The following is a 57337-nucleotide window of genomic DNA, read 5'->3' on the forward strand; positions in this document are numbered from 1 at the left end:
TGGAGCAGCGCTCGATCCGCTTCGTCGCGCAGCAGTCGGAGTATTGCTGGGCGTATCAGCTGATTGCCCGCGGGGCGCGGATGATCCGCGAGCTGGAAGCCTACGGTATGGCGCTGCTGCCGGAATTCCGCGACTGGGAGCTGCCGCAGTTGCGTGATGCCATCGACCGTGAGTTCTTCCTGTTGTCCGAAGCGCATTACCAGCGCTATATCGCCCCAGCGTTCCTGCAGGACGCCCTGAGGTAAGGCCTCCTGCTGCACCCTGGCCTGTGGAGTCTTTAGCGTGGCTTCTCCGATTATCTGTTGGAGAAGTCCATGGCGCTGTATTTCAAGTTCAAGCCTCACCTGTCCTTCATCGCTCAATGCTGGTGGCAGCTCGAGGGTTCCCGTGTCGATCCGTTCGATTGGGCAGGTTCCAAGCATCTGCTCAAACCCATCTGGGTCCGTTTCGAGAGCGGTGATGGCGAGGATGGCTACCTGCGTATCGAAAGCGAGGAGGGTTCGCTTGAGCCCTGGTCGCCCCTGAAGACCAAGGGCCCCGGCTCATTGCACGACAAGTTCTGGTTCGGCTGCTATGAGCGCAATGGCTACTACTATTTCCAGATCAGGCCCATCCGTGGCGATATCCACGGCAGCCCCGAGGTACTGCCCTGGTACCTGGATACCGACACGGTCGGCTACATGGGGATGTACCACAGCTGGTTCAGTGTGCCGGAGTGGGTGGTCTATATCGGTGAGGACATGTGGCAACTGAAAGGGTTGGATCCGCATGACCTCATGGAGGGTGAGCGCTGCGTCAACCTGGTCTTTGCCGACAACGATGACAACCTGGTGACCCAGCGTACCCAGTTCGGACGGCCTTACTTGTACACCGGATCACGCAATGGCAAAGGGCTGATCAGCCTGCAGGTGCTCCGGCACCCTTACGAGCCTGCGAAGACCTAGGACGCCTGACGCGTCCTGGCCGGATCAGTCGCCGGTGTATTCGCAACCACTGGTGCAGGTTTCATGAATGCGCACCTTCGACAGCTCTGGTAGCAGCGGCTTGACCTGGTCCCAGATCCACTTGGCGATCACTTCGCTGGTGGGGTTTTCCAGGCCTGGGATGTCGTTCAGGTAGTTGTGGTCCAGTTGCTCGTAGATCGGCTTGAAGATCGCCTTGATCTCGGAGAAGTCGCGGATCCAGCCGGTGTGCGGGTCGAGCGGGCCGGTCAGGTGCAGGGCTACCTTGAACGAGTGGCCATGCAGGCGACCGCATTTGTGGCCGGCCGGGACGTTGGGCAGGCGGTGGGCGGATTCGAAGGTAAATTCCTTAAAGATTTCCACGCTGTCTTAACTCTGTATGAATCGATAATGCGCGCAGTCTACCAGCATGGCCGCTACAAGGCTTGCAACCGTTCGTGCAGCCGCCCGGTGGCGATCAGCTCCAGCAGCTCGTCGCCCAGCCGTCGGCTTTCGGCGATGGCCTGGTACCAGTAGCGCTTACGCGCCGGTGCGTCGCCCATGAAGCGCTTGAAGTCGTTGCGGTCTGGCAGCTTGCCATAGGGCAGGGCGGCCAGGTACTGCGGCGACGGGGTCATCAGCAGCACGTTGCGCAGGCGCGTGGCGTCGCCCTTGCGCCAGGGCAGCGCCTTGTCGAACCAACCGGGCACCACCTTGTCGGTGAAGTGCGGGTACAGCACCAGGTCGTCGCCGTGGTAGGGCAGGTCGAGGTGGTAGTCGAGCAGGCCGCCGTCGCGGTAGGTGCCGGCGCCGGCGCCAGGAATGTCGCGCACGCCTTCCATGACCATCGGGATCGAGCCCGAGGCCAGCAGGGCGTGGCGCAGGTTGGCCAGGTCCAGCGGCAGACAGCGCGAGGGGAAGTCGGTCAGCGGCTCCAGCGGCGGCGCGGCGCGTTGGTCGTGGAGGATAACCCGCTCGAAATGCCGGCCCAGGCGCGAGCGCCCCAGCAGGTTGCTGGCGATCACAGAGGACAGGCCGATGCCCAGGCGGGCGCGGTGGTCGTGGGCGAGCTGGCCATGGCTCTTCACCACCAGGATGTTCAGGCGGTAGTGTGGGTTGGCCAGGATCTGCCCGTCGCGGCCTTGCATCAGGTCGTCGAGCATGCGCTGACAACTCTGGCTGATCTCTTTTGCTGTCACGCCCTTGGCGAAGTCCTGCTCGCTATACAGCTCGCCCAGGCGGCGGATACCGGCGACCGGGTCTTGCAGGCAGGCACTGGCGAAGCGCCAGGCGCCGATCGAGGCGCCGATCAGCGCGCGTTGACGTGGCGCCTTGGGCAGCCACTCACCGAACAGCGCCAGGTCCAGGCCCTGGATCCCAAGCGGCTTGGGGCCGCCGGCGGCGCCGGGCAGCACACCGACATCTTCGGCCCGCAAACCGCGCTCGCGGATCTGGCGCAGGGCCCGCTGGCCGGCCTTGAAGGTCAGGGCGGGGTACTTGATGTGGATGGCGGGCATGGCAGGTCTCGGATCGGGCAGGCGGACAGTATAGAGATTTTGTCGGCTGTATCGCGGGGCTGGACGTACACATCCCCCTGTAGGAGCGGCCCCGGCGATCTTTGCAAAAACGCTGAAATCCCCGGGGCTGCTGCGCAGCCCTTTCCGACCGGTCCGACGCCTCGGCAAGGCCGCTCCTGCAAGGGACTGCGCATGGCCACCAAGAGCTGCGCTATCATGCGGCCAGCTGTTTTCAGGTTGAGTTAAGGACCGGTGGTTATCTTTGACCCCGTAGACACATTACAGACCTCGCTGGAGAGCACCTCATGAAAACCCTGACTGCCCTGTTCACCGCCGCCGCCCTCGCATTCGGCGCCAACGTTGCCTTCGCCAAGGACGTGCAGCCCGACGAAGTGGTCAAGCTGGTCAACGCCAAGACCATCAAGTCACTGGACGAACTCAAGGCCGCCGCCGTGGCCAAGCACCCGGGCGCCACTGTGACCGACTCGGAACTGGAGAACGAATACGGCCGCTACATCTACAAGGTCGACCTGCGTGACGCGCAGAATGTCGAATGGGATGTGGACCTGGACGCCAAGACCGGTGAAGTCCTGAAGGACGAGCGTGACAACTGATGCCTGAGCTACCGCGAACGGCGCGCTGGCTGGCCCTGGTTCTGATGGCCGTCTGCTCGTTCGCCGCCGCCCGCGACCTGGATCAGGATGAAGCCCTGGCGCTACGGCAACAGGGCATCATCCTGCCGCTGGAGCAACTGCTCGCTGCCGCCCTGGGGCGTTACCCCGGGGCGCGCCTGCTGGAGGCGGAGCTGGAAGAAAAGCACGGCCGCTACGAATACGAAGTCGAGCTGCTGACCCCCTCGGGCGTGGTCCGCGAGATCAAATACGATGCCCGAACCGGCACCCTGCTCAAGGACGAGGAAGACGACTGAATGCGCCTGTTGCTTGTCGAAGACAATGTGCCCCTGGCCGATGAACTGACCGCCGCCCTGCAACGCCAGGGCTACGCCGTGGACTGGCTGGCCGATGGCCGCGACGCGGTGTACCAGGGCCAGAGCGAGCCTTACGACCTGATCGTGCTCGACCTCGGCCTGCCGGGGTTGCCGGGCCTGGACGTGCTGGCGCAGTGGCGCGCGGCAAACCTGGCCACCCCGGTGCTGATCCTTACCGCGCGCGGCTCCTGGGCCGAGCGGATCGAAGGGCTCAAGGCCGGTGCCGACGATTACCTGACCAAGCCGTTCCACCCCGAGGAGCTGCAGTTGCGCATCCAGGCCCTGTTGCGCCGAGCCAAGGGCCTGGCCAACCAGCCGACCCTGGAGGCCGCCGGGCTGCACCTGGACGAGTCGCGTCAGTGCGTGAGCCGCGACGGTGCCGACGTTCAGCTCACTGCCGCCGAGTTCCGCCTGCTGCGCTATTTCATGCTGCACCCCGGGCAGGTGCTGTCCAAGAGCCACCTGGCCGAGCACCTGTACGACGGCGAGACCGAGCGCGACTCCAACGTGCTCGAGGTCCATGTCAACCACCTGCGGCGCAAGCTCGGCCGCAGTGTGATCGAGACCCGTCGCGGCCAGGGTTACGTCTACGCCGGAAACGTCGCGTGAGGTCGATCCAGGCACGCCTGAGCCTGGGGCTGGTGGCCGTGCTGGTGGTGGTGGGCGTGGGCCTGGCGCAGGTGGCCTTGTGGCTGTTCGAGGCTGGTCTGCAGCGCTACCTGGAAAACGGCCTGCGCAAAGAGAGCGAGAACCTGCTGGTGGCGCTGGTGCGCGGCCCTTCCGGCTTGCAACTGGACGAACGGCGGCTGTCGGCGGCTTATCAGCAGCCATTCTCCGGGTATTACTTTCGCATCGACTTCGAGCAGGGCACCTGGCGCTCCCGTTCGCTGTGGGACCTGGACATGCCCAAGCCGGCCAAGCCTGGGCTGGACGATGGCCATGAGCTTGGTCCCGATGGCCAGCAACTGCTGGCCTATCGCGGCGACTATCGGCGCCTGGGGCAGGATATTTCCATCAGTGTGGCCCAGGACTATTCGCCGGTGCGCGAAGGCTTTAGGCGCATGCAGCAGATCGGCCTGGGCATGGGCGCGTTGGCCCTGTTGCTGGTGCTGGTGCTGCAGCGCGTCACCGTGACCCGTTCGCTGCGGCCCCTGGAGCGGGCGCGGCGGCAGATCGCCCAGCTGCAGCAGGGCCAGCGCTCGCAGCTGGATGCCGAGGTGCCCAGCGAGCTGCAGCCGCTGGTGGACCAGATCAACCACCTGCTGGCCCATACCGAAGACAGCCTGCGCCGCTCGCGCACCGCCCTGGGCAACCTGGGGCATGCGCTGAAGACACCGCTGGCGGTGTTGCTTAGCCTGGCTGCCAGCGAGCGCTTGCAGGCGCTGCCCGAGGTGCGTGCGCAGATGCGCGAGCAACTGGAGCAGATCCAGCAACGCCTGGCCCGCGAGCTCAACCGCGCACGCCTGGCCGGTGATGCGCTGCCCGGCGCGCAGTTCGATTGCGATGCCGAATTGCCGGGGTTGCTGGCGACCTTGGGCATGATCCATGGCGAAGGCCTGGTACTCGAGCGCGACGTGCCGCCTGGGCTGTTGCTGCCCTGGGACCGTGAAGACCTGCTGGAGCTGCTCGGCAACCTGTTGGACAACGCCTGTAAATGGGCCGACAGCGAGGTGCGCCTGGGCATTGCAGCGACCAGCGAGGGGTATCGGCTGTGGGTCGATGACGATGGCCCGGGGATTGCCGAAGCCCAGCGCCAGCAAGTGCTGGAGCGCGGCTCGCGGCTGGACGAACAGGTCGATGGGCATGGCCTGGGCCTGGGGATCGTGCGCGATATCGTCGAGGCCTGGGGCGGGCGCATTGCCTTGTTGGACAGCCCCCTGGGCGGCTTGCGGGTGAGCATCGAGCTGCCGCGCAAGGGGGGTAGTGCATAGCGTCGCCTGCTTCGTTGGAGCAACCGTGCAAAAAAATTGCAGTGCAGCCGCAGTTTTTTGAATTGGCCCATTGCCTGGCGCCCCGGCACAATCGCGCCTCACGAAACCGCTTGGTTTCCATCTCTCCACGGACGGAGCCCCTTGCGCTATTGCCTTGGCAATACAGGGCCCAGGCAGTTGACGCTGGGCTTTCTTTTTCCATCAGAAGAACACGATCACACTCCCCGATGCCTGCCTTGCGTCCTGAAAGCCGTCTGCAGCGCCTGCTCCCGGCGCCCCTGAACATCCCTCCCCGAGAATGGCTGCGCGCAGGCCTTGGCGCGCTGCTCGGCCTGTTCCTCGCCGGTTACCTGTGCAGCCTGCTGTATGGGCCGTCGGTCGCCTTGCACCTGCTCGGGCCGCTGGCGGCTTCGGCGGTGCTGGTGTTTGCCGTGCACTCCGGCCCGTTGGCGCAACCCTGGCCGGTGCTGGGCAGCTATGCCCTGGCTGGCGTCGTGGGCCTGGCCATGCGCCAGGGTTTCGGCGATGGCCTGTGGGTGGCCGCCGCCGCCTTGGGCATCGCCATCCTGGTGATGTGCCTGCTGCGCTGCCTGCACCCGCCGGGTGGCGGCGTGGCGGCCAGCGCGGTACTGGCCGACCCGGGGCTGGTGGCCCTGGGCGATCACCTGCTCGAGCCCATACTGCTCAACGCGTTGATCCTGGTTGTTGTGGCGGTGGCCTACAACCGTCTGACCGGTGTGCGTTACCCCAAGGGCGTGCCGCCGCGCAAGGACCTGCACCACACCCATGATCCGCTGCCGGGCGCGCGGGTGGGCATCAGTGGCGAGGACCTGGACCAGGCCCTGGAAGAGATCGGTGAGTTCGTTGACGTGACCCGTGACGAACTGCAGCGGATCATCCTGGCCACCGAGCAGCACGCGCTGCAACGCAGCCTGGGGGGGATTACCGCAGGTTCCGTGATGTCCCGTGACGTACAGGCGGCGTCGCCGGGCACCACCCTCGAGCAGGCCTGGAAGATGCTGGCCAGCCATCACCTGAAGACCCTGCCGGTGCTGGAACAGGGGCGGCTGGTGGGCATTGTCAGCCTCAGCGACCTGGTCGGCCCGGCGATGGCCCGTGGCTGCTTCAGCTGGCGCGGGCTGTTTCGGCGCAATGTGGTACGCCTGGAGCAGGTGATGAGCCGCCGGGTGGTCAGTGTCGGCAGCCAGCAGCCGCTGGAGCACCTGCTGCCGCTGCTCAGCGAGCAGGGATTGCACTGCTTGCCGGTGCTCGACGACGACACGCTGGTGGGGGTGATCACCCAGACTGACCTGATCGCCGGGCTCAAGCGACACTTGCTCAATGCCGCGGCGCAAGGGTCAGATCAGCGGGTCCCAGCGTTGTGACCAGTCGCTGTCGCCGGCCGCGATCAACCGGCGCAGCACCGTGAAGGCCTGTTGCAGGGCCTCGCTGTCGCGCTTGCGTGGGTAGACCAGGAAGGTTGGGTAGGTGAACTCAGGCGCCTGCGGCACCCGTTCGAACACCCCGCTTTGCAAGTAGGCCTGTACCACCCGGGTACGGAAGTAGCCGCTGCCACCCTGGTCGAGGATGAACTGCAAGGCCAGCGGCCCGAGGTTGAAGCTCAGCGCCGGGCGCGACAGGTCGGGCAGGGCGGCATCGTGCTGGCGGCGGAAGGCTTCGCCCCAGTCGATGTAGATGTACGGCTCGGGGGCATCGACGCGGCGCACGCGGATCAGCTTCTCCTCCATCAACTGCTCCACCTGCAAGCCTGGGCCGTAGGTTGGCTGGTAGACCAGCGCGGCATCCAGCAGGCCCATCTCCACCTTGCGCAACAACGAGTCACCATCGCTGACCTCGCTGCGGATCGCGTGGCTGGGCAGCTCGCGATGCAAGGCGCTGACCCAGTCGAGCAGCATCGGGTTGCCCAGGCTCACTTCGCCACCGACATGCAGCACCTGCTGGCAGCCCTGGGGCAGTGGCAGGTCGCGGCGCGCGGCTTCCCAGGTCTGCACCAGCTGGTTGGCGTAGGTGACGAAGGCCTCGCCGTCGCGGGTCACGCTGGCGCCGCTGCGGCTGCGCACGAACAACTGGCAACCCAGTTGCTGTTCCAGGCGCTGGACCCGCGCCGTGATCGCCGTCTGCGACACGCACAGGCGCTCGGCGGCGGCGACCAGGCTGCCGCAACGCAGGATTTCCAGGAAGGTTCGGGCCTGATCGATGTCCATGGGCGGGCTCTGTGGCTGGAGGGGTGGCCTATTTTAGAGGCTTTGCTCCTTAATGGGGCGAGCGTCGGCGGTGCGGGTTGCCTGGTTCGCCGGCAAGGCTGGCTTGTGTAATGACCCAGCTGAGCACTTCGGCGAAGGTCGGCCGCGCCGGTACGTCAGCTTGCTGGCAAGCCCTGGCCAGTTCGCGTAAAGCCTGGTCGTCCTGTTCGCAGCAGCCCAGCAGCTCTTCGACGAGAATGCCGAAGGCTCGTACTTCCAGGAGCTCCACTGCCCTGGCAGTGGGCGGGTGGAACGATGCCGCGCCGAAATCGCCGAGCAGGCACTGGCCGACGGTGTCGAAGAGGATATTGTGGGCATACAGGTCGCCATGGTTCAGGCCGCGCCCATGCAGGTGGGCGCACACCGAGGCGATGCCGGCGACCAGGCGGCGTACGGCAGGCAACCCCAGGCGCCGGGCTTCGGGGTAGCGGTCGCGGGTGCAACTGTCCAGGCTGGGCGGGCCGGCCAGGTTCGACCAGTGCGCCTCGATCAATTGCATCACCAGTGCCGGCAGGCCTTGCGGATGATCGTCGATGCGCCCGGCTAGGCGCACCAGCTGCGGGTGGTCGCCGGCGGCGATGCAGGCGCTCATTTCCGCCAGCGGCGAGCCGTCGCTGGTTATCGACCCCTTGTACAGTTTGACCGCCACCGGTGCTGCCTGGCCGGACCAGTGGGCCCGATGGATCAGCCCCGAGGCGCCGCGGCCGAGCTCTTCCTCCAGGCGAATGTCTTGCCAGCTCAACGTGGGGCAGTGGCCATCGCTGGCCGGCGCGACAAACCCTTCGGGCAGCGGGTTGTCGGCGTAGGCCAGCCAGGCCAGGCGCGGCAACTGCCACAGCCATTCGGGCAGGGCTGTCAGGCGGTTGCTGGCGATGCGCAGCAACTCCAGGCGCTCGCAGCGGGCGAGGCTGTCGGGCAGCCTGGCGAGCCGGTTGCCGGCGAGCATCAGCTTCTGCAAATGGGCGCAGTCGCCAAGGGCTTCGGGCAACTGCTCCAGGGCGTTGTCGGTCAACACCAGCGAACGCAGGGTGGCCGGCAGGGCCTGGGCCTCGACGCGGGTGATGCGGTTGCTCTTGAAACCCACGGTTTCCAGGGCGGGGCAGCGCCCGATGCCGTGGGGCAGGTGGGTAAAGGCATTCTCCGAACAGAACAGCACCTTGAGCCGGGTCAGGCGATACAGGTCGTCGGGCAGCTCGGCCAGGGCATTGCCGGTGAGATTGAGCACTTCCAGGCTGTCGGCCAGCTCGAAGATCTCGTGGGGGAAGTGTGTCAGGCCCTGGCACAGGTCAAGGCGGGTGATACCGCGCAGGCGGCCGGCGCGCAGGTCGTCGAGGGTATGCATGGTACGGCTCTTGGGTCGGGGGCCGGCCATTCTAGAGCCTTGGTCACTGCAAATCTGCATATGGGTTGCGACTTAAGTCCGGTGGCGGCGGCGTACCGTGGGTCCATACTCCACGTTCGCCCTTCAATAACAACAAGTACCGGGTTGCGAACCAATGACTTATCAGCACAGCTACGCCCATTCTATTGCCGACCCCGCAGCCTTCTGGCAGGCCCAGGCCGAACAGTTGGCCTGGCAGCGCAAGCCTTCCATCACCTTGCAGCGCAACGCCGACGGCACCCACCGCTGGTTCGCCGACGGCCGCCTGAACAGCTGCCACCTGGCCCTCGACCATCAGATCGAGCAGGGCCGGGGCGAGCAACTGGCGTTGATCTACGACTCGCCCGTGACCGGCCTGCAGCAGACCTTCACCTACCAGCAACTGCGCGACGAGGTCGCGCGCCTGGCCGGCCTGCTGCGCAGCCTGGGCGTGGGCAAGGGCGACGGGGTGATCATCTACATGCCAATGGTGCCCCAGGCGGCCATGGCGATGCTCGCCTGCGCGCGTATCGGTGCGGTGCATTCGGTGGTGTTCGGTGGTTTTGCCGCGAACGAGTTGGCGCTGCGCATCGATGACGCCCGGCCGGCACTGCTGCTGACCGCCTCGTGCGGGCTGGAGTTTGACCGGGTGATCGAATACAAGCCGCTGGTCGACCGGGCCCTGCAACTGGCGCGGCACCAGCCTCGGCAGGTGCTGGTGCTGCAACGCCCACAGGTCCGCGCCGAACTGCAGGCCGGGCGCGACCTGGACTGGCAGCAGGCGCTGGCCGCTGCCGAGGCGGTGGCGCCCGTGGCGCTGGACGCGGGTGACCCGCTGTACATCATGTACACCTCCGGCACCACCGGCAAACCCAAAGGCATCGTCCGCGAGAATGGCGGCAATGCCGTCGCCTTGTGTTATGCCATGCGTCATATCTATGGCATGCAGGCGGGTGACGTATGGTGGGGGATTTCCGATGTCGGCTGGGTGGTCGGCCATTCGCTGATCGTCTACGGGCCGTTGATGAGCGGCTGCACCACGGTGTTCTACGAAGGCAAGCCGATCCGCACGCCGGACGCCTCGGCATACTGGCGCATCGTCGAGCAGTACCAGGTCAATGGGTTGTTCTGTGCACCTACCGCCATGCGTGCGATCCGCAAGGAAGACCCGGAAGGCGTGCTGATCCGCCGTCATGACTTGAGTTCGCTGCGCCAGCTGTTCCTTGCCGGCGAGAAACTCGACAGCAGCACCCATGCCTGGCTGGAAGAGGTCACTGGCAAGCCGGTGCACGACCACTGGTGGCAGACCGAGACCGGTTGGCCGGTGACCGCGCCCTGCGTGGGCCTCGAAGGCAGCGCGGCGCGGCCTGGATCGAGCAACCGCGCGGTACCGGGCTATCACGTGCAGGTGCTGGATGACGACGGCAAGCCGTTGGGGCCGAACCAGCAGGGTGCCATCGTCATCGCCCTGCCGTTGCCCCCAGGCTGCAGCCAAACCTTGTGGGGCGATCATGAGCGCTACCTGCAGGCTTACCTGCACAGCTACCCGGGCTATTACCACACCGGTGACGGCGGCTACCTGGACGACGACGGGTTCGTCTACATCATGGGGCGCACCGACGACGTCATCAATGTCTCCGGACATCGCCTGTCCACTGGCGAGATGGAGGATCTGGTGGCGCTGCACCCGGCGGTGGCCGAGTGCGCGGTGATCGGCGTGCACGACGAGATCAAGGGCCAGGTGCCGCTGGCGCTGGTGGTGCTCAAGGACGGGCAGGGCATCGGCGAGTCGCAGCTGCAGGGCGAACTGGTGGCCAGGGTGCGCGAGCAGATCGGCGCGCTGGCCTGCTTCAACCGGGTGCGGCTGGTCAAGCGTTTGCCCAAGACCCGCTCGGGCAAGATCCTGCGAGCCGTGCTGCGCAAGATTGCCGATGGACAGGCGTATGTGCCGCCATCGACCCTGGATGATCCGGCGGTATTGGCGGAAATCGAGGGCGTGCTGGCGGACCTGCCCAGGGCAGGCTGAGGCGATCGCGGGTCTGTCCGGCGATGGTTGACGGTCAGGTCGCCGCGCCCAGCTGATGCAACTGCCCCAGCCGGCTGCGGGTGCGCATCAGGTCGGCGACCGTGCCGCCCAGGCTGTCGGCCAGCGCTCGTGTGCCAATCAGCGTCAGCTGGCAGTCCTGGTCATACAGCACATCGACCAGGTTGACGAAGCGCTGCTGCGCCGCCAACGAGCACTCGGCCAGGTCGTCCAGACCGTCGATGATCCAGTGCTCATAGCGCTCGGCCAGGGCCAGGTAGTCGATTACCGCGGTGGCCTGTTCGCACAGGTCGCTGAAGGTGAACATCACCTGGCGCTCATCCTCTGCCAGCACCCGCAACGGGCGCTTGTTGATCTCCAGCAGCGCAGGCTGCGGCGTCGGTAAAGCCAGGATCTGGCGTTGCGCCGCATCGCCAGGCCAGACGTAATGCCCCTGGGTGAAGCGCTGCTGCGCGCGGTTGGCCGGCAGGCTGCGAAAGTCGGTGTCGCCGCCGACCTCCAGCACCTGCATGCGGCTGTTGATCAGGCCGATCACCGGCAGGAAGCGTTGGTGGTACAGCGGGTTGGGTAGTAGCCCTTCGGGGGCGTAGTTGCTGGTCAATAGCAGGAACACGCCGCGCGTGAACAAGGCGTTGAACAGACGGGTGAGCAACATGGCATCGCCGATGTCGTGCACATGGAACTCATCGAAGCACAGTACCTGCACGTCGCCCAGCAGCTCATCGAGGGTCGCGCCCAATGCGTCGTCCAGCAACCGGTGGTGGTGCATGCCCTGGTGCAGGCGGGCGAAAAAATCATGGAAATGCAGGCGCCGTTTGGCCGGCGTCGGCACGCTCTGGAAGAAGCTGTCGAGCAGCCAGCTCTTGCCGCGGCCCACCGCGCCATGCAGGTACAGGCTGCGGGCACGGCCCGCCTCGAGCAGTTCCAGTTGCCTGGCCATGGCGGCGATCACCTGGTGCTGCCCGTCGCTCAGGGTGTAGCCGCGTGCCGCCGCGCGCTGTAGGCAGTCGTCGAGCAGTGGGCTGGGCGTGCGGGGTGCGACGCGACGGCGCAGCGCCGCGGGTAGCCAGGTGGTCAAGAGCGGTTCCTCGGGTCAAGACAGTGCAGGGCGCAGCTTGCGCGCGTGCGGGCATTTTGACCAATCGAGAAAGTACCGGGCAATCATCGAGAAATGCGATACCTGCATCAGTCCTTGTGCGTCAATTGCCGCTCGATCATGTACTTGATCGCCAGGCGGCGTTCCTTGAGATGGCGCAAATCCTCATCCACGAAGTTGCCCGCCGAGATTGATTCGGCGGCCAGCACCTGGTTGTCGATATCGACATACTCATCGAGCAGGCGGTCGAGCTCCTTGTCCTGCTGACGCCGCTGCTGGACGATCTCGCGGGGGTAGTGCAGGTCCTGGTAGAGGTCATGGGAAACTGGCATGGCGCCCTCCTTGTGAATGCGCAGATGGGTCTCTACCTGATTGGAAGGGGCGAAGCCGAATGTGTTGAAGCGAGGCGGTGGAAAAGCGACGAATGGCTGACTCACTGAGCGTTGCGCTGCCTGGCAGTGGTCTTGTCAGTGCCCTTCGGCTAGGCGTTTTGGCGGGAAGGGCGGGGACGGAAACCTGCGGTAAACCGACCAAAATGACTAACCTGCTGTTTTTCTGTGATTTTTTTCAAAAAAAACTTCCCACCCAGGAAAAACGTTGTTAAAGTGCGCGCCATTGCTGCACAGCGACACACGCAGCGATAGCAGTATCTACAGGGGCGTCGCCAAGCGGTAAGGCAGCAGGTTTTGATCCTGCCATGCGTTGGTTCGAATCCAGCCGCCCCTGCCATATTTGAAAAAATCGCCGAAAGGCGATTTTTTCGTTTCTGCCCCGCCACAACGCGAAGCCGGGTGACGCAACAAGCGTCACCAGAAGCTCAATCTACCTTGCGATCCTCCAGCAATTCCGCCAAGGCCTGCACCAGCGCCTGTTCGCTCACCGGTTTTTGCAGCACGGTGCTGCGCGGCAGCTCCAGCCCCTGCAGCTCTGCGTAACCGGTGAGGAATATCACCGGTAGGCCGGGGAAGCGTTCGCGGGCCGCCAGGGCCAATTGCGCGCCATTGAATTCAGGCATGGCGAAGTCGGTGAGCAACAGGTCGACCTGCTCATCCAGCAAGGCCAGTGCCTGTTCGCTGCTATGCGCCTGGCGCACGTTGCAGCCATGGCGACGCAGCAGGTCGCCAATCATCTCGCGCACCAGATGGTCGTCGTCCACCAGTAACACGTGGCGATCTGCCACGCGTTGCACCAGGTTGGTGGAGGTATCCTGCTCAGGTTGTGCTTGTACTGCCTGCTGGTGGACCGCAGGCAGGTACACACTGACCTGGGTGCCACGCCCTGGCGCAGTCTCGATACGCACACCGCCACCGGATTGCTTGGCGAACCCGAACACCTGGGCCAGCCCCAGGCCCGAGCCCTTGCCGATGTCCTTGGTGGTGAAGAACGGTTCGAACACCTTTGCCAGGACATCCTCGCTCATGCCGCATCCGGTGTCGTGAATCGACAGCACCACGTACTCGCCAGGCTCTGGATCCTCGGGGCGATGGGGGCGGGCGCTGACCCGCTGGTTGCGCGTGGCCAGTGTCAGTTGGCCGCCCTCGGGCATCGCATCGCGGGCATTGATCGCCAGGTTGAGGATGATCATCTCGGTCTGGGTCGGGTCGGTCAGCGCCTGCCAGAGCTGGCTGTCGAGCTTCAGGCGCACCGAGACATTGCCACCCAGGGTGCGCCGCAACAGTTCCTCGAGACCGGACAGGGTGTGGTTGAGGTTCAGGGCGACTGGCTCGAGCCGTTGCTTGCGCGAGAACGCCAGCAGTTGCGCGGTGAGCTTGGCACCCCGTTCCCCGGCTTCACGGATGTGCTGCAGGCGGCTGCTGGCCTTGTCCAGCGAGCCGCGTTGCAGGTCGCGCTGGAGGAAGCTGGCACCGGTGAGGATAACTGTCAGCAGGTTGTTGAAGTCGTGCGCCACACCAGCGGTGAGCTGGCCGACGGCTTCCAGGCGCTGCATCTGCTGTAGGGCTGCCTCGATGCGTTCGCGCTCGGCGATCTGCTCGCGCAGTCGGGCGTTGGCCTCGGCCAGGTCCAGGGTTGCCTCGCGTTCGCTGGAAATATCGCGCGCGACCACATACAGCAGGGTGTCGTCCGGCACCACCACCCAGGACAGCCAGCGCTGCTGGCCGCCGGCGTGCTGGATGCGGCCGATGAAGCGGGCGCTGGTGCGGCCCAGCGACAGTGCCGCGAGTTCCGCGAGCAAGGCCTCCTGATCGGCCTCGGGCAGCAGGTGCAACAGTGACATCTGGCCCAACTGCTCGCGGGTGAAACCCAGGCTGGCTTCCCAGGCGGGGTTCAACGCGACGGGGGTGAGGTCCTTGTTCAGCACTGCCAGCAAGTCCTGGGACAGTTCCCAGGCCCGGTCACGCTCGCGGGTGCGGCGCTCGACCCGTTCGCCGAGCATCTCGTTGAGCTGTTCCAGCGCGCGGGTGGCCTGGCGTTGCTGGTGGATATCCTGGAGCACGCCGGAAAAACGCACGCATTGTCCATCGACGAACTGGGTCTGGCCACTGGACAGCAGCCAGCGCGGCTCCAGGCCGCCCGACGGGGCTATGCGGAATTCGGCCCGGTACAATCCATCGCTGTCTGGCCGCATGGCTTGCTCGACGGCATTTCGCACCTGCGGCAGGTCATCGGGATGGATCCCGGCATAGAAGACCTCCAGGCTCATCACGGTATCGGTCGGGAGGCCGAACAAGGTCTTGCAGCGGTCATCCCATACCACCAGGTTGTCCTGTGGCCGGTAATCCCAGGTGCCCATGCCTGCCGCGTCGATGGCGATGCGGGCGCGGGCCTCGACTTCGGCCAAGGCTTCCTCGGCCCGGCGTCGGCGCTGGCGTTCCTGTACTTCTGTCATGGCCCTGCGCACGGCCTTGGGCAGTAACGGCAGGTTCTTCTTCAGCACATAGTCGGTGGCGCCAAGGCGGATCATCTCCACCGCATGTTCCTCGCCATAGATGCCGGAGAGGAAGATGAACGGCACATCCGGGGCCAGGCGCTGGGCAATGGCCAGCACCTCGGTGCCGGACGAGCCGGGCAGCACGCAGTCGCAGAGAATCAGGTCGCAGCTGGCTTCACGCAGGGCATGCTCGACCCCGACATGATCGAACACTAGCCGCGCTTGCACCTGCAACCCGCTGCGCTCCAGGCGCAGCAAGGTCAGCTCGGCATCCATCGAACTATCCTCGACCAGCAGCAACTTCAGCGCTGTGTTAGCCATTGTGGCAGCGCTCAATTGCTGCCGCGCCGGTTCAGGCGCAGCGAGCCGGGAGGCGGTTCGTTGAGGACTGCCCAGAACACTCCCAGGTCAGCAATCGCGGTGACGAACTCCTTGAACTCCACGGGCTTGACCACATAGGCGTTCACCCCCAGCTCATAGGCGCGCAACAAGTCGGGTTCTTCGCGCGAAGAGGTCAGCATCACCGTCGGGATGCTGCGCAGCGCGGGGGTGTCGCGTAGCTGCTTGAGTACCTCCAGGCCATTGACCTTGGGCAACTTCAGGTCCAGCAGCAACACGGCCGGGTTGCCACCGTCCCGATTGGCATGGCTGTTGCGCCGCAGCAGGTAGTCCATTGCCTCGGCGCCGTCGCGCAGCACGATGACTTCGTTGGCCAGCTGGCTGCGCTCCAGTGCCAGGAGGGTCAACTCCAGGTCCCGGGGGTTGTCTTCGACCAGCAGGATAGGTTTGAGCATGTCAGGGCAGGACCTCAGGAATGCGCGTGATGGCGAGGAAGGGTGAAGTGGAAGCTGGCGCCGCGCCCAGGTGCGCCATCGGCCCAGACCCGGCCGTCATGGCGTTCGATGATGCGCCGCACGCTGGCCAGGCCAATACCGGTGCCTTCGAACTCCTCCATGCGGTGCAGGCGCTGGAACACGCCGAACAGTTTGTTGGCGTAGGCCATGTCGAAGCCGACGCCGTTGTCGCGCACATACACCTCGGTCTCGTCCTTGTGCTGTACCGTGCCGACCTCGATCCGCGCCGGGGTGCGGTCGCGGGTGTACTTGAGGGCATTGGACAGCAAGTTGTGCAGGGCCATGTTGATGAATGCCGGGTCGGCTATGACTTTCGGTAGCGGGGCGATGTGCCATTCGACGACGCGCCCCTGGTAGTCGGGCTCGAGCTCCACGCGGATGGTGTCGATCAGGGCGTTGAGGTCGACATCCGAGAGGCGCAGGGCCGAGCGCCCCATTTGCGAGAAGTTTAGAAGATTGTCCACCAGTGAGCCGGCAAAATGCGCTGCCTCGCTGATATGCGACAGGAAGCGCTGACCCCGCTCGCTCAGATGTGCGCCGTCGATCTCGCCAAGCAACTCGCTGTAGCCGGCGATATGCCGCAGCGGTGCGCGCAGGTCGTGGGACACGCTGTAGGAGAAGGCCTCGAGTTCTTTGTTCGAGCGCTTCAAGTCGTCGGCCAGCTGCGCCATTTCCTCGGCTTTGCGCAGGACGATGCCGAGCACCGCGCTACGCAGCTCCAGTACCGCGTCGAGGATCATCGGGTCCCACGGCGCGCTGAAACCACGCACTTCCTCCTGCCAGCGTTCGAAACTGTGGCGCGGGCCGAGGTGGCCCTGGGGGCTGACGGTCTTGGCGGGCTGCCCGGCCCAGGTGACCTGGCGTGCCTGCTCGGGGCGGAACCATACCAGGTAGTGGGAATGGATCTGCGAAATGGCCACCGCCAGCACGCCGCCGACCTGGCTGGCGAGTTCGGGTAAATCGTCGATGTCACGCCCGACATTGTCGGTATGGAACAGCACCTCGTCGCCCTGACACGCCAGCCAATGCACCAATGCGTTGACCTGGGCTTCGGGCGGCGTGTCGCCGATCAGCTCGCAGCGCTCGGCGCTGATGATCGCGGCACCGCTGGCCGCGGTGAAGGCCAGCAGGACCTCGGGCAGCTTGAGCAGGCCCTCGCTGACGCTGTCATGGTCGGCCATCGACGCCAGCATGCGCACGATGCGTTTGCGCAGGTCGAGCAGCGTGCGGGTACGGTCATGGGATTCGCGCGATTCGATTTGCAGCGACAGGACGCTGGCCAACAGCTCGCAGGCGGTGCGGGTCTGGAAATCCACGGCGCGCGGTTGGGCGTGGTGACACGACACCAGGCCCCAGAGCCGGTCATCGACCACGATCGACAGCGACATGGAGGCCAGCGTGCCCATGTTGCGCATGTACTGCAGGTGCACCGGCGAGACGCTGCGCAGGGCCGCGAAACTCATGTCCAGCGGTTTGCCGGTGCGCGGGTTGAGGGCCGGGAACAACGGCGAGGGTTGATAGTGGGCGTCCTCGATCAGGCGGATACGATTGACCCGGTAGAGCTCACGCGCCTGGCGCGGGATATCCGAGGCCGGGAAGCACAAGCCCAGGTAGCTGGGATAGTCGGGGGCGGCGACTTCGGCCAGCACCGTGCCGTTGCCCTCGGCATCGAAACGGTAGGCCTTGACCCGACCGAAGCCGGTGATGCGCTTGATCTGGTTGACCGAGTGCTGCAGCAGCTCGTCGATGCTGGAGGCCTGGTGCAGGGTGCCGACGAAGGCGCGTACCAGCGGGTAATAGTCGCCGTGCGGCTGGGTTGTGCGGTCTCGCTGGCTGGGCTCGAATTCGAGGATCAGCACCTGGTCGTGACGATGGGCCAACACCCGCAGCATTTGGCGGGCTGGGGCGTTCTGGCGCAGGCGCGCATCGCCGATATGAAAGGGGAACACCTGTGCTTCGGGCAGGTAGGCCAGTTGCCTGCGCAGGTCGAAGCCCTCGTCGACCAGTGCCTGGAATGGAACGCCCAACAGCGCCGCGGCGGACAACCCGAGCCATTGCTCGACGTTCTCGCTGGCCTGCAGAACGTTCAGCTCGCGCTCGTCCAGCACCAGCAGGAAACCCTGCGGCTGGATACTGCCTGGGACGTGGATCGGTTCCTGCGCACAGCGCTCGATGGCGTGCTCGAGTGATGTCGGTGCGTTGCTCAAGGGCGGCTCCTGTCATGGCCTGCCCTGTGCGAGGCGGACCTTCGGCACAGGACGTTGGTGCTGCACGGTATCAGAAGGCCCGGTGTTTTGCCGGGCGCTGATCATTGGAAGCGTATCTGCCGCCAGGGTTTCGTCGCGTGGCGCAGGGGTTCCCTTGTCCTTTTCATTAATGCCAAAGAAGGGTAGGACAACGCCTCCCTGGATCCAATCCCGCTGCTACGCTCTAGCGCAACCCCTCCAGACAAAGGACTCACTGGTGTCGGAACGCGTAGTGGCGCTGTTGCTCGCCTTGTGGGGCTCGTCCAGCACCCTGGCGGCGGACTTTGTCGTCGATGTACAGGTTCTGGTGCAGCGTGGCTGCATGCTGGTCAACCAGCAGCGCGACGCCGGTGCCCAGGCCCTGGGCATCATCGACCTGGGCGCCGTTGCCCGTCTCGATGGCCCCGGCGCGCCGCACAGCGGGGCGCTGTTGAGCCAGCGCCCACCGCGGCTGGAATGCAATCCGGATACGCCCTACCAGGTGCGTGTCGATGGCGGCCAGCACGGCGGCGTTGGTGAACTGCGCTACCTGGCCAGCAGCGATGGTCAATCACGGCCGATTCCCTACCGCCTGTATGGCGATGCCAGCTGGCGTCAGCCGCTGGCGGTCGATGTCGCGCAAGCGGCGCGGGTCCCGGACAGCGGCTCGGTGGAGTTGCCCCTTTATGCCAGGATCGACAAGCTGGCCTGGGTGCCTCGCGCCGGGCTGTACGCCGACCTGCTGAAAGTCACGGTCACCTGGTAGGAGGGCCCCGCACATGGACGCGCTGCAGCGCACCTCGATTTTGCTGCTCACCTTGGGCCCGTTGCTGTTGCCCGCGGGGGCGGCCCACGGCACCAGCACCGGCTACATCCAGGCACGCCTGGTGGTCAGTGCCGCCTGCCAGATCAGCAACGACCCGCAGCAGCCGGCCTCGCTCGGCAATCCAGGGCTGCTCGACTTCGGTGCCCGCGGGCCAACCTGGGATCGGCCCTTGACCGGACGGGTCGACGAGGCGGGGGGCGAGGGCAGCCTGCAGATCAGTTGCACACCGCAGGTGCGCGCGTTCAGCGTGCGCATCAACGGCGGCCTCAATGGCGGCGACGGCATTCGCCGGCTGAGCAATGGCCGCGAGCTGATTGCCTACCAACTGGCCGTCGACCCCGGTGGCAACAGTCGCTACGGCATCGGTCAGGCCCGTACCTTCACCATCAGCAGTACCCAGCAAGTACCCGTGCCCATTTACGGCGTGGTGGTGGCGCAGCCGCGCGCGCTGCCCGCCGGGCTGTATCGCGACACCCTCAGGGTGACCCTGGACTGGTAACACGCAAGGAGATTCCCGATGCCCCTGCACATCACTCGCTGCATCCTCGTCGGCCTTGGCTTCGCCTTGGCGGCCCAGGCCCAGGCCGCCACTGTCACTGGCACCATCAATTCGACCCTGACCCTGACCTCGGCCTGCCAGGTCAATGGCACCGGTGGTACCTCGGGGTTGAACTTCGGTAGCCTCAACTTCGGCACCCAGGACTCGCTGTTCACCACCGCCAACGGCCAGGTGCTGGGCGGCGGCGGTGGGGCCATGAGCATTCTCTGCTCGGCCGGCACGGTGCCGACGATCAAGGTGCGTGCCGGCGCCCATGACTCGCAGTCCGCTGGGGGGACCCGGGCCCTGGCCGATGGCGCGGGCAATTTCGTGCCCTACGATTTCTACACCGACTCCGGGCATACCCAACTACTGGCGATCGACGGCACCATCACCTTGCCGACCAGCACCGGCGTGGCGCAGACCGTCAACCTGTATGGCCAGGCGCGCGGCAAGGCCGGCTTGCCGGCCGGGGTGTATACCGACACGGTGGCGGTCGAGCTGAGCTTCTGAACGGCATCGCGCGGCTGATGGCGCTCGGCCTGTGCCTGGCACCGGCGCAGGGTGCGCAGGCCGCCACCAGCAGCACCTTCCAGGTGACGGCGCAAATCGTCGCCGGTTGCCTGGTGGTGGGCGGCGTGACGGCTTATGGCGTGCTTGACTTCGGCACCACTTCGGCACTGTCCACCGCGACCTTGAGCACTTCGCTCGGCGGCACCACGGTGACTTTCCAGTGTACCCCCGGAGTGGCCCTGAGCATGAGCCTGGACGGTGGCCAGAACAGCGCCGCCGGCACGCGCAACCTGAAACGCACGGGCGGTACCCAGTTACTGGCCTACCAGTTGTTTCGCGATGCGGCGTTCAGCCAGAGCCTGGGGATTGGCAGCAGCGTCGCGGTGAGCTACAGCGACCCAACGGCGATCAAGCTGCCGGTCTATGGCCGTACCACCCTGACCGGCACCCTGCCGGCCGGGACCTATACCGATGTGGTGCAAGTGACGGTGAGCTGGTGAGGCCGCCGTCGCACACAACAAGAACCAGCAAGGAGAGGGGCATGGCGGCAGGCGCGAAGTGGGCGCGGGGAATCATCGGATTGCTGTGGCTGGCCAGCGCGCCGGCATTTGCCGCCACATCGGTGCTGATCTGGCCGATCGACCCGGTGTTGGAGGCCGACCAGAAGGCCGGCGCGTTGTGGCTGGAGAACCGCGGCTCGGCGCCGACCAGCCTGCAGGTGCGGGTGTTCGCCTGGCGCCAGGGCGCATACCAGGAGCAGTTCCAGGCCCAGCGCGAGATCATCGGCAGCCCGCCGGTGGCCAATATCCCACCGGGGCAGAAGCAACTGATCCGGCTGACCCGTACGGGCAGTTCACCGGCGGGCCAGGAGCAGGCCTACCGCATCATCATCGACGAGATCCCCTCGCCGCTGCCGGCCGATGCCGCCAGCGAAGGCCCCAAGGCGGCGATCCGCTTGCAGATGCGTTACTCGGTACCGCTGTTCGTGTACGGCGAAGGGCTATGGGGCAAGCCCGACCCCGAGGGCAAGCGCAGCGCCGAGGGCGTCGGCAAGCCGCAATTGAGCTGGCGCGCGGTGACGGTACAGGGCAAGCCCTACGTGGAACTGCGCAACACCGGGCCGGTGCATGCGCGGCTGACCGATGTGGTGTTGCAGCAGGCCGGCCAGGACAAACCGCTGGTGGAGGGGTTGCTCGGCTATGTGCTGCCCGGTGCCAGCATGCGTTGGCCGGCACCGGCCGCGCCTGGCGCGGCCAGCGTGCTCAAGGGGCGGGTCAATGGCCAGGAGGTGGCGCAAGCCATCAGCCAAGGTCAGTGATCCAGGCATGAACAGGTGGCAGGGGCCAGGGAGGACCCGGCAATGGTTGGAAACCGTGTGTGAGCTGGGTGCGGGTGGCAACGTACCGGTGCTGGTTGGGCCTGGCGCTGCTGGGGCCCGGCAGCGGCGTGGCCGACGAGCTGCCGCCGCCACCCTCGGAGAGCGCGGCGGTTGCCGACGCCACGCTGTACCTCGACGTGCTGGTGAACCAGGTGGCCAAGGCTGAGCTGGTGCCGGTGCAGCAGCGTGCCGGGCGCCTGTACCTGGACAGCGATGTGCTGCGCAGTGCCGGCGTGAAGTTGCCGGGCGACCCTCAGGGCGAGGTGGCGCTGGATGCGATCCCCGGCCTGCACAGCGACTACGACAGCCAGAACCAGCGCCTGCTGCTGCAGGTGCCGCCAGCCTGGCTGCCCGATCAGCGCCTGGGCGATCGCAACCTGTACCCGGCCACGCAGGCGCGCAGCAGTTTCGGCGCCTTGCTCAACTACGACGCCTACCTCAACGACACCGATGACGGCGGCACCTACCTGGCCGCCTGGAATGAGCTGCGCCTGTTCGACGACTGGGGCACCTTCTCCACCACCGGCCAGTGGCGCCAGTCGTTCAATGGCGCGCAGAGCCAGACCCGCCAGGGCTTCCTGCGTTACGACACCACGTTCCGCCATACCGACGACCAGCGCTTGCTGACCTATGAAGCCGGCGACCTGGTCACCGGCGCGTTGCCCTGGACCACCTCGGTGCGCCTGGGCGGCCTGCAGGTATCGCGCGACTTCGGCGCCCGTCCGGACCTGGTCACCTACCCGCTGCCGGCGTTCGCCGGCGAGGCGGCGGTGCCCACTTCGCTGGACCTGTTCATCAATGGCTACAAGAGCAGCACCACCGAGCTGCAGCCGGGCCCTTACACCTTGACCAACGTGCCGTTCATCAACGGTGCGGGCGAGGCGGTGGTGGTCACCACCGACGCCCTCGGCCGGCAGGTGTCGACCACCTTGCCGTTCTATGTCACCAGCAGTCTGCTAGCCAAGGGGTTGTCGGATTTTTCGCTGGCCGCCGGCAGCCTGCGCCGCGACTATGCCGTGCGCGACTTCGCCTATGGGCCAGGGGTGGCTACCGCCAGCCTGCGCCATGGCCTGAGCGACTACTTCACCCTCGAGACCCATGCCGAGACCGCCGAGTCGATGATGCTCGGTGGCCTGGGCGGCAACCTGCGCCTGGGCACCTATGGCGTGCTCAACGCGGCGCTGGCGCAGAGCCGCTTCGACGGTGACAGCGGCCAACAGGTGGCGCTGGGCTACCAGTACAACAGCCGGCGCATCGGCTTCAACTACCAGCGCATCGAGCGCCACGGCGACTATGCCGACTTGTCGCTGGTGGACAACCCCTTCACCCGCCTGAGCCGCCGCAGCGAGCAGGCCACCCTGAGCCTCAACCTCGACCGCTACGGCAGCCTCGGTGCCGGCTATTTCGATGTGCGCGCCGGCGACGGCACGCGCACGCGGCTGCTCAACCTCAGCTGGAGCAAGCCGCTGTGGGGCAACAGCAGCCTGTACCTGTCGGCCAACCGTGAGGTCGGCGACAGCCAGTGGGCGGTGCAGGCGCAACTGGTGATCCCGTTCGACCTGCGCGGCACCCTGGCCTTCAGCGCCGAGCGCAGCAAGGACGGCCAGGACCTGCAGCGGGTCAATTACAGCCAGGCGGTGCCGGTGGGCGGTGGGGTGGGCTACAACCTGGGCTACGCCACCGGTGGCAATCGCGACGACTACCGTCAGGCCGACCTGACCTGGCGCCTGCAGTCGGTGCAGTTGCAGGTGGGGGCCTATGGCAGCAGCGACGAGATGACCCGCTGGGCCGATGCCAGCGGTTCGCTGGTGCTGATGGACGCCGGGCTGTTCGCCGCCAACCGCATCGATGATGCCTTCGTGGTGGTCAGCACCAACGGCTATGCCGATGTGCCGGTGCGCTACGAGAACCAGCAGATTGGCCGTACCGATCGCAATGGCCATCTGTTGGTGCCCTACAGCAGTGGATATTACCGCGGCAAGTACGAGATCGATCCGATGGAGCTGCCCGCCGATGTGCTGGCGCCGCAGGTGGAGCAGCGCGTGGTCGTGCGCCGGGGCAGCGGCTACTTGCTGGAGTTCCCGCTCAAGCGCGTGCTGGCCGCGAGCCTGGTACTGGTCGACGGCCAGCAGCAGGAACTCAAGCTGGGCAGCCGTGTGCTGCACCAGGAAAGCGGCGGCGAGGCGGTGGTGGGCTGGGATGGCCTGGTGTACCTGGAGAACCTCGCGGCGCACAACCACCTGCAGGTGGACAAGGCCGACGGCGGGCGCTGCCAGGTTGATTTCGATCTGCCCGAAGGGCAGGGGCCGATCCCGCTGATCGGCCCATTGGTGTGCCAATGAGTGGGCCGTGGCGCTGTCTGATGATGGCCGCGCTCCTGCTGCCGGGGTCGGCCTGGGCATTGTGCTCGTCGGTGGCGACCACGCCAGCGGCCTTCGGCACGGTCAACTCGACCCTGGTGCGCACCACCGTGCAGACCGCCTCGACCACCAATTCCGGCTTGCAGTGCACCGGTTCGTTGCTCAGCCTGCTGACCAGCAACGACCATTTCTACGCCACCATCACCCCGGCCTCCGGTGGCCTGGTCGGGCCGACCGGCGACGTCATCAACTACACCCTGTACGCCGACAACAGCGTCAACTACCCGATCACCCGTGGCGTGGCCTTCGATTTCGCCCGCAATGGCATCATCGATCTGCTGGGGCTGCTGAGTGGTCCGACACCCAAGGCCGTGCCGATCTACCTGCGTACGCAAATTGGTAGCAACGTCGCCGCGGGCTTGTACCAGGAGACCCTGAGCGTCGCCTGGAGCTGGAACTACTGTTCGGGTATCGGCATCGGCGCCATCTGCCTGGGGCGTGACATTGGCAATGGCAGCCAGTCGCTCACGGTCAGCCTGACGGTGAGCAATGATTGCCAGATCACCACCCCGAACATCAGCTTCGCCAGTGCGCCGGTGGTGGCCGGGTTTGCCACGGTCAACCAGAGTGTCAGCCTGTCGTGCACCAAGGGCAGCAGCTACACCGTGGGGCTGGATGACGGGCAGAATGTGTCGGGCGGGCGGCGGCGGATGAAGTCCAGTGCCAATAATTACCTGGCCTACGACATTTTCAAGAGTGCCGGTGTGGTGCGCTGGGGCTCGCTGGGCGCGGCGCGGCGGGCCAGCAGCGATGCCGATGTGAACCCGGGCAACGGCACCGGCACGGGCAGCCAGGTGTTCAACTACAACGCCAAGGTCTACACCGACCAGGCCACACCACCGGCGGCGAGCTATACCGACAGTGTGATCCTGGATGTGCAGTTCTGAGTAATTTCGCCTGCCGCACGCAATCCTCGTGTGTAGGGGCGGCCTTGCGCGGCGCAAGGCCGCTCCTACACAGGGGATCGTTTGGCTCAGCGCAGGTCGTCGACCATCTTCAGCAAGGTCTCCAGCACCGCCCCGGCCAGCGCCTTGGAGCGCTCACCCGACCAGCCAGTGCGCGGGTTCGGCGCGTCGTCGTGGTCCTTGAATGGCATTTCCAGTGTCAGTGACAGGCAGTCATGGGCCTGGCCCACGGCATTGCAGGCCAGGGTCATGTTGGCCTGGCCCGGCTCGTCGCGGGTGTAGCCGTACTTCGTCTGGAAGTCCGGCGTCAGGCTGCACAGGGTGCTGCGGAACTGCTCTTCCAGCTTGGCGATGCGCGGCGTGTAGCCGGGGTTGCCCTCGCAGGCCGCGGTGAACACATGGGGGATCTCTTCGTCGCCATGGGCATCGATGAAGGCGTCCACGCCATGCAGCTTCATCTGGCTCTGGGCGAAGAACACCTCGGGGCTCAGTTCGACGCTGGCGTCCTGCCAGGCGCGGTTGAGGTCCTTGCCCTTGAAGTTGGTGCGCAGGTGGCCGAGGAAGGCGCCGTCCGGGTTCATGTTGGGGACCAGGTACAGGTCGGCCTTGGCCAGCAGTTGCTGGATGACCGGGCCGTTGGCTGCGAGAGCGTCGATCACGCCCTCCATGAACCATTCGGCCATGTGCTCGCCAGGGTGCTGCTGGGCGATGATCCACAGCTTGCGCTTGCCAGCTGCGCCGTTGCCCGCACGCAGCAGGGGGATATCTCGGCCCTGCACGCTGCGGCCGCTGGCCAGCAGCTCCACGCCGGGGATCTGCCGGGCGCGTTCGATCAGTTGGTTGTGGCGGGCGCGAGGGTAGGGCTCGAAGTAGGCGAACCAGGCGTGCTCCTGTTCGGCCTTGAAGTCGAAGCTCAGGGCCTTGCCGTCGAACTGGCTGGGTACGCGGAACCAGGTCTGCTGGTCGTAGGAGGCCACGGCGTGGTAGCCGCTCCAGGCGTTCTGGTAGGACGACTCATGGGCGTTGTCCAGGCTGAAGCGATGGACCTGGCCCGGGGTCAGGCCGCGGGCCCGGAAGTGGAACCACTGGAAGTGGTCGCTGTGGCTGTCCTTGCGGATGTTCAGGTGGACATGCGCAGGGTCGCTGGCGTCCTTGATCAGGATGTTGCCGGAATCGAAATCGCAGTCGATGTGCAGCGGGGAGCGCGTCACGGTCATTGCCAGCCTCCTGTTGGCGTTGTTGTGACCGTACTCTACACCGCTTGGCGGCGAGGGTGCGTATGTTGATCAGGACTAACGTGTGTAGGAGCGGCCTTGTGTCGCGAAAGGGCCGCATAGCGGCCCCGGCGATATCAGCTTGATCCACGAATCCTGGGGGCGCTTCGCACCCCTTTCGCGACACGAGGCCGCTCCTACAGGGATTGCGCATTGTATGAAGTGTCAGGCTAGGAGCCCCAGCGCTACAAGCGCCGCAACACCAAGCCCGATGGCAATCGAGCAGCCACCCAGCGACAGCGCCGCGCGCCCTTGTCGGTACCAGCCGTCATGACCGAGCTGCCGCGCCGGGGCGAGCAGGCTGCGCCAGCGCAGTTCGGTGTCGTGGAAGGCGCGCAGGTGATCGGGGTTGGCATCCAGCCAGCGGCGAAAATCGATGCGTTCGCTGGCCGTCACCTGTGGGCTCTGCAGGCGCACGTACCATTGGCCGGCGATGCTGGCCAGCGCGTCGCCGGGCGCACGGGCGGCCTGCAGGGCCTGGTTCATATGGCGCTCGATGCTGATCAGGGGCAGGTCCAGGCGCGCGGCGATGGCGGCGAAGCCCAGCTGGTCGAGGCGATTGAGCAAGAACACTTGCTGGACCCGGCGCGGCAGGCGCCTGAGTGCATGCAGCAAGGCATCTTCGTCGTGCCGTTCGGCCGTGCGCGGGTCATGCTCGAGGGGCAGCAGCAGGCGGGTCATGGACAGCTCCTTGCTCATTAAGGATAGGGGTGGGGGCATCTTCCTTGACGCGAAGTCAGCTTAGTCTTAACGAGATTGATTCTCAAGTGCTGATTCGGCAAAGATTTGTAATGAGCGTTCACGTGCTGACACACTTTTGCTATCATCGGCGCCATTAAACGATCTTCATTAGCCTGAAGAGCCAAAAAAAATGACCCGGCAAAAAGCCGGGTCAAAAACCGTGATTAGCCTGATGAGGAGATAATCTGAGCGTCCGACCTGAGGACGTTGCAGGTTATCCAGCGGGTCTCGCGACCTGCTGAGTGCAATAATAATCGTTATCATTTGCCAGTCAAATGATTTTTCCGTCATCCGGTAAAAAAATCCTCCTGACGCCTTCCTCGTCCCCGGCAATCGGGGCTATTGCCGTTCGTCGGCCATCACGTTCTCCCTAGGCTTTGTAGGCAAAGTGCCTGCGCGACTCCGACCGTTCCTCGCCTGTTTTCGCCTTGCCTGATCGCTGCTCGGCTACTTTCGTACAAACCCTATCGATTACCCATTTTTTCCGCGGCGTGGCACTGCTCCAGCAGGGCGCGAGCCATGTTCATCATGTGCATCAACGCAAACACCACTTCTCGGGTGGTGCCCTGCAGGTGGCTGCCGGTTTCCTCGGCGGTTGCCGCGGCGCAGCGCAGCAGGGCCATGGCGTGCTCGCTGGCCTGGGCGTTGCTGACGCCCTCGCGCAGGGTCCATGGCGAGCGCTCCAGGTCAGGTTTGACCGGGGTGGGGTTGAGGTAATAATCGAGGGCGCGGCGGGCGGCCTCTTCGTCGAGATCTGTGTCTTCTTTTTTCGTATCGCTCATGACTGCACCTATGAAATCCGTTCCAGGACAATGAACGTTGATGTTAGGTCAAGTTGTATTGTTTTTGCGTGCTAAGATAATTCTGGATGTGTATTGAAGCCGTTCATCCAGCCCGTATCGTTCTCAGCCATGGAAAACTGGATCGAATTTCTGTCGCGCTACCAGCGCGAGCACAACCTCAAGCAGCATCAACTGGCCGAACGCCTGGGCATGACCCAAGGCGGTGTCGGCCATTGGTTGCGCGGCACGCGCAGGCCGACCCTGGCCACTGTCAACGAAAAGCTGGAAAAGCTGGGCCTGGCGTACCTCGAGGCGCGGGTGATGGTGGTCGAGCGGGACATGACCCGCGAAAGCCGGGGTGTCTATGCGGTGGAGCGGCCGCCGTCGGTCAATGCCCTGCGCCACGCCAGTTTTCGCTTTCCGGTGTTGCGCTGGGCCGACCTGCAAGGGGCGTTGCCGCACACCGGCGACACCCAGGAGCTGACCGGCTACATGCCGGCCGGCAACGCCTTCTGGTTGCCGGTGGAGAATGACGCGATGAATGCCGCCAGTGGCCGCAGCGTGCCGCAGGGCGTGCTGGTGCTGGTGGATGCGGGGATCGAGGCCGCGCCGGGGCGCCTGGTGGTGGCCCGCCAACCGGGCAAGCCGGCGGTGCTGCGCGAGCTGATCGAGGAGGGCGGGCAGCAGATGCTCAGGCCGCTCAATACCTTGTATCCGACGGTACTGTGCGAGGAAGGGTGCGAGTTCCTCGGGGTGGTGGTGCGGATGCACGGGGTGCTCTAGGTTCGCGTGCAGATCGTGTTGGGGCTGCGAGGTGCCAGGCGGGAGCCTTGCAGCGCTCTTGAGATCGAGCGCCGCCCGCGCGGCGCATCGCGACGCAAGGCCGCTCCTACATTTGTTGCAACGTGCCAAACCTGTCAGGCCATGGTTGCCCGCCTTGGTGCATGTCTTGAGACAGGTGAGGCGCCAGTGGTGCCCACACTGAAACCGCGTCGTACCAACAAGGCGTGCCAGGTGATGGCACAGGATTGACTGGCCCGAAACAGATGTAGGAGCGGCCTTGCGTCGCGATGCGCCGCGCGGGCGGCGCTCGATCTCACAGGCGAAACAACCCTTTAGACGAACACATTGCCGCCGTTACGCCTCCTCCAGCTCCACCAGCACTGTCCCTTCGCTGACCATATCCCCCTCCTGGCAGAACAGCGCCTTCACCGTCCCGGAGTGGGGCGCCCGAATGCTGTGCTCCATCTTCATCGCCTCCAGCACCACCAGCGCGGTTCCGGCCTCAACGACCTGTCCCGGTTCGACCAGCACCCGCACGATACTGCCGTTCATCGGCGCGCCCAGGCCGCCCTGATGGGCGTGGCTGGCCTCGGCGGCGGCAATCGGATCATGCACGCTGACGGCATGCAGCTCGCCCTGCCAGCGCAGGTACAGCGTACCGTCACGCTGTACCGCCAGGTACCGCCGACGCAGGCCATCGAGGTCATGGCGCAGTTGCTCGCCCTCCAGGCGATACGTCGACGGCGCGCTGCGCTCCAAGGCCACGGCCTGTTCATGGCCGTCGCATTGCAGGTGCAGGCTGCTACGCGCCGGCAGGCCCAGGCGCAGGCCATCGCGGGCGGCCCAGGGCGACACCCGGTCATCCTGGCGTTGCAGCGCGGGCTCGCTTTGCAGCCAGGCCTCGGCGGCGGCTTCCCAGAACGGTGCCGGCAAGGCTTGCGGCGCAGGCAGCAAGACATCCTGATGGCGTGGGATGAAGCCGGTATCCAGCTCCGCCTGCGCGAACGCAGGGTGCGCGAGGATGCGCCGCAGGAAGGCGATGTTGGTCTTCAAACCACCGATGGCGAATTCGTCGAGCATCGCCAGCAGGCGCAGCCGCGCCTGTTCGCGGTCCTGGCCCCAGGCGATCAGCTTGCCCAGCATCGGGTCGTAGAACGGCGAGATCACATCGCCCTCGGCGACGCCGCTGTCCACTCGTCGGCCTTCGCCCGGCGCCGATTCGCGGTACAGCGCCAGGGTGCCGGTGGCCGGCAGGAATTCGTTGGCCGGGTCTTCCGCGTACAGCCGCACCTCGATGGCATGGCCGACCAGCGGCACCTGCTCCTGGCTGATCGGCAGCGGCTCGCCGCAGGCCACGCGGATCTGCCAGGCCACCAGGTCGAGCCCGGTGATGGCTTCGGTGACCGGGTGTTCCACTTGCAGGCGGGTGTTCATCTCCATGAAGAAGAACTCGCCCCGGGCATCGAGCAGGAATTCAACGGTGCCGGCGCCCACGTAGCCGATGGCCTGGGCCGCGCGCACCGCCGCCTCGCCCATGGCCTGGCGCAGCTCGGGCGACAGGCCTGGCGCCGGCGCTTCTTCCACCACTTTCTGGTGGCGGCGCTGGATCGAGCAATCGCGCTCGTTGAGGTACAGGCAGTTGCCGTGCTGGTCGGCGAATACCTGGATTTCCACATGACGTGGCTTGAGCACGTACTTTTCGACCAGCATCCGCGCATCGCCAAACGACGACTGCGCCTCACGCTGCGCCGAGGCCAGGGCGTCGGCCAGCTGGCTTTCTTCCTCGACCACCTTCATGCCCTTGCCGCCACCCCCGGCGCTGGCCTTGAGCAGCACCGGGTAGCCGATGCGCTCGGCGGCGGCACGGAAGGTGTCGAGGTCCTGGGCCTCGCCGTGATAGCCCGGCACCAGCGGCACCCCGGCTTGCTCCATCAACGCCTTGGCCGCCGACTTGCTGCCCATGGCATCAATGGCGCTGGCCGGCGGGCCGAGGAAGATCAGCCCGGCCTGCTCGATGGCACGGGCGAAACCGGCGTTCTCCGAGAGAAAGCCATAGCCCGGATGGATGGCTTGGGCGCCGCTGGCCTTGGCTGCGGCGATCAGTTTGTCGATCACCAGGTAACTGTCAGCCGCCTTGGTGCCGCCGAGGTCCACCCGGATATCGGCTTCGCGGCTATGGCGCGCTTCGCGGTCGGTGGCGCTGTGCACGGCCACGGTGGTCAGGCCCATGGCCTTGGCGGTGCGCATCACCCGGCAGGCGATCTCGCCGCGGTTGGCGACCAGCAGGGTGGTCAGGGTAGGGCGGGTCATGGGCGCGGCTCCTTGTGGTCTTGCCAGGCCGGGCGGCGTTTTTCCAGGAAGGCGCGCAGGCCCTCCTGGCCTTCGGCGCTGACGCGGATGCGGGCGATGGTGTTCTCGCAGTAGCGGCGCAGGGCGGGGCTCAGTTCGCCGTCGTCCACTTCGCGCAGCAAGTCCTTGGTGGCGCGCAGCGCCTGCGGGCTGTTGTGCAGCAGGTTGTCGACCCAGGCCTCGACCTGGGCGTCCAGCTCGCTGGCCGGGTACACCTCGGCCAGCAGGCCCAGCTCACGGGCGCGGGTGCCGCTGAAGCGCTCGGCGGTGAGGGCATAGCGGCGCGCGGCGCGTTCGCCGATGGCCTTGACCACGAACGGGCTGATCACCGCCGGGGCCAGGCCGATGCGCACTTCCGACAGGCACAGCTGGGCATCCTCGGCACCGATGGCCATGTCGCAGCAACTGATCAGCCCCAGGGCGCCACCGAAGGCCGCGCCTTGCACCACCGCCAGGGTCGGTGCCTTGAGGCGGTGCAGCGCGTACATCAGCTCGCCCAGCTCATGGGCGTCGTCCAGGTTGGTGTTGAAGTCCAGCTGCGCCGATTGCTGCATCCAGGCCAGGTCGGCGCCGGCGCTGAAGTGCCGGCCACGGCCGCGCAGCACCACGAAGCGCAGGCCGGCATCCTCGGCCAGTCGATCCAGGGCGACGATCAGCTCGCGGATCATCTGTGCGTTGAACGCGTTGTTCTTGTCTTCGCGGCTCAGCCACAGGGTGGCGAAGCCGCGAGGGTCCTTGACCAGTTCAAGGGTGGCGAATTCGCTCATGGGTCACATCCGGAAAATGCCGAAGCGGCTCTGTTCGATCGGGGCGTTCAGCGCGGCGGACAACGCCAGGCCGAGCACATCGCGGGTTTGCGCCGGGTCGATGACACCGTCGTCCCACAGCCGGGCGCTGGAGTAGTAGGGGTGGCCCTGGCGCTCGTACTGGTCGAGGATCGGTTGCTTGAGCTTTTTCTCGTCATCGCTGCTGAACGCCTCGCCACTGCGCTCGCTCTGCTCGCGCTTGACCTGGGCCAGCACGCCGGCGGCCTGCTCGGCGCCCATCACGCCGATGCGCGCGTTGGGCCACATCCACAGCAGGCGCGGGTCGTAGGCGCGGCCGCACATGCCGTAGTTGCCGGCGCCGAAGCTGCCGCCGATGATCACCGTGAACTTCGGCACCTGGGCGCAGGCCACCGCGGTCACCAGCTTGGCGCCGTGCTTGGCGATGCCGCCCTCCTCGTACTTCTTGCCGACCATGAAACCGGTGATGTTCTGCAGGAACAGCAGCGGGATGCCGCGCTGGCAGGCCAGTTCGATGAAGTGCGCGCCTTTTTGCGCGGCCTCGGCGAAGAGGATGCCGTTGTTGGCCAGGATCGCCACCGGGTAGCCATGCAGATGGGCGAAGCCGCACACCAGGGTGGTGCCGAACAGGGCCTTGAATTCGTCGAACTGCGAACCGTCGACCAGCCGTGCGATCACCTCGCGCACGTCGAACGGTTGCTTGGCGTCGGCCGGGATCACGCCGTACAGCTCCTCGGCGTCGTACAACGGCGCGATCGGTGCCTGGCATTGCAGCTTGCCCTGCTTGTGCCAGTTGAGGTTGGCGACGCTGCGCCGGGCGATGGCCAGGGCGTGCTCGTCGTTGTCGGCGTAGTGGTCGGCCACGCCGCTGGTGCGGCAGTGCACGTCGGCGCCACCGAGGTCTTCGGCGCTGACCACCTCGCCGGTCGCGGCTTTGACCAGCGGGGGGCCGGCAAGGAAGATGGTCGCCTGCTGGCGCACCATGATCGCTTCGTCGGCCATGGCCGGCACATAGGCGCCACCGGCGGTGCACGAGCCCATCACCACGGCGATCTGCGGTATCCCCAAAGCGCTCATGTTGGCCTGGTTGAAGAAGATCCGCCCGAAGTGCTCGCGGTCGGGGAATACTTCGTCCTGGCGCGGCAGGTTGGCGCCGCCGGAGTCCACCAGGTAGATGCACGGCAGGCGGTTCTGCAGGGCGATGGTCTGGGCGCGCAGGTGCTTTTTCACCGTTAGCGGGTAATAGGAGCCGCCTTTTACCGTGGCGTCGTTGGCCACGATCATGCATTCCACGCCTTCGACGCGGCCGATGCCGGCGATCACGCCGGCGGCCGGCACGTCCTCGCCGTACACCTCATGGGCGGCCAGCTGGCCGATCTCGAGGAACGCCGAGCCTGGATCGAGCAGGCGGTCGATACGCTCGCGCGGCAGCAGCTTGCCGCGCGAGGTGTGGCGCTGCTGGGCCTTCGGTCCACCGCCTTGGGCGACCTGGGCGAGCAGCTCGCGCAGGGCCTGGACCTGGGCCGCCATGGCGGCCCAGCTCTGCGCGAACTCTGGTGATTTAACGTTCAACTGTGACTTCAGGATCATCATGACTCCTTGCGCAGAATCAAGCCTCAAGCTTCAAGCTGCAAGATTGTTCAGTGTTGTGGCTACAAGCGTGCAGCGCTGTTACTTGCCGCTTGTAGCTTGCTGCTTGAAGCTTCTTCAGCGGGTTTCGTTGAACAGTTCGCGGCCGATCAGCATCCGGCGAATCTCGCTGGTGCCGGCGCCGATTTCGTACAGCTTGGCGTCGCGCAGCAGGCGGCCGGCCGGGAATTCGTTGATGTAGCCGTTGCCGCCGAGGATCTGGATCGCCTCCAGGGCCATCTGCGTGGCGCGCTCGGCGGTATAGAGGATCACCCCGGCGGCGTCCTTGCGGGTGGTTTCGCTGCGATCGCAGGCCTGGGCCACGGCGTACAGGTAGGCGCGGCTGGCATTGAGCTGGGTGTACATGTCGGCGATCTTGCCCTGGATCAGCTGGAACTCGCCGATGCTCTGGCCGAACTGCTTGCGGTCGTGGATGTAGGGCACCACCAGGTCCATGCAGCTTTGCATGATGCCGGTGGGGCCGCCGGCGAGCACCACGCGCTCGTAGTCCAGGCCGCTCATCAGCACCCGAACGCCGCCGTTGAGCTGGCCGAGGATGTTTTCTTCCGGCACTTCGACGTCATCGAAGAACAGCTCGCAGGTGTTGGAGCCGCGCATCCCGAGCTTGTCGAACTTGTTGCTGCGGCTGAAGCCTTTCCAGTCGCGCTCGACGATGAACGCGGTGATGCCGTGGGCGCCCTTGTCCAGGTCGGTCTTGGCGTAGATCACGTAGGTGTTGGCGTCGGGGCCGTTGGTGATCCAGGTCTTGCTGCCGTTGAGCACGTAGCGGTCGCCGCGTTTTTCGGCGCGCAGTTTCATCGACACCACGTCGGAGCCGGCGTTGGGCTCGCTCATGGCCAGGGCGCCGATGTGCTCGCCGCTGATCAGCTTGGGCAGGTACTTGAGCTTCTGCGCGTGGCTGCCGTTGCGGTTGATCTGGTTGACGCACAGGTTGGAGTGGGCGCCGTACGACAGGGCCACCGAGGCCGAGGCGCGGCTGATCTCTTCCATCGACACCACGTGGGCCAGGTAGCCCAGGCCGGCGCCGCCGTATTCTTCCGCCACGGTGATGCCCAAGAGGCCCATGTCGCCGAACTTGCGCCACATGTCGGCGGGGAACAGGTTGTCCTGGTCGATCTGCGCGGCGCGCGGCGCCAGCTCGGCGGCAACGAAGGTGCGCACCTGGTCGCGGAGCATGTCGATGGTCTCGCCCAGGGCGAAGTTCAGGCTGGGGTAATGCATGTGCAGGCACCTTCTTGTTCTTGAAATGGGATAACACCGTAGCCCAAGGATTCTCCGCAAACCCTGTGGGAGCGGGTCACCCGCGAATGCGTCAGCAGGGTCACCGTCATTGCCTGGATGATCGCATTCGCGGGTAAACCCGCTCCCACAGGGTCGGCGGCGTTTTCACCTTTACGTTAACGTAAGCCTACGTCATGCCACTGTCAATCCGGCAGTAACCTTTACGTAAACGTAAATATGCGCCAGAGTAATTGCCGCCTGCTTCAGTCATGCCCAGAACAACCACAAGAAGGGATCACCATGCCTCAACCAAGCTACACGCGCGGTCGTCAAGACAAACCACTGCTCACCCTGACCATCGGCCAGGCCTTCGATGCCACCGTTGCCCGCCATGGCGAGCGCGAGGCGCTGGTGGTGCGCCACCAGGGGGTGCGCTACAGCTGGCGCGAGTTGGCCGCCGAGGTCGATGTGCATGCCCGGGCCTTGATGGCGCTGGGCGTGGAGGTGGGCGAGCGGGTCGGTATCTGGGCGCCCAACTGCGCCCAGTGGTGCATCCTGCAACTGGCCGCGGCCAAGGTCGGCGCGATCCTGGTCAATATCAACCCGGCGTATCGGGTCGGTGAGCTGGAGTATGTGCTGCGCCAGTCCGGCTGCCGCTGGCTGGTGTGCGCCGATGCCTTCAAGACCTCCGATTACCACGCGATGGTGCAGGAACTGGTGCCCGAGCTGGCAAGCCATGGCGTCGCTGAATTGGCCAGTGAGCGCCTGCCCGACCTGCGCGGGGTGATCAGCCTGGCCGCCGAGCCGCCCGCGGGCTTCCTGCCCTGGGCCGCGCTGGCCGGGCATGCGGGGCAGGTAGAGGTCGCCGCATGCGAGGCCCGCCAGCAGGGCCTGCAGTTCGACCAGCCGGTGAACATCCAGTACACCTCAGGCACCACCGGCGCGCCCAAGGGCGCGACCCTGAGCCACTACAACATCCTCAACAACGGCTACCTGGTCGGCCAGAGCCTGGGCCTGACCGAGCGCGACCGCATGGTGATCCCGGTACCGCTGTACCATTGCTTCGGCATGGTCATGGCCAACCTCGGTTGCATCACCCATGGCAGCGCCATGGTCTATCCCAACGATGCCTTCGATGCCGAGCTGACCTTGCGCGCCGTGGCCGAGGAGCACGCCAGCATCCTCTATGGCGTGCCGACCATGTTCATTGCCATGCTCGACCACCCGCTGCGCAGCCGGTTGGACCTGTCCAGCCTGCGCAGCGGCATCATGGCCGGCGCCACTTGCCCGATCGAGGTGATGCGCAAGGTCATCGAGCAGATGCACATGGCCCAGGTGCAGATCGCCTATGGCATGACCGAGACCAGCCCGGTGTCGCTGCAGACCGGCCCGGACGACGAACTGGAACTGCGCGTGACCACCGTCGGCCGTACCCAGCCGCAGCTAGAAACCAAGCTGGTGGACGGCGACGGACGCATCGTCGCACGTGGCGAGACCGGCGAATTGTGCACCCGGGGTTACAGTGTGATGCTCGGTTACTGGGACAACCTGCAGGCTACCCACGATGCCATCGATCCGGCCGGCTGGATGCATACCGGCGACCTGGCGGTGATGGACGATGCTGGCTATGTGCGTATCGTCGGGCGCAACAAGGACATGATCATCAGGGGCGGCGAGAACATCTATCCGCGCGAGCTGGAGGAATTTTTCCATACCCACCCGGCTGTGGCCGAGGCGCAGGTTGTGGGGATTCCGTGCAGCAAGTACGGCGAAGAGGTGGTGGCGTGGATTCGCCTGCGCCCCGGGCACAGCGCCACGGCCGAGGAACTGCAGCAGTGGTGCAAGGTACGCCTGGCGCATTTCAAGACGCCGCGGCATTTCCGCTTTGTCGATGAGTTTCCAATGACGGTGACGGGGAAGGTGCAGAAGTTCCGGATGCGCGAGATCAGTGTGGAGGAACTGGGGGGCTAGACATCGCACTGAACACCAAGTCCACCAACTCGGCGAAGGTGGTGTAGGTGTGGATCGCCTGACTGATGTGGATGGCGAAGTTTTCCTCGATGACGGCTTGCAGTTCGACCACGTCGAAACTGTCGGCGCCCAGTTCGTCGAGAGTGATATCCGGGCGGATCCGGTGCTGGCTCTGCTCAAGGAAGCAGGCAAGGATCCGCAGCAGGTTAAGGGTGATATCCAGGCGCGAAGGCATGCCGAGGTAGTCGTCAGAGGGTGATGTTTCTCTGTACGTGACTTCGTGATCGGCCGCCACTGGTAGAAATGCCAGGTGTATCGGGCGTAACTTTGTGCCGTCAGGACCGGCCCCTTCGTGAAGGTGCCGGTTCAGGCGGTCAACATTGCATAACCTTGTCTATCCTCTACCTCTCACCGGCGGCTCTTCGCTCGGCGGGTCGCCCACCGTGGGCGGCACGGTGGGCTGCTCTTGCGGTTCATCCTCGGGCAGCGGCGGCGGCAAGGCCGGGTCGTCGATGTTCGGATCGGGAGTCTCTGGTGGAATGGGAATGTTCATGGGCCTGACCTCGCGGGATGAATGAAGCGGTGTCGCAGGCTTTGACCCAAGCCTGCGCCGCCACGCTCATTTTTTTTGAACCCCGCGCGCCAGCACGGCTCTGAACCCTTACCGTCACCAGCCCAGGGGAGCAGGTCGATGTCTGGTAACGAGCCGTTCGAAAGCGTGCCCATGGCGGGCGACCATCCGGACCAGGCCATCAGCCTGTCCCAGGCGCTGCTGGCGCCGCGAATCGTGATCGAGGACGTAAGCCCGGTGCTTGATGGCGGCACCTTCGCCGCCAAGGCAGTGCGCGGGCACAAGGTCGAGGTCACGGCCAAGGTCTACAGCGATGGCCATGACCGCCTGGCCGTGAGCCTGAACTGGCGCCAGGCCCACAGTCGGCGCTGGCACTGCGTGCCGATGCACTCGCCGGGCAACGACCTGTGGCTGGCGCACTTCACCCCCACCGAGCTGGGCTTGCATCAGTTCAGCATCGAGGCCTGGATCGACCCTTTCGCCACCTACTGCCACGACCTGGAGAAGAAGTACGCTGCCGGCGTGGAGGTGAAGCTCGAACTGGAAGAGGGCAGGTTGCTGCTGGGCCAGGGCATCGAACGCAGCGACGGGCCGTTGCGCGAACAGCTTGCAACCTTGCAGCAGCGCCTGGTGGATTTGCCGGTGGACGACCAGGTGGCCTTGCTGCTGCACCCCGATGCCGCGCAGTTGATGCTCGAGGCCGAGCACCGCAGCTACCTGACCCGCAGCCGTGAATTCCCCCTGGACGTCGACCGCGAGGCGGCGCTGTTCGCCAGCTGGTACGAGCTGTTTCCGCGCTCGGTCACCGACGATGCCGAGCGCCACGGCACCTTCAACGACGTGCACCAGCGCCTGCCGATGATCCGCGACATGGGCTTCGACGTGCTGTACTTCCCGCCCATCCACCCCATCGGCATGCAGCACCGCAAGGGCCGCAACAACGCCTTGCAGGCCGAACCCGGCGACCCCGGCAGCCCTTACGCCATCGGTAGCGCCGAGGGCGGGCACGAGGCCATCCACCCACAGCTGGGCAGTCGCGAGGACTTCCGCCGCCTGGTCGCCGCCGCCGCCGAGCATGGGCTGGAGATTGCCCTGGACTTCGCCATCCAGTGCTCCCAGGACCACCCCTGGCTCAAGCAGCACCCCGGTTGGTTCAGCTGGCGCCCCGACGGCAGCATTCGCTACGCCGAGAATCCGCCGAAGAAATACCAGGACATCGTCAACGTCGACTTCTACGCCCCCGAGGCGGTGCCGAGCCTGTGGCTGGCGCTGCGCGACGTGGTGCTCGGCTGGGTCGAGGAGGGGGTCAAGACCTTCCGCGTCGACAACCCGCACACCAAGCCGCTGCCGTTCTGGCAATGGCTGATCGCCAATGTGCGCGGTCGCCATCCCGAGGTGATCTTCCTCGCCGAAGCCTTTACCCGCCCGGCGATGATGGCGCGCCTGGGCAAGGTCGGCTATGCCCAGAGCTACACCTATTTCACCTGGCGCAACAGCAAGCAGGAACTGCGCGAGTACTTCGAACAGCTCAACCAGCCGCCCTGGAGCCAGTGCTACCGACCGAATTTCTTCGTCAACACGCCGGATATCAACCCGTTCTTCCTGCAAACCTCCGGTCGCGCCGGCTTTCTCATCCGCTCCGCGCTGGCAACCATGGGCTCGGGATTGTGGGGCATGTACTCGGGCTTCGAGCTGTGCGAAGGCACGCCGCTGCCGGGCAAGGAGGAGTACCTGGACTCGGAGAAGTACCAGATCCGCCCGCGCGACTTCACCCAGCCCGGCAACATCGTCGCCGAGATCGCCCAGCTCAACCGCATCCGCCGGCAGAACCGTGCCCTGCAGACTCACCTGGGGGTGGTGTTCCTCAACTGCTGGAACGACCAGATCCTGTATTTCGCCAAGCGCACGCCGGAGCGCGACAACGTGATCCTGGTGGCCATCAGCCTCGACCCCTACAACGCCCAGGAGGCCAGTTTCGAGCTGCCGCTGTGGGAGCTGGGGCTGGACGACAACGCCGACACCCAGGGCGAGGACCTGATGAACGGCCACCGCTGGACCTGGCACGGCAAGACCCAGTGGATGCGCATCGAGCCCTGGCACCAGCCGTTCGGTATCTGGCGCATCGAGAAGCTGCGCTAATCCCCTGTAGGAGCGGCCTTGTGTCGCGAAAGGGGCGCGAAGCGGCCCCAGGTTCTTAGCGACATGACAAATTGCTGGGGCCGCTCTGCGGCCCTTTCGCGACACAAGGCCGCTCCTACAGGGAGCGTGCCGAACCGGAAAATGAAAGGAGTCGCACATGGCCAAGCGTTCCCGCCCGGCAGCCTTCATCGACGACCCGCTGTGGTACAAGGACGCGGTGATCTACCAGCTGCACGTGAAATCGTTCTTCGATTCGAACAACGACGGCATCGGCGATTTCGCAGGCCTGATCGGCAAGCTCGACTACATTGCCGAACTGGGCGTCAACACCCTCTGGCTGTTGCCGTTCTATCCCTCGCCGCGGCGCGACGACGGCTATGACATCGCCGAGTACAAGGCCGTGCATCCGGACTACGGCAGCATGGCCGAGGCCAGGCGCTTCATTGCCGAGGCGCACAAGCGCGGCCTGCGGGTGATCACCGAACTGGTCATCAACCATACCTCCGACCAGCACCCCTGGTTCCAGCGCGCCCGCCACGCCAAGCGCGGCAGCAAGGCCCGGGACTTCTACGTGTGGTCCGACGACGAGCAGAAGTACGACGGCACGCGGATCATCTTCCTCGACACCGAAAAATCCAACTGGACCTGGGACCCGGTGGCCGGCCAGTACTTCTGGCATCGCTTCTACTCGCACCAGCCGGACCTGAACTTCGACAACCCGCAGGTGCTCAAGGCGGTGATCGGGGTGATGCGCTACTGGCTCGATATTGGCGTCGACGGCCTGCGCCTGGATGCCATCCCCTACCTGATCGAGCGCGACGGCACCAACAACGAAAACCTCCCCGAAACCCACGCCGTGCTCAAGGCCATCCGCGCCGAGATCGACGCCAACTACCCCGACCGCATGCTGCTGGCCGAAGCCAACCAGTGGCCGGAGGACACTCGCCCGTACTTCGGCGAGGGCGATGGCGACGAGTGCCACATGGCTTTCCACTTCCCGCTGATGCCGCGCATGTACATGGCCCTGGCCATGGAGGACCGCTTCCCGATCACCGACATCCTGCGCCAGACCCCGGAGATCCCGGCCAACTGCCAGTGGGCGATCTTCCTGCGCAACCATGATGAGCTGACCTTGGAAATGGTTACCGACCGTGAACGCGACTACCTGTGGAACTACTACGCCGAGGACCGTCGCGCGCGCATCAACCTCGGCATCCGCCGGCGCCTGGCGCCGTTGCTGCAGCGTGACCGGCGGCGCATCGAGCTGCTCACCAGCCTGCTGTTGTCGATGCCCGGCACGCCGACCCTGTACTACGGTGACGAGCTGGGCATGGGCGACAACATCTACCTGGGCGACCGCGACGGCGTGCGCACACCGATGCAGTGGTCGCCGGACCGCAACGGCGGTTTTTCCCGCGCCGACCCGCAACGCCTGGTGCTGCCGCCGATCATGGACCCGCTGTACGGCTACCAGACCATCAACGTCGAGGCCCAGGCCCACGACCCGCATTCGCTGCTCAATTGGAACCGCCGCCTGCTCGCGGTGCGCAAGCAGCAGAAGGCCTTTGGCCGTGGCACCTTGAAGATGCTTGCCCCGAGCAACCGCCGCATCCTGGCCTATCTGCGCGAGTACAGCGACCCGGACGGCAACAGCGAGGTGGTGCTGTGCGTGGCCAACGTTTCGCGCGCCGCCCAGGCCGCCGAACTGGAGCTGTCGCAGTACGCGCAGCGGGTGCCGGTAGAGATGCTTGGCGGCAGCGCCTTCCCGCCGATCGGCCAATTGCCATTCCTGCTGACCTTGCCGCCTTACGGCTTCTACTGGTTCTTGCTGGCTTCCCATGACCGTATGCCCAGCTGGCATGTCCAGCCCGCCGAGGGCCTGCCCGAACTGACCACCCTGGTGCTGCGCAAGCGCATGGAGGAGTTACTCGAAGCACCGGCGCGCGACACCTTGCAGGGCACCATCCTGCCGCAGTACCTGCCCAAGCGGCGCTGGTTCGCCGGCAAGGCAGGGCCGCTCGAACAGGTGCGCTTGCGCTATGGCGTGCGCTTCGGCACCTCGGCCTTGCCGGTGTTGCTCAGCGAAGTCGAGGTGCGAGGTAATGACGCTGCCATCTGCTACCAACTGCCGTTCGGCCTGCTGCCGGAAGAGCAGATCAATGCCGCGCTGCCTCAGCAACTGGCGCTGTCGCGGGTACGCCGGGGGCGCCAGGTGGGGCTGATCACCGATGCCTTCGTGCTGGAGTCGTTCGTTCGCGCCGTGCTGCGCGGCTGCCAGGACGGTCTACGTTTGCCCTGCGGCGAGGGCCTGGGCGAGTTGCGTTTCGAATGCAACGAGCAGCTCGCTGCCCTGGCCCTGGATGATGACAGCGAAGTGCGCTACCTCGGCGCCGAGCAGTCCAACAGTTCGGTGGTGGTCGGCGGCAGCCTGGTGCTCAAGCTGATCCGCCGGGTCAACCCAGGGGTGCACCCGGAGCTGGAAATGAGTGCCTACCTGACCGCCGCCGGCTTCAGCAATATTTCACCGCTGCTGGCTTGGGTCAGCCGTATCGATGAGGGCGAACAGCCGCACCTATTGATGATTGCCCAGGGTTACCTGAGCAACCAGGGCGATGCCTGGGACTGGACCCAGAACACCCTGGAGCGGGCGATCCGCGACGAGATGGAGCCGAACAGTCGCGAACAGGAGGGGCACACCGATGCCCTGGCCGAGCTGCGCGGTTTCGCCGCCTTGCTCGGCCAGCGCCTGGGCGAGATGCACCTGCTGCTCGCGGCGCCGACGGCCAACCAAGCCTTCGCGCCGCGCGTGAGCGACGCCAGCGACAGCGCTCGTTGGCGCTCCCAGGTCGGCGCCGAGCTGGCCCATGCCCTTGACCTGCTGGCCCTGCACCGCGACACGCTGGACAACGACAGCCAGGCCCTGGTCGATGATTTGCAACAACAATGTGAAGGCCTGCAACAGCACGTCGACGAACTCGCGCGGCGGGCCCAGGGCGGCTTGTTGATGCGGGTGCACGGCGACCTGCACCTGGGCCAGGTGCTGGTGGTGCAGGGCGACGCCTACCTGATCGATTTCGAGGGCGAGCCGGCGCGGCCGCTAGACGAGCGCCGGGCCAGGCACAGCCCGTACAAGGACGTCAGCGGCGTGCTGCGCTCGTTCGACTATGCTGCTGCGATGATCCTGCGTAGCGCCTCGGCGGTGGACCTGTCCGACGCGGCTCGCCAGGCCCGCCAGCGGGTCGCCCGGCAGTACCTGCATCAGTCGCGTCACGCCTTCGTCGAAGCCTACGGCCTGGCCACCGCCGCCATGCCCCATGCCTGGCAGCAGGCCGAGGGCGAGCGCGCGGCGCTGGAGCTGTTCTGCCTGGAGAAGGCCGCCTACGAGATCACCTATGAGGCCGAGAACCGGCCAAGCTGGCTGGCCGTGCCTTTGCATGGATTGCATGGGTTGATCAGTACCTGGGGTGAAGCATGAGCCTGAAAGACCCAGGGGCCGCAACGCAGCGCCAGCGTTATCAATGAACACATGGAAAGGGGCAGTGAGATGAATGCAACCACGCGTGACAACGGCGGCCTTCGGCAACGGGATCTCGACGCCCTGGCCCGCGCCGAGCACGCCGATCCATTTGCCGTGCTGGGCCCCCATGGTGACGGCGCGGGCGGCCTGTTCGTCCGTGCTTTCCTGCCCAATGCCCTGAACGCACGACTGCTGGCGCGCCACGATGGGCGGGTCCTTGCCGAAATGGTGCAGGGCAGCGTGCCAGGGCTGTTCATCGCGCACCTCGATGAGGCGCAGGCCTACCTGCTGCAGATCGGCTGGGCCGGCGGCGAGCAGGTTACCGAGGACCCTTACTGCTTTGGCCCGCAACTGGGCGACATGGACCTCTACCTGTTCGCCGAAGGCAACCACCGCGACCTGTCCGGGCGTTTCGGCGCCCAGCCGACCGTTGTCGACGGTGTCGCGGGCGTGTGCTTCTCGGTGTGGGCGCCCAACGCCCGGCGGGTCTCGGTGGTCGGTGGCTTCAACAACTGGGACGGGCGCCGCCACCCCATGCGCCTGCGCCACAGTGCCGGGGTGTGGGAGCTGTTCGTGCCCAGGCTCGCCGTGGGCGAGACCTACAAGTTCGAGGTATTGGGCGCGGACGGCGTGCTGCCGCTCAAGGCCGACCCGCTGGCCCGCGCCACCGAGCTGCCACCGAGTACCGCCTCGAAGGTGGCCGGGCCGCTGGCCCACGCCTGGCGCGATCACGACTGGATGGCGCAACGCGCCCAGCGTCACGCCTACAGTGCGCCGCTGTCGATCTACGAGCTGCACGCCGGCTCCTGGCGCTGCGAGCTGGATGACGCCGGCGAAGTGGCGCGCTACTACAACTGGCGCGAGTTGGCCGAGCGCCTGGTGCCCTACGTGCAGGAACTGGGCTTCACCCATATCGAGCTGATGCCGATCATGGAGCACCCGTTCGGCGGCTCCTGGGGTTATCAGCCGCTGTCGCTGTTCGCGCCTACTTCACGCTATGGCAGCGCCGAGGACTTCGCGCACTTCATCGACGCCTGCCACCAGGGCGGCATCGGCGTGATCCTCGACTGGGTGCCGGCGCATTTCCCCACCGACGAGCACGGTCTGGCACGCTTCGACGGCACCGCGTTGTACGAGTACGACAACCCGCTGGAAGGCTTCCACCAGGACTGGAACACGCTGATCTACAACCTTGGCCGCAACGAGGTGCGCGGCTTCATGCTGGCCTCGGCGCTGCACTGGCTCAAGCACTTCCATATCGACGGCCTGCGAGTCGACGCGGTGGCCTCGATGCTCTACCGCGACTATTCGCGCAAGGCCGGCGAATGGGTGCCCAACCGCCATGGCGGGCGCGAGAACCTCGAGGCCATCGACTTCATCCGCCACCTCAACGGCGTTGCCGCCCATGAGGCGCCAGGCGCGTTGATCATCGCCGAGGAGTCCACCGCCTGGCCCGGGGTCAGCCAGCCGGTGCAGCAGGGTGGGTTGGGCTTTGCCTACAAGTGGAACATGGGCTGGATGCACGACACCCTGCACTACATCCAGAACGACCCGATCCACCGCACCTTCCACCACAACGAGATGAGCTTCGGGCTGATCTACGCGTACTCCGAGCATTTCATCCTGCCGATTTCCCATGACGAGGTGGTGCACGGCAAGCATTCGCTGATCGACAAGATGCCCGGCGACCGTTGGCAGAAGTTCGCCAACCTGCGGGCCTACCTGGCCTTCATGTGGACCCATCCGGGTAAGAAGCTGCTGTTCATGGGTTGCGAATTCGGCCAGTGGCGCGAGTGGAACCACGACCAGCAGCTGGACTGGTACCTGCTGCAATATTCGGAGCACCAAGGGGTGCAGAAACTGGTGGCCGACCTCAATCTCCTGTACCGCGAGCTGCCGGCGCTGCACGAGCAGGACTGCCAGCCCCAGGGGTTCCAGTGGCTGATCGGTGATGACGCGCACAACAGTGTGTATGCCTGGCTACGCTGGAGCAGCCAGGGCGAGCCGTTGCTGGTGGTGGCCAACTTTACACCGGTACCGCGCGTGGGCTACCGCATTGGCGTGCCGTTCGGCGCACAGTGGCGGGAATTGCTCAACAGCGATGCCGAGCTGTATGCAGGCTCGAACGTGGGGAATCTGGGGGCAGTGGCCAGCGAGGCGATCAGTAGCCATGGGCAGCCGCTGTCGCTGGCGCTGAACCTGCCGCCGTTAGGGGTGTTGCTGATCAAGCCGGCCTGATGAATTGACGGTTTCGGCCATTTGCCGGCCCATCGGCATCATGGCCGCAACCAGCTCAGCAGCGCCTGGTGGAACTTGCCCGGCGCTTCGATCTGTGGCGCGTGTCCCAGCCCTTCGAAGGTCACCAGCTTGCCCTGCGGGATCAGCCCTGCCACCTGCGGCCCGAGCACCTTGTACCGGCCCAGCCTGGCCTTGACCTCGGGCGGCGCGATATCGCTGCCGATGGCCGTGGTGTCCTGGTCCCCGATCAGCAACAGGGTCGGCATCTTCAGGTCCTTGAACTCATGCACCACGGGCTGGGTGAAGATCATGTCGTAGATCAGCGCCGAGTTCCACGCCACCGCCTCATGTCCCGGCCCCTTGTTCAGCCCCACCAGCATCTGCACCCAGCGTTCGTATTCGGGCTTCCAGCGCCCGGCGTAGTAGGTGTTGCGCTCGTAGTTGCGCACCCCTTCGGCATCGAGCTTGAGCTCGCGGGCGTACCACTGGTCGACCGTGCGGTAGGGCACGCCCAACGCTTTCCAGTCTTCCAGCCCGATGGGGTTGACCAGCGCCAGGCGTTCGACCTGTCCGGGGTACATCAGCGCGTAGCGGGTGGCCAGCATGCCGCCGGTGGAGTGGCCGAGGACGATGGCCTTGTCCACGCCCAGTTTCGCCAGCAGGGCGTGGGTGTTGTCGGCCAGTTGCTGGAAGCTGTACTGGTAGTGCGCCGGCTTGCTCGAGGTGCAGAAACCGACCTGGTCAGGCGCGATCACCCGGTAGCCGGCCTGGCTCAGGGCATTGATGGTGGACTCCCAGGTGCCGGCGCAGAAGTTCTTGCCATGCATCAGTACCAGGTTGTGGCCGTTGGCCTTGCCCTTGGCGGGCAGGTCGATGTAACCCATTTGCAGGGCCTGGCCCTGGGACTGGAAGTCGAAGTGCTGGAGTGGGTACGGGTAGGCGAAGCCTTCGAGTTGCTTGCCATAGGTGGGCGGTTCGCCAGCGATGGCGCCCCCTGCGGCGAGGCAGGCAAGGGCGAAGGTGGTTGCGCGCAGCATGGGATCACTCCGTGTCGGGCCATGTCGGAAAGGGCGACTTTAGCAGCCGACCGCGCCTGAGCAGCGTGAAAGGTGTTACCCGCTGTGAACCCAGCCCAGGGTGATCATCGCCACCACGATGTAGCGCCCGCCCTTGGCCAGGGTGACCAGCAGTAGGAAGCGCCAGAAAGGTTCGCGCATGATCCCGGCGATCAGTGTCAGCGGGTCGCCGATCACCGGCATCCAGCTTAGCAGCAGCGACCATTGTCCCCAGCGCTGGTAGCGCTGCTGGGCGCGTTGCAGTTGGCTGGCGCTGAACGGGAACCAGCGCCTGTCACGCAGGTGCTCGATGGCCCGGCCCAGCAGCCAGTTGACCAGTGAACCCAGCACGTTGCCCAGGGTGGCCACCAGCAACAGCAGCATCCAGGCCTGGGGCTCGCGCAGCAGCAGGCCGACCAGCACGGCCTCGGACTGCAGGGGCAACAGGGTGGCGGCGCCAAAGGCGCTGAGGAACAGCGCCCCGAAGCTGAGCATCAGTAGCGGGCGACCACGGTGTCCTGGCCATCCTGGGTCACGCCGATGACCTGGTAGGCGTCCTTGTGGTCACCCATTTCCATGCCCGGCGAGCCCATGGGCATGCCCGGCACGGCGAGGCCCTTGAGGTCGTCGCGCTGGGCCAGCAGGCGCACTTGCTCGGCCGGCACATGGCCTTCGACGAACTTGCCGTCGATCACCCCGGTGTGGCACGAGGCCAGGCGCGGTGCTACGCCCAGGCGCTGCTTGACTGCGCTCATGTTTGGCTCGACATGGTCGTTGACGATGAAGCCGCTGTCGCTCAGGTGCTTGATCCATTCCTTGCAGCAACCGCAGTTGGGATCGCGGTAGACGTCGATGGTCTGTGCGGCCTGGGCCAGGCCGGTGATGGCTAGCAGGCCGAGGGTAAGCAGGTGTTTGCGCAGCATGGTGAAGCTCCTGTGAAACTAAACACATCGGGTTGATTGGTACGGATGGCCCCTGTGGAAACGGGTTTACCCGCGAAAGGGATAGTGGGTTCACTGGCGCTTTCGCGGGTAAACCCGCTCCCACAGGGGCCGTGTCAGGCCTTAAAAGCGCAGGCGGACCCCGGCCACCAGCCGGGTCTGGCCGATGTCCTCGTCCTCTTCTCGGGCCTGGTCGGCGCGGTTGCCGTGCAGGCGGTTGAAGCTGACCCCGACATAGGGCGCAAAACCTCGGCTGATCTCGTAGCGCAGGCGCAGTCCCACTTCGCTTTCGGCCAGGCCCGAGCCTTGTTCGCGGCCGGCATCGTCGCGCCCGAAGAAGTTGGCTTCGACGGTCGGCTCCAGGACCCAGCGGTTGGTCAGCAGCATAGCGTAACCGGCCTCCAGGCGCAGCGCGGTCTGCTGGCGCTCGCCGGCGTAGGCGGTGGCTTCCAGCTCCAGGCCATACAGCGGCGTGCCCTGGATGCCGAAGGCGGCCCAGCTCTGGCCGTTGGCGGGCTTGAAGTCCTGGCGCACACCGCCAACCAGCTCCCACCAGGGGCTGATGGCATGGCCCCAGAGCGCCTGCAGTTCGGCCTTGTGGGTCTTGCCCTGTTCCCGCTCACCCTCGCTGCGCAGCCACAGGCGGTCGATATCGCCACCGATCCAGGCATTGGCGTTCCAGTTCAGCGCGCCGCTGTTCTCGAAATTCTGGTACTCCAGCTGGTCGACGATCACCGCCCAGTTGATCGCCCGGTCATGCACCTGGTGCCCGGGCAGCGGCGGGAAGGCGGCGCGCCGGTCGGCGTCGGTGATGGTCGGCAGGGGCGTGCGCGGTTGAGTGGTGCTGGGCGCGCCGTGATTCATCTGGCTGTGGTCCATCAGCGGCATGGCGCCGTGGTTCATCTGGCTATGGTCCATGCCCGCGGCCAGGACGCGCTCGCTGGCCAGCAAGGCGACGACGGCGACAGCGCGGGCGATACGGCGGTTGCTGATCTCATTCATCGACGCGCACCTCGCGGAACATGCCGGTCTCCATGTGGTAGAGCAGGTGGCAGTGGTAGGCCCAGCGGCCCAGGGCGTCGGCACTGACGCGGTAGCTGCGCCGGCTGCCGGGTGGCATGTCGATGGTGTGTTTGCGCACCAGGAAGCGGCCCTGTTCATCTTCCAGGTCGCTCCACATGCCATGCAGGTGGATGGGGTGGGTCATCATGGTGTCGTTGACCAGGGTGATGCGCACCCGCTCGCCGTATTTCAGGCGCAATGGCTCGGCGTCGCTGAACTTGATGCCGTCGAACGACCAGGCGAAGCGCTCCATGTGCCCGGTCAGGTGCAGTTCGATATCCCGCGACGGTTCGCGCCCGTCCGGATCGGGGTAGGGGCTGCGCAGGTCGGCGTAGGTCAGGACCCGGCGGCCATTGCCACGCAGGCCGATGCCGGGGTCGGCGAGGTTGGCGCGGGGGGCCATGGTCTGCATGTCTACCAGCGGGTTGTCGGTTTCGCTGGCGGGGTGTGCCTGCATGCCAGGCATGCTGGCCATGTTCGAGTGGTCCATGCCGGCCATGCCCGCATGGTCCATCTGGCCCATGCCGCCGTGGCCCATGTCGTCCATGCTCAGCAGCGGACGCGGGTCGGGCGTGGGCACCGGAGCCTGCAAGCCGGTCACGCGGGCCAGGGTGCCGCGGGCGTAGCCGGTGCGGTCCATGCTCTGGGCGAACAGCGTGTAGGCGGGCAGGTCACCAACGCTGACCAGCACGTCGTAGGTCTCGGCCACGGCGATGCGCAGTTCGTCCACGGTGACCGGCGTCACCGGCAATCCGTCGGCGGCGATCACCGTCAGCTTCAACCCGGGGATGCGGAAGTCGAAGTAGGTCATGGCCGAGGCGTTGATCAGGCGCAGGCGCACGGTTTCACCGGGCTGGAACAGGCAGGTGAAGTTGCCGTCCGGCGGCTGGCCATTGAGCAGGTAGGTGTAGCTGGCGGCGCTGATGTCGGCCAGGTCGGTCGGGCTCATGCGCATCTTCGCCCAGGCCCAGCGCTCGCTGACGGTCGAGCGCCAGCCGTGGTCGGCGACATCATCGATGAAGTCGCCGACCGTGCGCTTGTGGTAGTTGAAGGCGTCGGACTGTTTCTTCAGCGTGGCCATCAGGGCTTCCGGCGCCTGGTCCGACCAGTCGCTGAACAGCAGCACATGGTCACGCTGGTAGATGTGCGGCTCGGGCTCGCGGGGCTCGATGACGATGGCGCCATATACCCCGGCCTGCTCCTGCAACCCGGAGTGGCTGTGATACCAGTAGGTGCCGCTCTGGCGCAGGGTGAACTGGTAGCGATAGTCGCCGCCCGGCTCGATGCCGGCGAAGCTCAGGCCCGGCACGCCGTCCATGTTGGCGGGCAGGATGATGCCGTGCCAGTGGATCGAGGTCGGTTGGTCCAGGTGGTTGCGCACGCGCAGGGTCACGCTGTCGCCCTCGCGCCAGCGCAGTACCGGGCCGGGCAGGCTGTTGTTGATGGTCTGGGCGATGCGCGGGCGGCCGGTGATGTTGACCGGGGTCGGGCCGATGAACAGGTCGAACTGCTGGCCGCTGAGGTCGTGCGGCGGTAGCCGCCCTTCGGCGGCCTGGGCCAACGGGCGCCACAGGCCGAGGCCGGCGAGGGCGGTGGCGGCGCCCAGGCCCTTGACGAAGGTGCGGCGGGTTGGTGTCGGTGGCATGGCGTGCTCTCGCAACTGACTGGAAGCGCCTCGGCGCGGGGCGAGTTCGCTCCTACAAAGGCACCTTGGCCAGTGGGAGCGGTTTTACCCCGTGATGGGCATGAGCGCGATCCTCGCCGCCAGCGCCTGACAGTCACCTGAGGCGCGGATTACAGATTTGTCAGGCGAGGTGCCAACGGTAGGTGTTCCTTGTGCTTTTACAGAGGACGGAGCGATAGGGTGTAGGACCTTTCTCTATTTGCTGGATGCCCATGCACAATTCATCACTGGTTTCACTGTCCCAGTCCCAGGCTAACCTGATTGGCCTTGGTTCACATTTATCCGTGGAGGAGCGCAATGACCTGTTCGACCTGCTCACCCATGCCGAAGGTTTTGCCAGCCGGTTCCTCGATCACGAAGAGCTGTGGAAGCCTTGGTTGGACCGCTATCGCAATCGCCTGGAGAAGCACGGTTGCATCAGCAGGGGCAGCCTGAGCCATCCGCCACAGGTCATCAATGACTATGCCGATTTCGATGCCCAGCTAGGCCCGGTTGGTACGGGCGGCGTGCCCGCTCAGTTAGCGCGGCAAGCGCGTGACGCCCTCGGCGTGTTGCGTGGCAGTGCTTTCGCCCGGCGCTTTTTCCAGCGCGGATCCGCAAACGGCCAGAGCTCGACGTTTCTGGTGACGCCCTGTCTGAGGGATGCGCGAGGCCGGATCGAATTTGCGGTCTATGCGTTTCAGCTCAACGCGTCGGTCGAGATCCGCGACTTCGACTTCTGGACTGAAACGCGTCGCGATATCGTGGTGTGGCACGTTGGCACGGCTTATCGCTTCGACCGCGAGCAGTTTGCCGCTTATCGCGAGCAGGTCCAGAAGGATCTGCTCGGCTGGTCGCAACGCGCGCTGGAGGAGCTATCGCTCTAAGCGTCGGGCAGGTCGCGCATCAACAGTCCGTAGGCCAGCGACACCTGCTCCGGGATCGGCAGGTAGACGGTGTGGCCATCGCCCGGCGCGACGTCCACGGCCTGTTGCTGGCTGTTGCGCATGCGTTCGAGGTCGAAATGGTAGTTGCCGCGAGGGGTCATCAACTCCAGGTGGTCGCCGACGGCAAAGCGGTTCTTCACTTTCACTTCGGCCAGACCCTCGACCCGCAGGCCGGTCAGCTCGCCAACGAACTGCTGGCGTTCGGATACCGAGTTGCCACGCTGGTAGTTCTGGTACTCGTCGTGCACGTGGCGGCGCAGGAAGCCCTCGGTGTAGCCACGCTGGGCCAGGGATTCGAGGTTGTCCATCAGGCCGCGGTCGAAGGGACGCCCGGCCACCGCGTCGTCGATGGCCTGGCGGTACGATTGCACGGCACGGGCGCAGTAGAAGTGCGACTTGGTGCGGCCCTCGATCTTCAGCGAATGCACGCCCATGTGGGTCAGCCGCTCGACATGCTGGATGGCTCGCAGGTCCTTGGCATTCATGATGTAGGTGCCGTGCTCGTCCTCGAAGGCGGGCATCTGTTCGCCTGGGCGGTTGCTTTCCTGGAGCAGGAACACCTGGTCGGTGGGCGCGCCGAGCCCCAGGGTCGGCTCGACCTCGCGGACGATATCGCCGGTGGCATTCTCGCTGGCCGGGGTGGCGTCGTACTGCCAGCGGCAGGCGTTGGTGCAGGTGCCCTGGTTGGCGTCGCGCTTGTTCAGGTAGCCGGACAACAGGCAGCGCCCGGAGTAGGCCATGCACAGCGCGCCATGGACGAACACTTCCAGCTCCATGTCCGGCACCTGCTGGCGAATTTCCTCGATCTCTTCCAGCGACAGTTCCCGGGACAGGATCACCCGCGACAGGCCCATGCCCTGCCAGAAGCGCACGGCCGCCCAGTTCACCGTGTTGGCCTGCACCGAGAGGTGGATGGGCATCTGCGGGAAGTGTTCGCGCACCAGCATGATCAAGCCCGGGTCGGACATGATCAGCGCGTCGGGGCCCATCGCGATGACGGGCGCCAGGTCCTTGAGGAAGGTCTTGAGCTTGGCGTTGTGCGGGGCGATGTTGACCACCACGTAGAAGCGCTTGCCCAGGGCGTGGGCTTCCTGGATGCCGAGGGCCAGGTTGGCGTGGTCGAATTCGTTGTTGCGCACCCGCAGGCTGTAGCGCGGCTGGCCGGCATAGACCGCGTCGGCGCCGTAGGCGAAGGCATAGCGCAGGGTCTTGAGGGTGCCGGCGGGGGCGAGCAGTTCGGGCGAGGCGGGTGAGGTCATGGTGCGCACCGGGGGCAAAAGGCGCGGATGCTAAGGCGCGGTTGCATGGCCGGTATTGATCTGGATCAACGGCACTTTCAGGCCGCTGGCGAGCACTAAGCTGTGAACCCCCGAGGAATGCCCATGAACGAATCCGTATTGCAGAACAAGGCGCTGACCGCCTTGCTGGCGCTGGTGACGATTGCCTTCATCTGGATCCTGCTGCCGTACTACGGGGCGATTTTCTGGGCGGTGATCCTCGCCATCCTGTTCGCGCCGCTTCAGCGTCAACTGCTGTTGCGCCTGGGCTGGCGGCGCAACCTGGTGACGGTGGCGACCCTGGCCATCTGCCTGGTGATCGCCATCCTGCCGGTGATCGTCATCAGCGCGCTGCTGGTGCAGGAGGGCGCGGCGCTCTACCAGCGCATCGAAAGTGGCCAGCTGGATATCGCCGGCTACATCGAGCACGGCAAGGACATGCTGCCGGCCTATGCCCAGCAGGGCCTCGACCGCATGGGCATGGGCAACCTCGACGGTTTGCGCGACAAGATCAGCAAGTGGGCGACCCAGGGCAGCCAATTCCTCGCCGGGCAGGCCTTCAGCTTCGGCCAGGGGACCTTCGACTTCCTGGTGAGCTTCGGCATCATGCTCTACCTGTTGTTCTTCTTTCTGCGCGAGGGCGCCGAGCTGGCGCGCAAGGTACGCCAGGCGGTGCCATTGCCCGAGCAGCAGAAGCGCAGGTTGCAGCTGAAGTTCAAGCGGGTGGTGCGTGCGACGGTCAAGGGCAACCTGTTGGTGGCGATCACCCAGGGTGCGCTCGGTGGTTTTATTTTCTGGGTGCTGGGCATCCCCAGCGCGTTGGTCTGGGCGGTGCTGATGGCCTTTCTGTCGCTGCTGCCGGCGGTGGGCGCAGGGATTGTCTGGGCGCCGGTGGCTGTGTATTTCCTGCTGACCGGGGCGATCTGGCAGGGGGTCGTGCTGACCGCGTTCGGCGTGTTGGTGATCGGCCTGGTGGACAACCTGCTGCGGCCAATCCTGGTGGGCAAGGACACACGGATGCCGGACTACCTGGTGCTGGTGTCGACCTTGGGTGGCTTGGCGGTGTTCGGGCTCAATGGCTTCGTGATCGGGCCGTTGATCGCGGCGTTGTTCATTTCCAGCTGGGCGATCTTTGCCTCGACCAAGCCGCAGGTGCAGCTGCCTTCCTGAGGGGTAGCCCTTTCAAGGTGTTGTGAATTGATGTCCGGCTCGAATTTGCCGGGGCCGCTTTGCGACCCTTTCGCGGCACAAGGCCGCTCCTACAAGTGACCGCGCCGTCCTGTAGATACCGTCTTGACCCTCACCCCGCAAGAGGGATTTTGGGGTCAAACGGTATCCCCGACTTCACCACCCCGTAAACCAGGTGCAGCAGCTTGCGCATCGCCGCGCAGACGATCTGTTTGTAAGCTTTGTGCCGGCTGCTCAACCGCTCTGCCAGTTCCTTCACAACAGGGTTATGTCTGATTGAGACAGTGCCTGACATCCACAAGCCTGCACGCAGCCTTGAGGCGCCTGTACGCGAAATAGTGCTCTTACCTATGAACTCTCCCGATTGCTGCACCACTGGGTTTAAGCCTGAAAACGCGACAATCGCAGAAGGGCTTTGGTATTTCAGTGGATCGCCCAGTTCGGCGAGCAGCAACGTAGCAGTGGTGTCACCCAAACCATCAATCGAGGTAATCAGCTCACGTCGCTTGCGCAGGTCTGGATCATCATCGATCGTCTGCTCGATGGCCTTCCTGGTCTTTTCCAGCTCTTCGTTGATGTGCCCGATTACGTCTTGAATCGACTGCTGTACCGCATCTAGTGCGACATCCAAACGATTCTGCTCCATCTGGCGCATTTCCTTGAGGTCGTCCAGTCGCCGCACCAGAGCACGCAAGCGGCGCTGCGCAGGGGGCTCAGGCTCCCACTGGCGAAGCGAGACAGCCTTTTGTTGGCCATAGGCAGCAATGACTTTGGCGTCAGCCTTATCTGTTTTGACGCGCCGAAGCTCCACGTCAGCGAATTTCGCAATCACCGCCGGGTTCAGAATGCACACCCGATAACCTTGGTTGTGACAGTGCTCGGCCAGCGCTTCGTGATAGATGCCTGTAGCCTCCATAACAATCCAGGCGCCTGGTTCAGCATGGCGCTCAAGCCAGTCGCTAAACTGCCTGAACCCTCCAGGATCATTGGACAGCTTGGCTTTGGTGCGCATCTTGCCATTGGGGAGCGGGATGGCAATGTCGAAAGATTTTTTGGCGACATCAACGCCAACAAAGACGGACATGATCTCCTCCTTCAAACTACGAAAGTCGATCACCCTACACTCAGTTCAACCTTGTTAATGCGTGCTCACGCCGGGGGCGGGCACTAGATACCGTTCGAACTCGTCGAGTGGGGTTGGAAGACCAGAGCGTTATCTACAGTGCGGGCTTGATGCCCTTGGAGCGGCTCTGCTTCAAGGCCTTCCCTCGATGATCAGTCGAGAACTTTCGCCTCTAGGGAGGCGAAAGTCGAGATACAAGGAGCGGCCTTGTGCCGCGAAAGGGCTGCAAAGCAGCCCCGGCAATCTTGAATTGAAGCGGCCATATCCGAAAAAACGCAAAGACCTTGAAAGGGCTGCTCCTGAGGGGCCATTCGCGGGTGAACCCGCTCCCACAGGTTTTGTGCAATGCCCTGTGGGAGTGGCTTTGCCCGCGAATGGGCGGCGGAGCAGGCTCTATCTTTTTACCGGAAGCTGTAGGACACCCCCGCATACACCCCAAACCCTTCCCCAGGCGTGGAGCGCGCTTCATCGCGCCCGCGATCGTCATACCCTGGCGTCACCGTCGCGGCATAGCGCTGGTTGGTCAGGTTGCGCAGGTCCAGCCAGGTCTGCCAGTCGCGCTTGGGCGAGTTCCAGCCCAGGCGTGCGCCGAGCAGGGCGTAGGCATCGGCGTGATTGCTGTTGGCGTAGTCCACCTGCACCTTGGACGCCATCTGCGTGTTGACCCCGGCGTAGAACCCGCTCGGCCAGTCGTAGCGCAGCTCGGCCTGGTAGTAGTGCATGGGGATGCCGGGCAGGCGGTTGTCGCCGAACCTGTCATCGTCGCGGTAATGGAAGTCGCTGAAGGTGTAGGCCTGGCGCAGGCTGAGCTTGCCGGTGCCGGGTTGCTCCCAGAGCAGGCTGTCCAGGCCGGCCTCGATGCCCTGGTGCACGGTGGGGCTGGCGTTGAACTCCTTGAATGGCAAGCCTTGCACGACTTCCACGTTGAGCAGTTCGTGGCGGACCTGGGCGTAGTACCAGGCCAGGTCCCAGCGGCCCAGCGCGGAGTCGCCGCGGGCGCCCAGTTCCAGGGTGGTGGCGGTCTGGTTCTGCATCTTCATGGGCTGGTTGTTGACCGGCGCGCTCCAGACCAGCGACCACGGATGCGGCGGCTCTACCGAGCGGCTGAGGTTGCCATAGACCTGCAGGTCCGGGCGGATGTCGTAGCGCAGCCCCAGCCGTGGCGCATAGTCCCAGTCATGCTGGCTGACCTTGCCGCCACTGGCCGGGTAGCTGACGTCGCTCTCACGGCGGGTATAGATCATGGCCAGGCCCGTGCTCAGCCACAGGTCAGGGATCAGCTCCAGGTCGTTGCCCAGGTGCAGGACGGTGTCTGAGCCCTGGTAGCTGAAGTCGCGGGTGCGCGCGCCGACCACGTCGTTGACCCGGGAAAACTGCGAGGCGCCGCTGTTGGGCAGGTGCTTGGTGGTGCGCCAGCCGAGGGTGGTCTTGCTCTCGTGCCCGAAGAGGGTGTCGCGGCGCAGGTAGTTGAGCGTGCCGCTGACATCGCTGTAGGCGACCTTCAGGCGCATCGGGCCTTCGCGCAGGTCCATGGGGTAGTCGTGATAGACCAGGCCGGCCTCCAGCCGTGAATCGTCGTCGAGGAAGAACGTGGTCTTGTTGCCGACCCAGGTGCTGCCCGGTTGCGGGCGTCGGTCGTTGCGGGCCAGGTAGGCCGGGTTGGCGGCGCGCGGGTGATGCTTGATCTGCTCCTTGGTCAGGCGCCCGGCCAGGTCGTTCTCGGTCTCCCGGTAGCGCAGGTAGAAGCGCGTTTCCAGATTGGGGTTGAAGCGGTAGCCGACGTTGGCGGCGATGCCCTTGGCGCTGCCGCTGCTGTGCTGCTGGTAGCCGTCGTATTCGGCGTCGGTCAGGGCCACGTAGTAATCGAGGTTGCCCAGTACCTGGCCGGAGCTGATGTGCCGGCGCTGGTAGCCGCGGCTACCGACCTCGTAGCGCAGCTGCAGGGGCGCCGCATCGTAGCCGGTGTGGGTCACATAGTTGATCGCACCGCCCAGGGCCAGCGAGCCCTGGTCGAAACCGTTGGCGCCGCGCAGCACTTCGGCGCGGCTCAGCCACAGTGGCTCGAACAGCTCATACGGAGTACCGCCCGGACCGGTCAGCGGCAGGCCGTCGAACATCGTGTACACCCCCGAGCCATGGGCGCCCGGTGCGCGGTTGATGCCTGAACCACGGATCGACAGCTTGATGCCGTCGTTGCCCGCCGACTGGGCGAACACCCCCGGCTGATAGGCCAGCACGTCCTGGTTGCTGGCCACCCGGCCCTGGCCGACCTTGTCCATGTCCACCAGGTTGCTGGCGCCGGGGATTTCGCGCAGGTGCTCGGCGGCAGCCTCCAGTTCGGATGGAGGCTGGTCCTGGATCAGCACCTGGTCGAGTTCGACGCGGTTGGCGGCCTGGGTGGTGCCGGCGACGAACAGGGCCAGCAGGGAGTAGGGCAGGGTGGGGCGCATGGGGGCGAGGTTCCAGATCGAGTGCGGGAGTCTGACGCTGCAAAGGGCAGACGAAGCACAGTGGTCGATCTGTAATACCGAGCCGATTCCTTCGCGGGTAAACCCGCTCCCACAGGTACGGCACTGACCTTGGAAACAGCGGTGATCCTGTGGGAGCGGGTTTACCCGCGAAGAAGCCTGTGATTTCTTTCAGGCAAAAAGAAACCCCGCCGAGGCGGGGCTTCTTGCACTTCGTGCAGCCGATCAACCGATCAGTTGCAGACCCGCCTGTTGCACCATTTCCAGCAGTGGCTGCGGGTACACACCCAGCACGAAGGCGAGAATGGCGATAGCCAGCAGCATCACGCCGCCGGTGCGCTGTTCCCACTTCAGCGGAGCGTCGTGGCGACGCAGGTTCGGCTCGACCAGGTACAGGGTGACCATGACCCGCAGGTAGTAGTACACGCCGATGGCGCTGCCGATCACCAGAGCGCCAACCAGCCACCACAGGTGCGACTCGACGCCGGTGGCGATGATGTAGAACTTGCCGATGAAACCGGCGGTCAGCGGGATGCCGGCCAGCGACAGCATCATCACGGTCAGTACCGCGGTCAGGTACGGACGGCGCCAGAACAGGCCGCGGTACTCGTACAGGGCGTCGGCGTCACGGCCGGCGTACGGCGAGGACATCAGGGTGATCACGCCGAAGGCGCCGAGGCTGGTGATCACGTAGGTGACCAGGTACACGCCCATGGCTTCCAGGGCCAGGCCCTTGCTGGCGACCAGGGCGATGACCAGGTAGCCGAAGTGGGCGATGGACGAGTAACCGAGCAGACGCTTGAGGTTGCTCTGGGTCAGCGCCAGCAGGTTGCCGATGATGATCGAGGCGACCGCGATCACCGCCAGCACGGTGCTCAGCACGCCGCTGCTGGCGGCGGGGG

The 57337-nt window shown here is 65.5% G+C and carries 49 protein-coding genes and 1 tRNA gene (2 of these 50 cut by a window edge); 23 read left to right on the forward strand and 27 right to left on the reverse strand.

What is annotated here, in order from left to right:
* Window positions 1-245, forward strand: partial view of a DUF1289 domain-containing protein gene (locus HU772_RS08990; RefSeq protein ID WP_186660355.1) — the 3' portion only. The gene continues 223 nt to the left of window position 1, outside the view; the window shows 245 of its 468 coding nt (coding positions 224-468); its start codon lies beyond the left edge, outside the window; the stop codon is at window positions 243-245.
* Window positions 246-314: 69 nt separating this feature from the next.
* A complete protein-coding gene (locus HU772_RS08995) occupies window positions 315-944 on the forward strand; it encodes a hypothetical protein (protein ID WP_186660357.1) in 630 nt (209 codons plus the stop codon).
* A gap of 24 nt (window positions 945-968) precedes the next feature.
* Here HU772_RS08995 and queD read toward each other — a convergent pair whose 3' ends face one another.
* Window positions 969-1325, reverse strand: a complete 357-nt coding sequence (queD, locus tag HU772_RS09000; RefSeq protein WP_023630589.1) for a 6-carboxytetrahydropterin synthase QueD — start codon at window positions 1323-1325, stop codon at window positions 969-971.
* Window positions 1326-1378: 53 nt separating this feature from the next.
* Window positions 1379-2458, reverse strand: coding sequence for a patatin-like phospholipase family protein (locus HU772_RS09005; protein WP_186660360.1), 1080 nt, complete (start codon window positions 2456-2458; stop codon window positions 1379-1381).
* A gap of 305 nt (window positions 2459-2763) precedes the next feature.
* Between HU772_RS09005 and HU772_RS09010 the strand changes: the two genes are divergently transcribed.
* The 5 genes from HU772_RS09010 (at window position 2764) to HU772_RS09030 (ending at window position 6762) form a co-directional block, all read left to right on the forward strand.
* Window positions 2764-3072 (forward strand): PepSY domain-containing protein, encoded by a 309-nt coding sequence (locus HU772_RS09010; protein ID WP_028692598.1) that lies wholly within the window; start codon window positions 2764-2766, stop codon window positions 3070-3072.
* The gene (locus HU772_RS09015; protein WP_186660362.1) at window positions 3072-3386 is read left to right on the forward strand and encodes a PepSY domain-containing protein; all 315 of its coding nucleotides are present in this window, start codon (window positions 3072-3074) and stop codon (window positions 3384-3386) included. Before HU772_RS09010 ends, HU772_RS09015 begins: the two co-directional genes overlap by 1 nt.
* Window positions 3387-4055 carry a response regulator transcription factor gene (locus HU772_RS09020; RefSeq protein ID WP_186660364.1) on the forward strand — a complete coding sequence of 223 codons (669 nt, stop codon included), beginning with the start codon at window positions 3387-3389 and terminating at the stop codon, window positions 4053-4055.
* Complete coding sequence (locus HU772_RS09025; protein WP_186660366.1) at window positions 4052-5377, forward strand: sensor histidine kinase; 1326 nt, start codon at window positions 4052-4054, stop codon at window positions 5375-5377. The genes HU772_RS09020 and HU772_RS09025 overlap by 4 nt, the downstream gene beginning before the upstream one ends.
* A gap of 227 nt (window positions 5378-5604) precedes the next feature.
* The gene (locus HU772_RS09030) at window positions 5605-6762 is read left to right on the forward strand and encodes an HPP family protein (RefSeq protein WP_186660368.1); all 1158 of its coding nucleotides are present in this window, start codon (window positions 5605-5607) and stop codon (window positions 6760-6762) included.
* Here the strand turns inward: HU772_RS09030 and HU772_RS09035 are convergent.
* Window positions 6736-7602 (reverse strand): LysR family transcriptional regulator, encoded by an 867-nt coding sequence (locus HU772_RS09035; protein ID WP_186660370.1) that lies wholly within the window; start codon window positions 7600-7602, stop codon window positions 6736-6738. The genes HU772_RS09030 and HU772_RS09035 overlap by 27 nt on opposite strands.
* Window positions 7603-7651: 49 nt before the next feature.
* Window positions 7652-8983, reverse strand: a complete 1332-nt coding sequence (locus HU772_RS09040) for a leucine-rich repeat-containing protein kinase family protein (protein ID WP_186660372.1) — start codon at window positions 8981-8983, stop codon at window positions 7652-7654.
* A 154-nt stretch (window positions 8984-9137) separates the two neighbouring features.
* Here HU772_RS09040 and HU772_RS09045 point away from each other — a divergent pair, with 154 nt between their 5' ends.
* Window positions 9138-11027: a propionyl-CoA synthetase gene (locus tag HU772_RS09045; protein ID WP_186660374.1), complete on the forward strand. Its 1890-nt coding sequence runs from the start codon at window positions 9138-9140 to the stop codon at window positions 11025-11027.
* A 34-nt stretch (window positions 11028-11061) separates the two neighbouring features.
* Here the strand turns inward: HU772_RS09045 and zapE are convergent, their stop codons facing one another.
* Entirely contained in the window at window positions 11062-12123 is a 1062-nt protein-coding gene (zapE, locus tag HU772_RS09050) for a cell division protein ZapE (RefSeq protein ID WP_437182419.1), read from the reverse strand.
* Window positions 12124-12230: 107 nt separating this feature from the next.
* Window positions 12231-12473 carry a DUF465 domain-containing protein gene (locus HU772_RS09055; protein ID WP_186660375.1) on the reverse strand — a complete coding sequence of 81 codons (243 nt, stop codon included), beginning with the start codon at window positions 12471-12473 and terminating at the stop codon, window positions 12231-12233.
* A gap of 322 nt (window positions 12474-12795) precedes the next feature.
* Between HU772_RS09055 and HU772_RS09060 the strand changes: the two genes are divergently transcribed.
* Window positions 12796-12870: transfer RNA gene (locus tag HU772_RS09060), tRNA-Gln, on the forward strand.
* Between the two features lie 88 nt (window positions 12871-12958).
* Here the strand turns inward: HU772_RS09060 and HU772_RS09065 are convergent.
* Genes HU772_RS09065 through HU772_RS09075 form a run of 3 tightly spaced genes read right to left on the reverse strand, consistent with a single transcriptional unit; the run spans window position 12959 to window position 18092 of the window.
* The gene (locus tag HU772_RS09065) at window positions 12959-15352 is read right to left on the reverse strand and encodes a response regulator (RefSeq protein WP_186660377.1); all 2394 of its coding nucleotides are present in this window, start codon (window positions 15350-15352) and stop codon (window positions 12959-12961) included.
* Window positions 15353-15363: 11 nt separating this feature from the next.
* Window positions 15364-15825 carry a response regulator gene (locus HU772_RS09070; RefSeq protein WP_186660379.1) on the reverse strand — a complete coding sequence of 154 codons (462 nt, stop codon included), beginning with the start codon at window positions 15823-15825 and terminating at the stop codon, window positions 15364-15366.
* Between the two features lie 14 nt (window positions 15826-15839).
* Window positions 15840-18092, reverse strand: a complete 2253-nt coding sequence (locus tag HU772_RS09075; RefSeq protein WP_186660381.1) for an ATP-binding protein — start codon at window positions 18090-18092, stop codon at window positions 15840-15842.
* A 256-nt stretch (window positions 18093-18348) separates the two neighbouring features.
* Between HU772_RS09075 and HU772_RS09080 the strand changes: the two genes are divergently transcribed.
* From HU772_RS09080 to HU772_RS09110, 7 genes are all read left to right on the forward strand, one after another.
* On the forward strand, window positions 18349-18876 hold the full coding sequence (locus HU772_RS09080; RefSeq protein WP_186660383.1) for a Csu type fimbrial protein: 528 nt from the start codon (window positions 18349-18351) through the stop codon (window positions 18874-18876).
* Window positions 18877-18898: 22 nt separating this feature from the next.
* Window positions 18899-19435, forward strand: a complete 537-nt coding sequence (locus tag HU772_RS09085; RefSeq protein WP_186660435.1) for a Csu type fimbrial protein — start codon at window positions 18899-18901, stop codon at window positions 19433-19435.
* 18 nt (window positions 19436-19453) lie between these two features.
* On the forward strand, window positions 19454-19987 hold the full coding sequence (locus tag HU772_RS09090; protein WP_186660384.1) for a Csu type fimbrial protein: 534 nt from the start codon (window positions 19454-19456) through the stop codon (window positions 19985-19987).
* 17 nt (window positions 19988-20004) lie between these two features.
* Window positions 20005-20487, forward strand: coding sequence for a Csu type fimbrial protein (locus tag HU772_RS09095; protein WP_186660386.1), 483 nt, complete (start codon window positions 20005-20007; stop codon window positions 20485-20487).
* Window positions 20488-20528: 41 nt separating this feature from the next.
* Window positions 20529-21305 (forward strand): fimbrial biogenesis chaperone, encoded by a 777-nt coding sequence (locus HU772_RS09100; RefSeq protein ID WP_186660388.1) that lies wholly within the window; start codon window positions 20529-20531, stop codon window positions 21303-21305.
* 74 nt (window positions 21306-21379) lie between these two features.
* Window positions 21380-23707 (forward strand): fimbria/pilus outer membrane usher protein, encoded by a 2328-nt coding sequence (locus HU772_RS09105; RefSeq protein ID WP_437182433.1) that lies wholly within the window; start codon window positions 21380-21382, stop codon window positions 23705-23707.
* Window positions 23704-24672, forward strand: coding sequence for a Csu type fimbrial protein (locus tag HU772_RS09110; RefSeq protein WP_186660390.1), 969 nt, complete (start codon window positions 23704-23706; stop codon window positions 24670-24672). The genes HU772_RS09105 and HU772_RS09110 overlap by 4 nt, the downstream gene beginning before the upstream one ends.
* A gap of 86 nt (window positions 24673-24758) precedes the next feature.
* Here the strand turns inward: HU772_RS09110 and HU772_RS09115 are convergent, their stop codons facing one another.
* The 3 genes from HU772_RS09115 to HU772_RS09125 form a co-directional block, all read right to left on the reverse strand.
* Window positions 24759-25907, reverse strand: a complete 1149-nt coding sequence (locus tag HU772_RS09115; RefSeq protein ID WP_186660392.1) for a M14 family metallopeptidase — start codon at window positions 25905-25907, stop codon at window positions 24759-24761.
* A 222-nt stretch (window positions 25908-26129) separates the two neighbouring features.
* A complete protein-coding gene (locus HU772_RS09120; RefSeq protein WP_186660394.1) occupies window positions 26130-26645 on the reverse strand; it encodes a DUF4880 domain-containing protein in 516 nt (171 codons plus the stop codon).
* A 524-nt stretch (window positions 26646-27169) separates the two neighbouring features.
* Entirely contained in the window at window positions 27170-27487 is a 318-nt protein-coding gene (locus HU772_RS09125; protein ID WP_186660396.1) for a DUF6124 family protein, read from the reverse strand.
* Between the two features lie 129 nt (window positions 27488-27616).
* Between HU772_RS09125 and HU772_RS09130 the strand changes: the two genes are divergently transcribed.
* Complete coding sequence (locus HU772_RS09130) at window positions 27617-28270, forward strand: LexA family protein (protein ID WP_186660398.1); 654 nt, start codon at window positions 27617-27619, stop codon at window positions 28268-28270.
* Between the two features lie 354 nt (window positions 28271-28624).
* On the opposite strand, the gene HU772_RS09135 is transcribed toward HU772_RS09130, so the two are convergent.
* The 4 genes from HU772_RS09135 to HU772_RS09150 all read right to left on the reverse strand — a co-directional run bounded on the left by HU772_RS09135 (window position 28625) and on the right by HU772_RS09150 (window position 34275).
* Entirely contained in the window at window positions 28625-30580 is a 1956-nt protein-coding gene (locus tag HU772_RS09135; protein WP_186660400.1) for an acetyl/propionyl/methylcrotonyl-CoA carboxylase subunit alpha, read from the reverse strand.
* Window positions 30577-31386, reverse strand: coding sequence for a gamma-carboxygeranoyl-CoA hydratase (locus HU772_RS09140; protein ID WP_186660401.1), 810 nt, complete (start codon window positions 31384-31386; stop codon window positions 30577-30579). Before HU772_RS09140 ends, HU772_RS09135 begins: the two co-directional genes overlap by 4 nt.
* A gap of 3 nt (window positions 31387-31389) precedes the next feature.
* Window positions 31390-32997 (reverse strand): carboxyl transferase domain-containing protein, encoded by a 1608-nt coding sequence (locus HU772_RS09145; protein WP_186660403.1) that lies wholly within the window; start codon window positions 32995-32997, stop codon window positions 31390-31392.
* Between the two features lie 114 nt (window positions 32998-33111).
* Complete coding sequence (locus HU772_RS09150; protein WP_186660405.1) at window positions 33112-34275, reverse strand: isovaleryl-CoA dehydrogenase; 1164 nt, start codon at window positions 34273-34275, stop codon at window positions 33112-33114.
* Between the two features lie 300 nt (window positions 34276-34575).
* On the opposite strand from HU772_RS09150, the gene HU772_RS09155 reads away from it, so the two are divergent.
* Window positions 34576-36246 carry an AMP-binding protein gene (locus HU772_RS09155; protein WP_186660407.1) on the forward strand — a complete coding sequence of 557 codons (1671 nt, stop codon included), beginning with the start codon at window positions 34576-34578 and terminating at the stop codon, window positions 36244-36246.
* Here HU772_RS09155 and HU772_RS09160 read toward each other — a convergent pair.
* Window positions 36221-36481, reverse strand: a complete 261-nt coding sequence (locus HU772_RS09160) for an acyl carrier protein (RefSeq protein ID WP_186660408.1) — start codon at window positions 36479-36481, stop codon at window positions 36221-36223. The two genes, HU772_RS09155 and HU772_RS09160, sit on opposite strands and share 26 nt — an antisense overlap.
* A 159-nt stretch (window positions 36482-36640) precedes the next feature.
* Window positions 36641-36799: a hypothetical protein gene (locus HU772_RS09165; RefSeq protein WP_186660410.1), complete on the reverse strand. Its 159-nt coding sequence runs from the start codon at window positions 36797-36799 to the stop codon at window positions 36641-36643.
* A 138-nt stretch (window positions 36800-36937) separates the two neighbouring features.
* Here HU772_RS09165 and HU772_RS09170 point away from each other — a divergent pair, with 138 nt between their 5' ends.
* From HU772_RS09170 to glgB, 3 genes are all read left to right on the forward strand, one after another.
* Window positions 36938-38956 carry an alpha-1,4-glucan--maltose-1-phosphate maltosyltransferase gene (locus HU772_RS09170; protein WP_186660412.1) on the forward strand — a complete coding sequence of 673 codons (2019 nt, stop codon included), beginning with the start codon at window positions 36938-36940 and terminating at the stop codon, window positions 38954-38956.
* Between the two features lie 157 nt (window positions 38957-39113).
* Window positions 39114-42431: a maltose alpha-D-glucosyltransferase gene (gene treS, locus HU772_RS09175; RefSeq protein WP_186660414.1), complete on the forward strand. Its 3318-nt coding sequence runs from the start codon at window positions 39114-39116 to the stop codon at window positions 42429-42431.
* Window positions 42432-42500: 69 nt separating this feature from the next.
* The gene (gene glgB, locus HU772_RS09180; protein ID WP_186660416.1) at window positions 42501-44711 is read left to right on the forward strand and encodes a 1,4-alpha-glucan branching protein GlgB; all 2211 of its coding nucleotides are present in this window, start codon (window positions 42501-42503) and stop codon (window positions 44709-44711) included.
* Window positions 44712-44749: 38 nt separating this feature from the next.
* Here the strand turns inward: glgB and HU772_RS09185 are convergent, their stop codons facing one another.
* The 5 genes from HU772_RS09185 to HU772_RS09205 form a co-directional block, all read right to left on the reverse strand.
* On the reverse strand, window positions 44750-45748 hold the full coding sequence (locus tag HU772_RS09185) for an alpha/beta fold hydrolase (RefSeq protein WP_186660417.1): 999 nt from the start codon (window positions 45746-45748) through the stop codon (window positions 44750-44752).
* A gap of 75 nt (window positions 45749-45823) precedes the next feature.
* A complete protein-coding gene (locus HU772_RS09190; RefSeq protein WP_186660419.1) occupies window positions 45824-46261 on the reverse strand; it encodes a YqaA family protein in 438 nt (145 codons plus the stop codon).
* On the reverse strand, window positions 46261-46689 hold the full coding sequence (locus tag HU772_RS09195) for a DUF411 domain-containing protein (protein ID WP_186660421.1): 429 nt from the start codon (window positions 46687-46689) through the stop codon (window positions 46261-46263). Before HU772_RS09195 ends, HU772_RS09190 begins: the two co-directional genes overlap by 1 nt.
* Window positions 46690-46830: 141 nt before the next feature.
* Complete coding sequence (locus HU772_RS09200; protein WP_186660423.1) at window positions 46831-47709, reverse strand: copper resistance protein B; 879 nt, start codon at window positions 47707-47709, stop codon at window positions 46831-46833.
* On the reverse strand, window positions 47702-49414 hold the full coding sequence (locus HU772_RS09205) for a copper resistance system multicopper oxidase (RefSeq protein WP_186660424.1): 1713 nt from the start codon (window positions 49412-49414) through the stop codon (window positions 47702-47704). Before HU772_RS09205 ends, HU772_RS09200 begins: the two co-directional genes overlap by 8 nt.
* Window positions 49415-49665: 251 nt before the next feature.
* Here HU772_RS09205 and HU772_RS09210 point away from each other — a divergent pair, with 251 nt between their 5' ends.
* Window positions 49666-50319: a hypothetical protein gene (locus tag HU772_RS09210; RefSeq protein WP_186660426.1), complete on the forward strand. Its 654-nt coding sequence runs from the start codon at window positions 49666-49668 to the stop codon at window positions 50317-50319.
* On the opposite strand, the gene trhP is transcribed toward HU772_RS09210, so the two are convergent.
* Window positions 50316-51638, reverse strand: coding sequence for a prephenate-dependent tRNA uridine(34) hydroxylase TrhP (gene trhP, locus HU772_RS09215; protein ID WP_186660428.1), 1323 nt, complete (start codon window positions 51636-51638; stop codon window positions 50316-50318). The two genes, HU772_RS09210 and trhP, sit on opposite strands and share 4 nt — an antisense overlap.
* A gap of 123 nt (window positions 51639-51761) precedes the next feature.
* Here trhP and HU772_RS09220 point away from each other — a divergent pair, with 123 nt between their 5' ends.
* A complete protein-coding gene (locus tag HU772_RS09220; protein WP_186660429.1) occupies window positions 51762-52826 on the forward strand; it encodes an AI-2E family transporter in 1065 nt (354 codons plus the stop codon).
* Between the two features lie 130 nt (window positions 52827-52956).
* Here HU772_RS09220 and HU772_RS09225 read toward each other — a convergent pair whose 3' ends face one another.
* The 3 genes from HU772_RS09225 to nuoN all read right to left on the reverse strand — a co-directional run.
* Window positions 52957-53928: an IS110 family RNA-guided transposase gene (locus HU772_RS09225; RefSeq protein WP_217858722.1), complete on the reverse strand. Its 972-nt coding sequence runs from the start codon at window positions 53926-53928 to the stop codon at window positions 52957-52959.
* A gap of 440 nt (window positions 53929-54368) precedes the next feature.
* The gene (locus tag HU772_RS09230; protein ID WP_186661856.1) at window positions 54369-56417 is read right to left on the reverse strand and encodes a TonB-dependent receptor family protein; all 2049 of its coding nucleotides are present in this window, start codon (window positions 56415-56417) and stop codon (window positions 54369-54371) included.
* 243 nt (window positions 56418-56660) lie between these two features.
* Window positions 56661-57337, reverse strand: partial view of an NADH-quinone oxidoreductase subunit NuoN gene (gene nuoN / locus HU772_RS09235; protein ID WP_102685131.1) — the end only. The gene runs 793 nt beyond the window's last position; 677 of the gene's 1470 nt are visible here — the last part of the coding sequence; the start codon falls outside the window, past its right edge; its stop codon occupies window positions 56661-56663.

The organism is Pseudomonas xantholysinigenes (assembly GCF_014268885.2).
Taxonomy (GTDB): Bacteria; Pseudomonadota; Gammaproteobacteria; order Pseudomonadales; family Pseudomonadaceae; genus Aquipseudomonas; species Aquipseudomonas xantholysinigenes.

Bases quoted from the DNA above. Each gene is read 5' to 3' on its own strand.
- HU772_RS08995 (WP_186660357.1), top strand. From the start codon at position 315: ATGGCGCTGTATTTCAAGTTCAAGCCTCACCTGTCCTTCATCGCTCAA.
- HU772_RS09005 (WP_186660360.1), bottom strand. From the start codon at position 2,458: ATGCCCGCCATCCACATCAAGTACCCCGCCCTGACCTTCAAGGCCGGC.
- HU772_RS09010 (WP_028692598.1), top strand. From the start codon at position 2,764: ATGAAAACCCTGACTGCCCTGTTCACCGCCGCCGCCCTCGCATTCGGC.
- HU772_RS09015 (WP_186660362.1), top strand. From the start codon at position 3,072: ATGCCTGAGCTACCGCGAACGGCGCGCTGGCTGGCCCTGGTTCTGATG.
- HU772_RS09020 (WP_186660364.1), top strand. From the start codon at position 3,387: ATGCGCCTGTTGCTTGTCGAAGACAATGTGCCCCTGGCCGATGAACTG.
- HU772_RS09030 (WP_186660368.1), top strand. From the start codon at position 5,605: ATGCCTGCCTTGCGTCCTGAAAGCCGTCTGCAGCGCCTGCTCCCGGCG.
- HU772_RS09035 (WP_186660370.1), bottom strand. From the start codon at position 7,602: ATGGACATCGATCAGGCCCGAACCTTCCTGGAAATCCTGCGTTGCGGC.
- HU772_RS09040 (WP_186660372.1), bottom strand. From the start codon at position 8,983: ATGCATACCCTCGACGACCTGCGCGCCGGCCGCCTGCGCGGTATCACC.
- HU772_RS09045 (WP_186660374.1), top strand. From the start codon at position 9,138: ATGACTTATCAGCACAGCTACGCCCATTCTATTGCCGACCCCGCAGCC.
- HU772_RS09055 (WP_186660375.1), bottom strand. From the start codon at position 12,473: ATGCCAGTTTCCCATGACCTCTACCAGGACCTGCACTACCCCCGCGAG.
- HU772_RS09065 (WP_186660377.1), bottom strand. From the start codon at position 15,352: ATGGCTAACACAGCGCTGAAGTTGCTGCTGGTCGAGGATAGTTCGATG.
- HU772_RS09070 (WP_186660379.1), bottom strand. From the start codon at position 15,825: ATGCTCAAACCTATCCTGCTGGTCGAAGACAACCCCCGGGACCTGGAG.
- HU772_RS09090 (WP_186660384.1), top strand. From the start codon at position 19,454: ATGCCCCTGCACATCACTCGCTGCATCCTCGTCGGCCTTGGCTTCGCC.
- HU772_RS09095 (WP_186660386.1), top strand. From the start codon at position 20,005: ATGGCGCTCGGCCTGTGCCTGGCACCGGCGCAGGGTGCGCAGGCCGCC.
- HU772_RS09100 (WP_186660388.1), top strand. From the start codon at position 20,529: ATGGCGGCAGGCGCGAAGTGGGCGCGGGGAATCATCGGATTGCTGTGG.
- HU772_RS09110 (WP_186660390.1), top strand. From the start codon at position 23,704: ATGAGTGGGCCGTGGCGCTGTCTGATGATGGCCGCGCTCCTGCTGCCG.
- HU772_RS09115 (WP_186660392.1), bottom strand. From the start codon at position 25,907: ATGACCGTGACGCGCTCCCCGCTGCACATCGACTGCGATTTCGATTCC.
- HU772_RS09120 (WP_186660394.1), bottom strand. From the start codon at position 26,645: ATGACCCGCCTGCTGCTGCCCCTCGAGCATGACCCGCGCACGGCCGAA.
- HU772_RS09125 (WP_186660396.1), bottom strand. From the start codon at position 27,487: ATGAGCGATACGAAAAAAGAAGACACAGATCTCGACGAAGAGGCCGCC.
- HU772_RS09130 (WP_186660398.1), top strand. From the start codon at position 27,617: ATGGAAAACTGGATCGAATTTCTGTCGCGCTACCAGCGCGAGCACAAC.
- HU772_RS09135 (WP_186660400.1), bottom strand. From the start codon at position 30,580: ATGACCCGCCCTACCCTGACCACCCTGCTGGTCGCCAACCGCGGCGAG.
- HU772_RS09140 (WP_186660401.1), bottom strand. From the start codon at position 31,386: ATGAGCGAATTCGCCACCCTTGAACTGGTCAAGGACCCTCGCGGCTTC.
- HU772_RS09145 (WP_186660403.1), bottom strand. From the start codon at position 32,997: ATGATGATCCTGAAGTCACAGTTGAACGTTAAATCACCAGAGTTCGCG.
- HU772_RS09150 (WP_186660405.1), bottom strand. From the start codon at position 34,275: ATGCATTACCCCAGCCTGAACTTCGCCCTGGGCGAGACCATCGACATG.
- HU772_RS09155 (WP_186660407.1), top strand. From the start codon at position 34,576: ATGCCTCAACCAAGCTACACGCGCGGTCGTCAAGACAAACCACTGCTC.
- HU772_RS09160 (WP_186660408.1), bottom strand. From the start codon at position 36,481: ATGCCTTCGCGCCTGGATATCACCCTTAACCTGCTGCGGATCCTTGCC.
- HU772_RS09165 (WP_186660410.1), bottom strand. From the start codon at position 36,799: ATGAACATTCCCATTCCACCAGAGACTCCCGATCCGAACATCGACGAC.
- HU772_RS09170 (WP_186660412.1), top strand. From the start codon at position 36,938: ATGTCTGGTAACGAGCCGTTCGAAAGCGTGCCCATGGCGGGCGACCAT.
- treS (WP_186660414.1), top strand. From the start codon at position 39,114: ATGGCCAAGCGTTCCCGCCCGGCAGCCTTCATCGACGACCCGCTGTGG.
- glgB (WP_186660416.1), top strand. From the start codon at position 42,501: ATGAATGCAACCACGCGTGACAACGGCGGCCTTCGGCAACGGGATCTC.
- HU772_RS09185 (WP_186660417.1), bottom strand. From the start codon at position 45,748: ATGCTGCGCGCAACCACCTTCGCCCTTGCCTGCCTCGCCGCAGGGGGC.
- HU772_RS09190 (WP_186660419.1), bottom strand. From the start codon at position 46,261: ATGCTCAGCTTCGGGGCGCTGTTCCTCAGCGCCTTTGGCGCCGCCACC.
- HU772_RS09195 (WP_186660421.1), bottom strand. From the start codon at position 46,689: ATGCTGCGCAAACACCTGCTTACCCTCGGCCTGCTAGCCATCACCGGC.
- HU772_RS09200 (WP_186660423.1), bottom strand. From the start codon at position 47,709: ATGAATGAGATCAGCAACCGCCGTATCGCCCGCGCTGTCGCCGTCGTC.
- HU772_RS09205 (WP_186660424.1), bottom strand. From the start codon at position 49,414: ATGCCACCGACACCAACCCGCCGCACCTTCGTCAAGGGCCTGGGCGCC.
- HU772_RS09210 (WP_186660426.1), top strand. From the start codon at position 49,666: ATGCACAATTCATCACTGGTTTCACTGTCCCAGTCCCAGGCTAACCTG.
- trhP (WP_186660428.1), bottom strand. From the start codon at position 51,638: ATGACCTCACCCGCCTCGCCCGAACTGCTCGCCCCCGCCGGCACCCTC.
- HU772_RS09220 (WP_186660429.1), top strand. From the start codon at position 51,762: ATGAACGAATCCGTATTGCAGAACAAGGCGCTGACCGCCTTGCTGGCG.
- HU772_RS09225 (WP_217858722.1), bottom strand. From the start codon at position 53,928: ATGTCCGTCTTTGTTGGCGTTGATGTCGCCAAAAAATCTTTCGACATT.
- HU772_RS09230 (WP_186661856.1), bottom strand. From the start codon at position 56,417: ATGCGCCCCACCCTGCCCTACTCCCTGCTGGCCCTGTTCGTCGCCGGC.